Genomic DNA, 55,297 nt, shown 5'->3' with positions numbered 1-55,297 from the left:
CGGATTTCCGCCTCGCGTGGGGTCGTGCTCGCGGCGGGCGGGTTCATCGCGAACCGCGAGATGGTGCGCGAGCACGCGCCCGCGTATCGCGGCGGGCTGGCGCTCGGGACGTCGGCCGACGACGGCTCCGGCATCCGCATGGGGGTCGAGGCGGGCGGGGCCACCGCGGAACTCGGGCGGATCTCCGCCTGGCGGTTCATCACCCCGCCGTCGGCGTTCCTCGGCGGCCTGCTCGTGGACAAGACCGGTGGCCGCATCATCGACGAGTCCCGGTACGGGGCGGCCGTCGGCGAACGCATGATCACCGGCCATGAAGGGCGTGGCTGGCTGCTGGTCGACGACGCCATCGTCCAGGAGGTCCGGCGGGACGCGCGCGGGCAAAGTCAATGGTTCCAAGGACTTCAGGTGCGGTACCTGCTGCGGCAGCGCGTCGTCGCCGGGTCGCTGGACGAGGTCGCGCGCAAGGCAGGCGTCGACCCCGGCGGGCTGGCCGCCAGTGTCGAGGCGGCGAGGTCCGGCGCGGATCCGACGGGCAAGCCCGCGGAGTTCGCGCGGCCGCTGGACCGGGCGCCGTACTCGCTGATCGACGTCTCGATCAAGCCGAACCTCGGCTATCCGTGCCCGATGCTGACGCTGGGCGGCCTGGTCGTGGACGAGGAGACCGGGGCGGTGCGGTCCACCGGCGGCGCCCCGATCCGTGGGCTGTACGCGGCGGGACGGACTGCGGTGGGAATCTGTTCTAGGTCCTACGTGAGCGGTCTGTCGCTGGCCGACTGCGTGTTTTCCGGTCGGCGTGCCGGACTGCACAGTGCCCTCGGCCGGGGATCGGTCGACAAAAACGAGAACGTGTTCTAGTCTTGGATCGGTTCACCGAGAACGAGAGAGGGACGCATATGAGCGAGCACGCCGCGCAGGACGTGATCGCGGGGATCCGGGAGCTGCTGCCGGTCCTGCGGGAGCGGGCGCAGGAGGCGGAGGACGCCAGGCGCGTTCCCGAAGAGTCCGTCAAATCCCTGCAGGAGACCGGGTTCTTCAAACTGCTGCAGCCGAAGACGTTCGGTGGCCTCGAAGCCGACCCGGTGAGCTTCTACACCGCCGTCAAACTCGTCGCGAGCGCGTGCGGCTCCACCGGCTGGGTCGCCTCCATCCTCGGCGTCCACCCGTGGCACCTCGGCCTGTTCGAAGCGCAGGCTCAGCAGGACGTCTGGGGTGACGACGCCGACGTCCGGATCTCCTCGTCGTACGCGCCGATGGGCAAGGCGGACGTCGTCGACGGCGGCTACCGGCTCAGCGGGCGCTGGAGCTTCTCCTCCGGCTGCGACCACGCGACCTGGGTGCTGCTGGGCGGGCCGGTGTTCAAGGACGGGAAACCCGTCGACTTCTGCACGTACCTGGTGCCGATCGCCGACTACACGATCGAAGACGTCTGGGACACCGTGGGCCTGCGCGGCACCGGATCCAACGACATCATCGTGAACGACGTCTTCGTGCCGAAGCACCGCGCGCTGAGCTTCATCGCGACGTCGAAGTGCAAGACGCCGGGGCAGGAGATCAATCCCGGGCCGCTGTACAAACTGCCGTACGGCTCGGTGCATCCGAGCACGATCACCGCGCCGATCATCGGGATGGCGCAAGGCGCCTACGACGCGCACGTCGAGTACCAGGGCAAGCGCGTCCGCGCGGCGTACGCGGGTGAACAGTCCAAAGAGGACCCGTTCGCCAAGGTGCGGATCGCCGAGGCGGCGAGCGAGATCGACGCGGCCTGGCTCCAGCTCACGCACAACATCGACGAGCTGTACCAGCTGGCGTGCAAGGGGGAGAAGCTGCCGTTCTCCACCCGGCTGCGGGTCCGGCGTGATCAGGTCCGCGGCACCGAGCGCGCGATCTTCGCGATCGACCGGCTTTTCGAGAACTCCGGCGGCCGCGCCTTGCAGGCCGGAACCCCGATCCAGCGGTTCTGGCGCGACGCCCACGCCGGCCGGGTGCACGCGGCGAACGACGCCGAGCGCGCCTACGTCATGTTCGGAACCGGCGCCTTCGGGCTGCCCGTCGAGAATGCGATGGTCTGATGACCGAAGGCAAGTACGTCACTGTCCGAGATGGACTCAAGCTGCACTACCACGAGGCGGGTGCGGAACATTCCGAGACGGTGATCCTGTTGCACGGCGGCGGGCCCGGCGCGTCGGCGTGGAGCAACTTCGGCCGCAACCTCCCGGTGTTCGGCAAGAACTACCGGACGCTGGCCATCGACCAGCCCGGGTTCGGCCGCTCGGACAAGCCGACCGAGCATCCCCAATACTTCCGACACAGCGCTGACGCCGTGGTCGGGCTCATGGACGAACTCGGCATCGAGCGGGCGCATTTCGTCGGCAACTCGCTCGGTGGCGGGGCTTCCGTGCGGCTCGCGCTCAACCACCCGAAGAGGGCCGGGCGACTCGTCCTGATGGGGCCGGGTGGGCTGAGCGTGAACCTGTTCGCGCCCGATCCCACCGAGGGCATCAAGAACCTCGGCCGGTTCAGCGCCCCGCCGGGACCGAGTCGCGAGAAGCTCGAAGCCTTCCTGCGGATCATGGTGCACGACCAGTCGCTGATCACCGACGAACTGATCGACGAACGGTTCGCCGCCGCGAGCGCGCCGGAGTCGCTGGCCGCGATGAAGGCGATGGGCAAGTCGTTCGCTCAGCCCGACACCTACGAAGAGGGCATGCTGTGGCGTGAGGCGCATCGGTTGCGGCAGCGCGTGCTCCTGATCTGGGGCCGGGAGGACCGCGTCAATCCGCTCGACGGCGCGCTGCTCGCGCTCAAGACGATCCCGCGTGCCCAGCTGCACGTGTTCGGCGGCTGCGGGCACTGGGCGCAGCTGGAGAAGTTCGACGAATTCAACCGGCTGGCACTCGACTTCCTGGGAGCCTCCTGATGGGTATCCGCTCGCTCGCCTACCTCCGCATCGAAGCCACCGACATGGCCGCGTGGCGCGAATACGGGCTGAAGGTCCTCGGCATGGTCGAGGGTTCCGGCACGAATCCGGAAGCGCTCTACCTGCGCATGGACGATTTCCCGGCGCGGCTCGTGATCTTCCCCGGCGAGGACGACCGGCTCGCCGTCGCGGGCTGGGAGGTCGCCAACGCCGGCGAACTCGACGAAATCCGGGCTTCGCTCGACGCGCATTCGGTGCCGTACAAGGAAGGCACGCCGGATCAGCTGGCCGATCGCCGGGTCGACGGCCTGGTGTCCTTTGAGGACCCTTCGGGCAACACGCTGGAAGTGTTCCACGGCGTCGCGTTGCAGCACCGGCGCGTGGTGAGCCCGTACGGGCACAAGTTCGTGACCGGTGAGCAAGGACTCGGGCACGTCGTCCTGTCCACACACGACGATGACGCTTCCCTGCGGTTCTACCGGGACGTCCTCGGGTTCCGGCTGCGGGACTCGATGAAACTGCCGCCGCAGATGGTCGGCAGGCCGGCCGACGGCGCTCCGGCGTGGCTGCGGTTCTTCGGCTGCAACCCGCGGCACCACAGTCTCGCGTTCCTCCCGATGCCGACACCCAGCGGCATCGTGCACCTCATGGTCGAAGTGGAGAACACCGACGACGTCGGCCTCTGCCTCGACCGGGCCATCCGCCGGAAGGTGCCGATGTCGGCGACCCTCGGGCGGCACGTCAACGATCTGATGCTCTCGTTCTACATGAAGACCCCCGGCGGCTTCGACGTCGAATACGGCTGCGAGGGGCGTCAAGTGGACGACGAGAGCTGGATCGCCCGAGAGAGTACGGCGGTTTCCTTGTGGGGACACGACTTTTCAGTCGGCGCCCGCCCGCCGGGGCAGTCGTGACCCCGGTGACGGACCTCGGCGCGGACATCGATCCGGCGCGGTTCCGGACGGTGCTCGGGCATTTCTGCACCGGCGTCGCGGTGGTGACCGGGCACGACGGCACGGCTCCGGTGGGCTTCGCGTGCCAGTCGTTCGCGGCGCTTTCGCTGGATCCGCCGCTGGTGCTCTTCTGCCCTGCCAAGACATCCCGGACCTGGGCGGTGCTCGCCGAGTCCGGCCGGTTCGCCGTCAACGTGCTCGCCGAAAATCAGCAAGAGGTGAGCGCGGTGTTCGGCGCGCGGGGCGCGGACAAGTTCGCGTCGGTCGACTGGTCGCCCGCCCCGTCCGGATCCCCTTTGCTGACCGGGGCCCTGACCTGGATCGACTGCACCCTCGAAGCCGTGCACGAGGCGGGTGACCATTACGTCGTCGTCGGCCGGGTCACCGCGCTCGGGGAACCGTCCGACGATCGGCCGCTGCTGTTCCATCGCGGGCGGTACACGGTGACCGAGCCGGTGACGGACGCGCTCGCCGCGCTCATGCCCTGGCCGCGTCCCGACGATTGGCTCTGATCGGCTCGCCGGCGTCGTGCAGGCTGCGCAACGCGAGCGAGTACGACTCGATGAGCCCGGTTTCGTGGTATGGGACACCGATCTCGTCGCAATAGCGCTGGACGATGGGCCGGGCGCGGCGCAGATGCGGCGACGGCATGCTCGGGAACAGATGGTGCTCGATCTGGTAGTTGAGCCCGCCGAGCGCGACGTCGACGATCCGGCCGCCGCGGACGTTGCGTGACGTGAGCACCTGCTTGCGGAGGAAGTCGAGTTCGGTGTCGCCGGACAGGATCGGCATGCCCTTGTGGTTGGGCGCGAAGATCGATCCCATGTAGACACCCCACAGTGCTTTGTGGACAATGAAGAAGACGAGCGCCTTGCCGGGGGAGAGGACCACGAGCAACGCGCTGAAGTAGAGCGCGAAATGCGCCAGCAGCAGCGCCGCTTCGAGCCCGCGCCGCCGGAGGCCCGGCTTCGCGACCGCGCGGATCCCGGAGAAGTGCAGGTTCAGGCCTTCGAGGGTGAGCAGCGGGAAGAACAGGAACGCTTGGTAGCGGCCGATGAACCGGGGGAGGCCCTTGCTGGCCCGCGCCTGGTCCTTCGACCACACGAGGATGTCCGGATCGACGTCGGGGTCGAGGTCCTCGTGGTTCGGATTCGCGTGGTGGCGGGTGTGCTTGTCCATCCACCAGCCGTAACTCATGCCGACGCCGAGGTTCCCCGCGATCCGCCCGGCGATCTCGCTCGGGCGGCGGGTGCGGAACACCTGACGGTGCGCGAGATCGTGCGACAGCAACGCGATCTGGCCGAACATCACCACCTGGAAGACGGCGATCCCCAGCTGCCACCAGGAATCCCCGATCGCGAAGAAGGCGACCCAGCCGGAGACGAAGAGGGTGGCGACCAGGCCGATGCGGAAGACGTAGTAGCCGGGACGGCGGTCGAGGAGGCCCGCTTCGCTGACGCGGCGGGACAGACGGGCGAAATCGCTGCCTGTGCGGAGATTTGCGGTCACCGTTGTGAGTCTCGTCGGGGGCGGAGGTGGAGTGAATGCGGTGCGCCGGTGGGTTGGTGCGGGGGTTGGCCCTACCCTGGGTGCGCGATGAGGTGGTACCTGCGGGTCGTGTGGTCGCACGACTTCGGCGAGGAGCCAGTGGAGATCCTCGGCGAGATCGGCTCCGATGGATACGAGTGCCGGAAAGTGGAGCGGTTCCGGGGCGGCAGGGCCGGTTGGGCCGGTTGGGCCGACGAGAAGGACGAGGTGGGCGGCACCGGTTTGGGTGAGGTTCCCGTCCCGCCCCTTGCCGAGATCAACGCGCAGCCGGAGTTCGTGGCGGTCAGGATCACCGGTGCGGAGTTCGGGCGGGCGTGGCGGCGAGCGCTCGGTGGGCGGTGATTGCCTTCGTTCGGCGGTGTGTCCGTCGGTTTTGCTTTTGGCCACGGGTATGCCGGTTTTTGTGATCCGCGCTGATGTCGCCAACGGGTGGTGGCGCCGGTGTCTCTCTGGGAGCCGTGTCCGAGATGGTCCACGCTCACCCTGGCAACGCGGCAGCAACGAGAACACCAATGGATTACTGCGCCAGTACCTTCCCAAAGGAACCGACCTATCAGGGTATTCACAGGACGAACTCGATGCCATCGCAGACGAACTCAACGACCGGCCGCGGCAGACGCTGGGCTGGCTTAAGCCGATCGAAGCGTTCAGCAAAGTGTTACTAGACTAGAGGTGGTGCACTCACCGGTTGAAACCACCCCCCGGATTCAGTGGCGGTCGAACTGGTGTTTGAGTATGATCTTGGTTATGACCACTTCTTTTGCTTTTAATCCGAAAGCTGCTCGTCTTCTGGATGCCGCCTACGACGAGGAGGTTGTGTTGCGTCGGGCGCAGGGGCGGCAGGTGCGTTCGATAGCGGGTTTTGCTGGGGTGGGTGGTTCGCGAAGATCGGTGACCGAGGAGGTCGCGTTGGCCTTCTCGGTCTCCCGCAATCAGGCGTATCTGCTGGTCGAAACCTCGTGTGCGTTGGTGGCCCGGTTGCCGAACACGCTGGCGGCGCTGGAAAACGGTGACATCGATCTGTACAAGGCGTCGAAAGTCACCCAGTTGACCCGCGAAGTCTCCGACGAGATCGCCGCGCAGGTGGACGCTTGGATGGTCACGCGTCTCGCCGGGCGCGATCCCGGGGCGATCCGGAAGTCGGTGGATCACGCGGTGCAGAAGTTCGACCCGGACGGCTATCGGGAACGTGCCGCGGCCAAACGCGCGTTGCGGCATGTCTCGCTGGAGCACGAGGACGAGACCATGTCGAAACTGTCGGGCTGGCTGCCGGCCGAGGTGGCGAGTTCGATCTACGCGTCCCTGAGCCAGGCGGCGAAGAAACGCCGCCGGACCGATCAGTCCCGCACCCTTGACCAGCATCGGGCGGATATTTTCGCCGAACGGTTACTGGCCGAGGACGGTCATGGGACACCGCGGGCGCATGTCCATGTCTATGTCGACTTGCTGACCCTGACCGGCGCCCGGGAAGACCCCGCGACCCTCGCCGGGTACGGCCCCGTTCCCGGCTGGCTCGCCCGCGGGATCGCCGCCGACCCCGGCTCCACCTGGTCCCGGCTGATCACCGACCCGCTTACCGGACAACTCCTCGAAGCCAGTCCCGGTACCTACCGGTCCCCGGCCTCACTCGCCAGGTTGATCAAGGCGCGGGATCGCGAATGCACCCACCCCGGCTGCCACCGACCGGCCGAGTTCTCCGAGATCGACCACATCACCACCTGGGCCCGCCACGGCAACACCGACCACCACAACTGCCACGCCGCCTGCAAAATCCACAACCTCCTCAAAGAAGAACCCGGCTGGACCACCCAACCCACCGGCAACGGCGGCATGACCATCACCACCCCCACCGGCCACACCTACACCGCCACACCCGAACCACTCCACGACCCACGACCCCAACCCGACGACGACACCCCACCCTTCTGATCGGCACAGAAATACGCCCTGGAGCCACCCGGCCTCACGCCGGGCGGCGACTCCGGTGCGCCCAAAGCGCGGTTCCGCGGGAAGTCGATAAGCACGCCCTGGCTCACTGGAAATAGGCCGGGCGGTTGCACCGGCGCGCCCAGGGCACGTCGTCCAGTCTGGACTCCCGCAGTGGGCAGCCCCCGCAGCCGCCCGGATGTGCGCCACGTCGTGGCACCGGCGCGCTCAGAGCCCGTCCCGTTAGGAACTACTCGGTTGGCGGGTTTCTGTATGCCCCGGGCGCGCACGCCAGGCCCCGACCCCCGCGCCCAGGCCCCGCCCGGCCGCAACCCCATGCGACAGACCCGCCACAAACCCCGCACCAGGCGACGACACCCTCAGAAACCAGGGCGCGTGAAGCCCCCTTCCCCTCACAGAACCGAGGGAAGGAGTCCTTCACGCGCCACCAAGCACCGGCTAAGACCCCGCAGCAGCCTCCCGAGCCGCATCGAACGGAGCCCGATCGAACACGATCCGCAACTCCACGATCTTCCCCTCCCGCACCGTCAGCAGCTCGGCCCCGGGCGCGCTCGCGACCGGCAGGGTCGTTGTGTCGTACATCAGCAACGCGGTCGTCTCGTCCCCGAACGCCGAGAGCAGGGTCGAGCCGGTCAGGATCTCGGTGAACGGGCCCATGAACCCGCGAAACGCCTCAGCGCCGGAAAGCGGCCCACCGGGCGTGTGGCAGACGATGTCGTCGGCGACGTAGGTCATCGCCTTCTCGAAGTCCTTGCCCGTCCACGCGTGGTGGTAGGCGAGCGCGACATCCAAGGCGGGACTGGTCATGATGGTTCCTTTCGTCGGTCTTCACCCAGTCAGACACCACTCCCGCCGCGAAAGGAACGGTCAGTGAGCACCAGGGCGACAGACGAGCAGGGGTTTCGCGAGCTCGCCGACACCTATCGGGACGAGCTGCACCTGCACTGTTACCGGATCCTCGGCTCCCTCACCGACGCCGAGGACGCCGTACAGGAGACGCTCCTGGCCGCCTGGCGCGGCCTCGACGGCTTCGAGGGGCGCTCATCGTTTCGCACCTGGCTGTACCGCATCGCCACCAACCGCTGCCTCAACGCACTGAGGGACGCCGGCCGCCGTCGCCCGCCAGAGCCGGTGCCGCCGTTCGACCCGCCGGAGCCGAGCCGACGCGGTGAAGTGACCTGGTTGCAGCCGTATCCGGACGAGCTCGCCGACAGCGAGCCCGGCCCCGAAGCGCGCTACACCACCAGGGAGGCCGTCGAGCTCGCCTTCATCACCGGACTCCAGCTCCTCCCGCCGAGACAAGCCGCCGTGCTCGTCCTGCGGGACGTCCTGTGCTTCCCCGCCGGGGAGGTCGCGAGCATGCTCGGCACCACCGAGACGGCGGTCAAAGGCATCCTCCAGCGTGCCCGCGCCTCCCTCGACAAGCATCGAGCCCGCACGGCACACCGCCCCTCACCGCGGGAACGCGAGCTGACCAGGCGCTTCGCCGACGCGTTCACGGCGGGCGACCTCGACGGCGTCCTCAGCCTGCTCACCGACGACGCCTGGCTCGCCATGCCGCCGGCGCCGCACGAGTACCACGGTCGCGAGGCGATCGCGGGCTTCCTCCGCGTCACCATGGCCGTCCCCGTGGAGGGTTTCACCATGACCCCGACGCGTGCCAATGGCCAGCCCGCCTTCGTCTGCCGTCACGGTGAGACACCGGCCGGGCTGATGGTCCTCACCCTCGACGGTGACCGCATCCGCGCCATCACCCGGTTCCTGGATCAGAAGTGACCCGCCAGACGGCCGCACAGCGCGTGGATGTCCGCGGCCGGCACGCCCGTCCACGAGGGACCGTCCATCCACCCGAGCTCCGAGGGCGTTCCCTGGTACCGCACGAAAACGTGCTGATGGAAATGAGCGACGCCGCGCCCGGCGATGGCGGAGAACACGTGCTCCGGAGCCAGTTCCGCGCGCAGGCCCCTGGCCGCGCGCCAGGCCGCCTGCGAAACCGCCGTGACCTCGTCCGGGGTCAGCTCGTCCAGCGCCGCCACATGCCGCCGGGTTTCGACGAACAGATAACCGGGGAAGTCACCGGGCCGGTGCGACACGACGACCGTGTCGTCGGCCCAGACGACGGGCCCCACCAGCGGGCCTTCGCCACGGTGCTTGGCACAGATCGCGCACTCCACCGGCTCACGATAACGGCGGCCGCACCCGCCCGAGGTGGTCTCCAGGCGAGCCGAACAGGTGCGCCGCGCCATGCGCCCGCTTGAAATAGCGGTGCGCCGGATGCTCCCAGGTGATCGCGATCCCGCCGTGCAGCTGGATCATCTCGCCCGCCACCGTCGCCAGCGCCTCCGAGCAGTGCACCTTCGCCACCGCGGCCAGCCTGCTCGACTCCGGAGCCGCATAGGCTGCCGAGCGCGCGGTCTCCACCAGGACGTGGAGATCGGCCATCCGATGCTTCAACGCCTGGAATCCTCCGATCGGCCTGCCGAACTGGTGCCGCTGCTTGCTGTACTCCACCGTCAGTTCGAACGCCCGCGCCGCGGCTCCGGCCTGTTCGGCGGCCAGGACGGCACAGGCGACGTCTCGCAGCACGCCGAGGTCGACGGGGCCGATCAGCCGGGCGGGGGCACCGTCGAAACGAACCCGCGCGAGCCGCCGGGTTTCGTCCATCGCCGGAGTCCGCTCCCGCCGCGCATCGGTGACTTCGTACAGCGAATCGCCGGCCACGACCAGAAGGATCTCGGCCTCGTCGCCATGGAGGACGTAGTGCGCCTCACCTTCCACCACGGAATCGTCGACGCGGCAGGCAGGAGCATCCCAGCGACCTTCGGCGTCGGTCCAGGCCACCGCGCCGACGACCCCTTCGGCGAGGCGGGGGAGCAGCCGTTCGCAAGCCTCGTCGTTGCCCGTGGCCAGGACGGCGTGCACGGCGAGCACGGCCGAGCCGAGGAACGGGACGTCGGCGAGGACCCTGCCCAGTTCTTCGGCGACCACCTGCAGTTCCGTGGTCCCGGCGCCGAGCCCGCCGAACCGCTCGGGAACGGCCAGCGCCGCCACGCCGATCTGCTCGCACAGCTCGGGCCAGGGATCCGCTTCCCGGTCCAGCAGTTTCCGCACGCTGTCACGCAGCGCGTCCTGCTCGGCGGTGAACGTCATGACAGCACCCGCTCCCGGTGGAACCGCGGCGTGCCCCACGCGCCGACCAGCGCGCGGACCCTGGTCAGCCGCAGGCCGAGCGCGTGTTCCGCGGTGTAGCCGATCGCGCCGTGCACCTGGAGCCCGGTCCGCGCGGCGAGGTGCGCGGCATCGCCGCATGCCACCTTGGCCGCGGAGACGTCGCGCCGGTCCAGGGTGACGGCCGCGCCGAACAGCAGCGGTTCGGCCAGCGTGAGCGCGGTCGCGACGTCGGCGAGCAGGTGTTTGATCGCCTGGTACCCGCCGATCTCTCGCCCGTACTGCTTGCGTTGCGCGGCGTAGGCGACGGACGTGTCGAGCAGCCATCGTCCCGCGCCGAGGAGTTGCGCCGCGGTGACGAGACAGCCCAGTTCGAACGCGCGCTCCGCATCGAGCGCCGAGCCGAGGTCGTCCCCGGTCACCGGCGGGTACAGCCGGCGCGAACCGTCCACAGAGGACAAAAGTGCGCCGGGGGTGAACGCGCGCAGCCTGCCGTTCTCGACGGCGAGCCGCGCGTCCGCGACGTCGGAATCCAGGGTGTACGGCACGTGCGGCGCGAAAGCCACTGACGCCAGCGTCTCGCCGGACGCGACCGAAGTCAGCAGTTCGTCGTCGAGCAGGGACGGCAGGACGGCCACGGTGTCGGTCCACGGCCCGGGAACGCAGTGGTAACCGAGCCGTTCGAAGCCGACGGCCAGATCCACCGGTGTGGCGCCGAGACCGTCGTACTTCTCGGGGACCGCCAGCGCGGTCACGCCGAGTTCAGCCAGCCGCCGCCAGATCTTGAGGCCGGGGCCGTGATCGCCCGCCGCCCAGGAGCGGTTCGCCGAATCGGTGTCCACACCGGACAGTAGATCGTGCAGGCTGCGGGAGAACTGCTCCTGCTCGCCGGAGAATGCGAACCTCATCGAGCCCCCTTCGGCAGGCCGAGCAGTCGTTCGGCGACGATGGACCGCTGGATCTGGTCGGTCCCGCCGTAGATCGGCCCGGCCAGGGAGAACAGCCAGCCGTCGCTCCAGGCGCCCCGCAGTTCGGCGTCCGGACCGAGGATGTCGAGCGCCGTTTCGTGCAGGGCGACGTCGAGGTGCGACCAGAACAGCTTGTTGACACTCGATTCCGGGCCGAGCTCGGCGCCGTCGGAAAGCCGGGTGACCGTGCCCAAGGTGTACAGCTGATAGGCCCGCGCACCGATCCACGCGTCGGCGACCCGGTCCGCGGTGTGCGCCGGCCGACCGGCGTCCCGCCAGAGCGAGACCAGCCGGTCGGCCGCGGCGAGGAACCGGCCGGGACTGCGCAAGGACAGGCCGCGCTCGTTGTTCGCGGTCGTCATCGCGACCCGCCACCCCTCACCCGGCGCGCCGATGACGTCCTGGTCGGGGACGAAGACGTCCTCGAAGAAGATCTCGGCGAACCCCGGTTCACCGTCCAGCTGGGGGATCGGCCGGACGGTGACGCCCTCGGCGCGCAGATCCACCATCAAATAGGTGAGTCCCTTGTGCCGCACCGACTCCGGGTCACTGCGGAACAGGCCGAACGCGCGGTCGGCGAACGTGGCCCGCGAGCTCCACGTCTTCTGCCCGCTGACCCGCCAGCCGCCGTCGCAGCGGGTCGCGGTGCTGCGCAGCGCGGCGATGTCGCTGCCCGCCTCGGGTTCCGACCATGCCTGCGCCCAGACCTCCTCGGAGCGCGCCATCTTCGGCAGGATGCGGGCCTGCTGTTCTTCCGTGCCATGGGAGAACAGCGTGGGTGCGAGCATGAAGATGCCGTTCTGGTTGACCCGCAACGGCGCACCCGCCGCGTAGTACTCCTCCTCGAACAGCACCCACTCCAGCAGGCTCGCGTCCCGCCCGCCGAACTCGCGCGGCCACGAGACGACCGACCAGCGGGCGTCGGCCAACCGGGATTCCCACTCGCGGTGCTGCGCGAACCCTTCGACGGTGTCGAACGACTTCAGCGGCTCGGCGGGAACATTGGCGGCGAGCCAGGCACGTGCTTCGTCACGGAGGGCGAGGGTCCGCTCGTCCAGATCGAGGTTCATCATGAACTCGCGTCCCGCATCGAGCGCGCGTCCTGGCCGCCGAGCGAGTCACCGCCGGAGACCTCGGCGTTGTGCGCGTGCGCGAAGTGGTGCAGCCCGAACACGGAGTCCATTCCGGACCGGAGGCCCATCAGGTCTTCAGCCTGGTTGACGGCCTTCTTGGCGAGCGCGAGCCCCATCCGCGGCATCACCGCGATCTTCTCCGCCAGCGCCATCGTCTCGGTTTCGAGATCGGCGCGCGGGACGACGTGGTTCAGCATGCCCCATTCCTTGGCCTGCTGCGCCGTGAAGCGCTCACCGGTGAACAGCACCTCCTTGGCCGCGCGCGGCCCGAGGACCCAGGGGTGCGCGAAGTACTCGACACCGGGGATGCCCATGCGCACCACGGGATCGGCGAAGAACGCGTCGTCGGAGGCGACGATCATGTCGCAGACCCACGCCAGCATCAGGGCGCCCGCGATGCACGCGCCCTGCACGCTCGCGATGGTCGGCTTCGGGATCTCGCGCCACCGGCGGCACATGCCGAGATAGACCTCGGACTCGCGGGCGAACCGCTGATCGCCGCCCTCGGCGCCGACATGGTCCCACCATAGGACCGCCTTGCGCTCGAACGAGACGTCCACGTCGCGCTCCGGCGTCCCGATGTCGTGCCCGGCGGAGAAGTGCTTTCCGGCGCCGGCCAGCACGATCACCTTGACCTCGGGATCGTCGACGGCGCGGGTGAACGCCGCGTCGAGCGCGTAGGTCATCGCCGAGTTCTGCGCGTTCCGGTACTCCGGCCGGTTCATCGTGACGACGGCCACCGGCCCGCGTCGCTCGTACTCGACGGTCATCCGTTCTCCTCCCGCAACACGCGTTTCAGCACCTTCCCCGACAGATTCCGCGGCAGCTCCGCCACGAACTCGATGTATCGGGGGAGCTTGTAGTTGGCCAGATTGCTTTTGCAGTGCGCCAAGACGTCCTCAGTGGACAGTTCGGCGCCGGGACGGAGCCGGATGTAGGCCTTGCCCGCCTCGCCGTACACCGCGTCGGGAACACCGACCACCGCGGATTCCGCCACGCCGTCCAGCCAGCCGAGCGCCTGCTCGATCTCGGCCGGGTAGACATTGAACCCCTTGCAGACGTACATGTCCTTGATCCGGTCGACGATCCGCAGGTAGCCGCGCTCGTTGAGCACCCCGACGTCGCCGGTGTGCAACCACCCTTCGGCGTCGATGGCTTCCGCGGTGGCGTCCGGATCGTCGAGGTAACCGAGCATCACGTTCGGCCCGCGCAGCAGGACCTCGCCGAGTTCGCCGAGTTTCACCTCGAAGCCCGCTGTCGCCCGGCCGGAGAAATGAGCCACCAGTTTCGCGTCGTCTTCGGGGCGGGACATCGTGGCCACCACGGCTTCGGTGAGCCCGTACGCGGTGAGCACGGTGTCGAAACCCAGCTCCGTCCGCATTTGCTCGACCAACGCGACCGGCACGGTCGCCGCCCCGGTGACGGCGAGCCGGAGGCTGGACAGATCGCGGTTCGCGCGTTCGGGTGCGTCCAGCAGGACCTGGTAGATCGTCGGCGCGCCGGGCAGCACGGTGATCCGCTCGGTTTCGACGAGGCGCAGGGTTTCCCGGACGTCGAAGGTGCGTTGCGGCAGGATCGTCGCGCCACGCAGGATGGCGGCGAGGATCCCCGCCTTGTAACCGAAGCTGTGGAAGAACGGGTTGATGACGAGATAGCGGTCTTCCTCGGTCAGCCCGCCGCACTCGGCCCAGGCTTCGGCGACGCTCAGCGCCTGCCGGTGGCTGCTCATCGCGCCCTTGCTGCGGCCGGTGGTCCCGGACGTGAACAGGATGTCGCTGACGTCGTCCGGTTTCGCGGGACTGACGAAGTCGCTGTCGAGACCGGCGAGCGCGGCCCATTCCGTCACGCCCTCGACCGGTCCCTCCGCGCCTTCGACCGGGATGCGCAGGACGGTGCCGGGGCGGGAAGGGCCGAGGTCCGCCAGCCGGTCCGTGCCGAGGAACGTGCCGGTGATCGCCAGCGCGGAAACGTTCGCGCGCTCGAGGACGTCGACGGTCTCGCGGGCGGTGAAGCGGGTGTTGACCGGGATCAGCGTCGCTCCGGCGTACAGCGCGCCGAGCCCGGCGACGACCCAGTGCCAGGTGTTGGGGGAGCAGATCGCGACCCGCGCGTGGCCCTCGAAGAACCGCGCGGCCTGGCGCACCCGGCGGGCGAGTTCGGCGTAGGTGAGCCGGACTTCGCCGTCGACCAGCGCCTCCCGCGCGGCGAAGCGCTCCGCGGCCCTGTCGAGCGCCGCCGGGATGGTTCCTTCAGTCATCGAAGTCTCCCTAGCTGTCCGCCAGTCCGCGCGCGTCCGCGATCGTGTCGCCAGGGCGAAGCAGGCGGAAATCTCACTTCTTCGACGAGGGCGCCCGATCGCGGGGCCTGCAGGCCAGGGGCGCGCGCTCTGGTGTCACTGGATGCAGCGGAGCCGGAATCCTTTCTCCCTAGCAAGTGCTTGGTAGGGTAGCCTACGCAGCAGGCTCTGGTTTGGCTAGAGGAGGCAGGCGTGGCCCAAGACGGTTTCCGTGACCGTGTGCGCACCTGGCTGGCGGAGAACCTGCCGCCGGAACTGCGCGGTTTGGGCGGTCCCGGCCGGGAGCACGAAGCCTTCGACGAACGCGTGGAGTGGGAGCGGCGGCTCGCCGCGGCGGGCTGGACCTGCGTCGGCTGGCCGGTCGAGCACGGCGGACAGGGCGCGACACTCGAACAGCAGGTCGTGTTCCACGAGGAGTACGCGCGAGCGGGCGCACCGGCGAGGGTCAGTCACCTGGCGCAGGAACTCCTCGGCCCGACCCTGATCGCGTTCGGCACGCCGGAACAGCAGAAGCGGTTTCTGCCGCCGATCGTGGCCGTCGAGGAACTGTGGTGCCAGGGTTATTCCGAACCCGGTGCCGGATCCGACCTCGCCGCGGTGTCGACCACGGCGACCCTCGAAGGCGACGAGTGGGTGCTGAACGGCCAGAAGGTGTGGACGTCGCTCGCCCACGTGGCCGACTGGTGTTTCGTGCTGGCCCGCACCGAACCCGGCTCGAAACGCCACAAAGGACTGTCCTATTTGCTCGTCCCGATGAACCAGCCCGGCGTCGAGGTCCGCCCGATCCAGCAGCTCACCGGGACCTCCGAGTTCAACGAAGTCTTCTTCGACGGCGCCCGAACCGCGAAAGACCTCGTCGTCGGCGAACCCGGCGACGGCTGGCGGGTGGCGATGGGCACGCTCGCGTTCGAGCGCGGCGTCGCGACGCTGGGGCAACAGGTCGGGTTCCGCCGGGAACTCGAAGAACTCACCAGGATCGCGCCGGACGACCCGGTGATCGCCGAACGGATCGACCGCGCCTGGGTCGGCCTGGAGGTCATGCGGGCGCAGGCGATCCGCACGCTCGGGGACTCGTCGCCCGGCGTGGCGGAAGTGTCCAAACTGGTCTGGGCGAACTGGCACCGTGGCCTCGGGGAGCTCGCGATGCTCGTCCGCGGCGCGCGGGGCATGCTCGCGGAAGACGGGCTCGACGCCTGGCAACGGCTGTTCCTGTTCACCCGGGCCGACACGATCTACGGCGGCTCCAACGAGATCCAGCGCAACGTCATCGCCGAGCGGGTGCTCGGCCTGCCAAGGGAGGTACGCCCGTGATCCCGGTGCCGAAGTACCCCGAGGGGGCGAACCTCCTGCGGGACAAGGTGGTCGTGGTGACGGCGGCGGCCGGCACCGGGATCGGTTCCGCGGTGGCGAAACGCGCGTTGGAGGAAGGCGCCCGCGTCGTGATCAGTGACTGGCACGAGCGGCGCCTCGGTGAGAAGGCGGCCGAACTCGGCGACGTCCACGCGATCCCCTGCGACGTCACCCAGGAAGACCAGGTGCGGGCGCTCATCGACGGGGCCGCGGCGCACTACGGCCGGATCGACGTGCTGATCAACAACGCCGGGCTCGGTGGCACGAAGTCCATTGTGGACATGACGGACGACGAGTGGGCGCGAGTCATCGACGTGACCCTCAATGGCACGTTCCGGGCGACGCGGGCCGCGGTGAACCGGTTCATCGCCCAAGGCGACGGCGGGGTGATCGTCAACAACGCGTCGGTGATCGGCTGGCGCGCGCAGGCCGGGCAGGCCCACTACGCGGCCGCGAAGGCGGGGGTCATGGCGCTCACCCGGTGTTCGGCCGTCGACGTCGCCGAACACGGCATCCGGGTCAACGCCGTCGCGCCGAGCCTGGCGATGCATCCCTTCCTGGCCAAGGTGACCAGCGAGGAACTGCTCACCGAACTCACCGCGCGCGAGGTCTCGGGGAGGGCGGCGGAACCGTGGGAAGTGGCGAATGTGATGGTGTTCCTCGCCAGTGAGTACTCGTCGTACCTCACCGGTGAGGTCGTGTCCGTGAGTTCCCAGCATGCGTGAGGTAGTAATGAAAGCCAGCCCCGGGTCCCGCCGCGCCGAACTGCTCGCCCTGGCGGCGAAGCTGTTCGCCGAGCGCGGGTACGTCTCCACCACCGTGCGGGACATCGCGGACGCGGCGGGCATCCTTTCGGGGAGTCTCTATCACCATTTCGACTCGAAGGAGTCGATGGCCGACGAGATCCTCACCGGATTCCTCGACGAACTCTTCGGCGCCTACGCCGAGATCGTCGCGGAAGGGAAGGGCCCGCGGGAAACGCTCGAAGCGGTCGTGGTGGCGTCGTTCGAATCCATTCACCGGCGGCCCGCCGAGGTGGCGATCTACCAGTCCGAGGCGAAACACCTCATGCAGTTGCCGCGGTTCGACTACCTCAACGATCGCAACACCGAATTCCGCAAACTGTGGAACGGGATCCTCACCGACGGCATCGCGGCGGGCGTGTTCCGCGAGGATCTCGACGTCGAACTCACCTACCGGTTCATCCGCGACACCGTCTGGGTGGCGGTGCGCTGGTACAACCCCGGCGGCACGCTGAGCGCGGACGACGTCGCGCAGCAGTACCTCGGGATCCTGCTGGACGGCATCGCGACCAAGAGGAGGCGGCGTGGCTGAAGCTTATGTCCTGGATGCGGTCAGGACCCCGGTCGGCAAACGCGGGGGAGCGCTCAGCGGTGCCCACTCCGCCGATCTCGGTGCGCACGTCATCCAGGCCGTGGTCGAGCGGACCGGCGTCGAGGCCGACCTGGTCGACGACGTCATCCTCGGCTGCTGCGACACGCTCGGCCCGCAGTCCGGGAACATCGCGCGCACGGCGTGGCTCGCGGCGGGTTTCGGGCACCACGTGCCGGGCGTGACGATCGACCGGCAATGCGGGTCGAGCCAGCAGGCCGTGCACTTCGCCGCGCAGGCGGTGCTGTCCGGGACGATGGACCTCGTCCTAGCCGGCGGCGTGCAGAACATGAGCGCCATCCCGATCAGCGCGGCCATGCTGGCCGGACGCGAGTACGGCTTCGAGGACCCGTTTTCCGGCTCGAAGGGCTGGCAGGAGCGGTACGGCAGCGTCGAGGTGTCGCAGTTCCGCAGTGCCGACATGATCGCCGAACACTGGGATCTGACCCGTGAGGCGATGGAGGAGTTCGCCTTCCGCAGCCATCAGCGCGCGATCGCGGCCATCGACGAAGGCCGGTTCGCCGCCGAGATCGCGCCGTTCGCCGGTGCCGCCCTGGACGAGGGGCCCAGGCGCGACACCACGTTGGAACGGATGGCCGGGCTGAAACCGCTGAGCGAGGGTTCGCGGATCACCGCCGCCGTGGCCAGCCAGATCTCGGACGGCGCCAGCGCGACGCTCATCGCGTCGGAGAAGTTCGTCGAGGACCACGGTCTCACCCCGCGCGCCCGGATCCATCACCTTTCCGTGCGGGCGGCGGATCCGGTGTGGATGCTGACCGGGCCCATCCCGGCGACCGCGCACGCGCTGCGGAAGACCGGGCTGAGCATCGACGACATCGACCTGTTCGAGGTCAACGAGGCGTTCGCGAGTGTCGTCCTGGCGTGGATCGAGGAGACCGGCGCCGATCCGGACCGCGTCAACGTCAACGGCGGCGGGATCGCGCTCGGCCACCCCATCGGGGCGACCGGTACGAAGCTGTTCGCGACCCTGCTGCACGAACTCGAGCGGCGAGGCGGGCGCTACGGGTTGCAGACGATGTGCGAGGGCGGCGGAACGGCGAACGTCACGATCATCGAGCGTCTCTGACACTCCACACCGCGAGCGCCGCCGCGCTGAACGCCGCACCGAGCAGGCAGACGCCGGTCCAGCCCGCGACGGCGTAAACGGCGGTCGAGCCGATGGCGCCCAGGCCGCTGCCGACGGAGTAGAAGATCATGTACCCGCCGATCAGCCTGCTGCCGGCGTCCGGCCGCAGCGGGTAGATCAGGGTCTGGCTCGTGACGTGCACGGCCTGGACGGCGAGGTCGAGCAGGATCGCGCCCGCCGCCAGCGCCCACAGTGACGAGCGGGTGAAACCCAGCGGTATCCAGGAAACCAGGAGCAGGCCGAGGGCGAGACCGGTCGTCCACCGCGCGCGGCCGCGATCGGCGAGCCGTCCGGCCGGTGCCGCCGCCAGCGCGCCCGCGGCCCCGGCCAGCCCGAACGTGCCGATGGCGGTGTGCGACAGGCCGTCCTCGGTGAGTGGCAGGGCGACCGAGCTCCACAAGGTGCCGAACGCGGCGAAGATCAGCAGCGCGAGCATGCCGCGCGTCCGGAAGACGGGCTCCTCGACGAAAAGCGACCACGTGGAACGCAGCAGCCGCCCGTAGTCCATGGACTTTCCCGGGGGCGTGGCGGGAAGTACGCGATACAGCACGATCGCGATCAGGACGGTCACGCCCGCGGACACGACGTACACCGCGCGCCAGCCCGCGAGATCGGCCAGCGTGCCGGACACCGTGCGCGCGAGCAGGATCCCGAGGACGACTCCGGTCGTCACGAGACCGACCACGCGGCCGCGTTCGCCGGGTTCCGCGAGCGACGCGGCGAACGCGACCAGGAGTTGCGTGACGACGGCGAGCACACCGATCGCCGCCATCCCGGCGAACAGCACCAAGCCGTTCGCGGCCGTCGCGGCGACGAGTTCGGCGATCGCCAGCAGGGCCAGCTGGCCGGTGACGAGCCGCCGCCGGTCGAGCAGATCACCGAGCGGGACCAGCAGGAACAGGCCGAGGCCGTAGCCGAGCTGGGTGAGCGTGACGATGCCGCCGACGGTCGACGTGGCGATGCCGAGGTCGGCGCCCATCGTGACGAGCAACGGCTGCGCGAAGTAGATCGTGGCGACGGCCGTCCCGGCGGCCACGGCGAACAACAGGACGACACCGCGGTGCACGAACCCTCCAGATGGTTTCAAGTTGCTACCAACGGACGGTAGAGGAGTTCGGTAGTAAGATGCAACCATGGTCAAGCGGACGACGTTCGACGAAGCTTCGTGCCCGGTGGCGCGCTCGGTCGACACGATCGGCGACTGGTGGTCACTCCTGATCGTGCGCGACGCCTTCGACGGCGTCCGCCGCTTCGGGGAGTTCCAGCGCAGCCTCGGTGTCGCGAAGAACATCCTGTCCGCGCGGCTGCGGGCGCTCGTCGGACACGGGGTGCTCGACATGGTCCCCGCTTCGGACGGGAGCACGTACAGCGAGTACGTCCTGACGCCGAAGGGGCGCGACCTGTTCCCGGTGATCGTCGCGCTGCGGCAATGGGGCGAGGCGCATTTCTTCGCCGAGGGCGAGCCGCGTTCGGAACTGGTGGACCGCGACGGCGGGCTTCCGTTGCGGGAGCTGGAGATCCGCGCTTCGGACGGGCGTGTCGTCGGGCCGGAGGACACCGTGGTCGTGAAGGCGCCGTCCTAGCCACTCACGAGTTCATGAGCGCCGCGGGAAAGCGGTGTTGCGAAAGCCACTTTCGCAACGTTGAAGGTTGCGAAAGTGGCTTTCGCGTCGTCAGCGGCCTGCCCAGGTGGTTCGGGGTATGTCGCGAAAGCCACTTTCGAGACGTGTGATGTCCCGAAAGTGGCTTTCGCGACACGAACGCCGCCGGTCCACGAGCGGACCGCCCCTCCAGCAGGCGGTTTTGCCCTACCTCTCAAGAGAACATCCTTGCCACTCACGAGGCCATGGATCGAGGGCCTTCGGCAGTCATGGATCGGGGCCCTTCCAGGTGAGTCAGGCCTGGAAGGGCCCCGACCGGAAGCGGGGAGCCCGGAGGGCGGTACCCGGCGGAGCCCGAATCACCGTCGGTCCCGGTACCTCCCGGCGTCCCCAGGGGGTGGCGGTGGGCGCGGAGGCCCAGCGACCCACCGCCACCTGAGGGGACCGCGGCCGCCGCGCGCGGCCCCGGTCCGTTCGCGATCCCGGGTCACCCGGCGGGAACGCGAGCCCAGGGCATCCTTTCCGGCGCGGGAACGGCCTCGGTCGGCGTCTCGGACAGGAAGTCCCGCTCGAACGGGGCCAGGATGTCCTCCCCGATCGGCGTCTCCGCCGGCGAAGGAGCGGCGGGGGAGGGGAACACCGGCTCGGGCACCGGCAGCCGCCGGTCGAGTTCGGCGGTCCAGTGGATCATCGCCTTCGGCCGGTCCCAGCCCGCCGCGCCGATCAGCCTGCCGTCGCGGACGAAACCGGTGACCCCGTCGGAGAGTTCGATCGTGTCCCTGCCCAGCGACGGCATCCCCACGGTCTGCAACCGCGCGTCGTACAGCGACGACCAGGCGCGGGGGAGCGGCGTGTACGGCCGCGCGTTGCCGCGGCCCAGCATCAGGCTTTCCGCCGCCGCGCGCCCGGATTCGACGCCGTTCATCCAGTGCTCGACCCGCCGCGGCGTCTCGTCGATCCGCAGGTTCGGCCACTTCGCGACGTCGCCGGCGACCACGACGTCTTCCGCCCCGACGGCGAACAGGGTCGCTTCGCACAGCACGCCGTCGTCGATGGTCAGCTCCGACCCGCGCAGCCAGTCCACGGCCGGCACGCTGCCGATCGAGAGCACCACGCAGCTGGCCACCAGGAACTGGTTGTTGGTCAGATGCAGTCCCACCGTCTCCTTGGTGCTGATCCAGTTCCGCACCTCGGTGTTCATCGCCAGCTTGGCGCGATGGTGCTGATGTTCCTTGGTGAGCGCCGAAGCGATCCGCTCCCCGAAGCGGTGCAAGGGCGCCTTCGCGTGCCCGATGAGCGTGACGTCGCGGCCCATGTACCGCATCGACGCGGCGAACTCGTTCCCGATCAGGCCGCTGCCGATCACCACGACGGATTTGTTGCTGTTCCCCAAAGCCCGCCGGACGGCCAGTGAATCCTCGACGGTGCGCAGCACCCGGACCCGGGGGTCGTGGCGCGGCGATCCGGGAAGATGGCGGGGATAGACGCCGGTCGCGATGATCAACCCGTCGTACCAAAGGGATTCCCCACCCGGCAGGTGGACGGTGCGCTCCTTGCTGTCGAGCCAGGTCGCACGGGTGCCGAGCCGCCAGTGGACGTCCAGGTCGACGTACGGCTCCAGGCTCGTGGCCACCGGTTTCACCCCGCCGGTGATGAGCTCCTTCGACACCATCGGCCGGTGGTACGGCTTCCGCGGCTCGTCGCCGACGAGCACGATCTCGCCGTCGAAACCCAGTTCCCGCAACCGTTCCGCCGAGCGGAGGCCGGCGACGCCCGCGCCGACGATGACGATCCGATCTCCGTCACTCATCGTCGTACGCTCCTTCTCCCTTGACTCTGATGGCTTGTTTCGGGCAGAGCCGGGCGGCGGAGATGGCCTGGTCCAGGCCGTCCCGGTCGACCATCCGGCGGATGCGGAGCTTGCCGTCCGGGCCGATCTTGAACGTCGACGGCGCCTCCATCTCGCAGAAGCCGAAGATCTCGCACCGCTCGTTGTCGACGCTGACGCGGGTGCCGCGCCGGATGCTTCCGAAGATCATTTCTCGTTCTCCAAGTCGTCAGACCAGTTCCTCGACCAGGCCCAGCCGTTCCAGGTAGCGGGTCGGCGTGAACCGCAGCGCGGTCAGCACCACCGCGGGGACCAGCAGCGTGATCCCGCCGAACCACAGCAGGCCGAGATGCCCGTTGGCCATGGCGCCGAAGAACGCGTGCAGCGCGGTGATCGCGACCGCCGGATAGGCGAGCCGGTGGATCCACAGAAAGCGCCGGTAGGAACTGAAGCGGCTGATCCCGCCGGTCAGCGCGACGGCGAGCATGACTTCGAGCCCGATGACACCGAGTTCGTGCCGCGCCAGGGTGCCCGGCAGGAGCGGGATCGTGACCTGCGCGAGGGTGAAACCGTCGGGCAGGAACAGGAACGACATCGCGTGCACGACGCCGAACGACAACGTCAGGATGCCGAGCACCATATGCGAGTTGCGCAGGGCCTTCCGCCCGGTCAGCGACTTGATCCAGCCGGTCGCGGTGAGCACGCCCCAGCACAGGGTGAGGCACATGAAGCCGTACGAGATCCGGGCGGAGGTCTGCGCCATGCCCTTGATACCGGTGTCGGTGTCCGATTTCTGGGTCAGCACGATCACCACCTCGGACCACTGGTCATACATTGATCTCTCCTGGGGCACTGGGAACCGGGGCCGGTTCGGCGGCGGCCGCGCGGTCGCGGGTCCGGGTGTTCTTGCCGCGCACTGTCCGGAGGGCGTAGAACAGTCCGCCGCCGAGCACCACCGTGAGCAGCAGGCCGAGGGCGAAGTCGCCGAAGCCGACGTCCATCGCGGCGTTGGCCGAGTTCGACTGCGGCACCGGGGCCTCGGGCATCAGCGACTGGTCGACGACACCGGTGCTCTCCAGCAGGGTCATATGCCGCAGCACCGCCTGGTTGGCCGTCGTGGCGTAGTCGCGGACGACGTCGTTGCGGGTACCGGCCCTGACCTGCGCGATGACGGGGAACAGGATCCCGTGCGCGTACCGGAGCCGGTTCGCGAAGATCCGGTCGAACTCGCTGTCGTCGCGGGCGGCCTTCATCTCGCCGAGCCACGCGGACTGCTGATCCGAGGGCTCGGACGGCAGCGCGACGCCGAACCGGTCGGCGATGGCGTGCGTCGCGGTGTCGAGCCTGCCGTGGTCGATCATCAGCGTCCGGCCGACTTCACGGGTCCGCTTGCTCTTCCCGCGTTCCTGCGCCCACATCCCGGCGGGCATTTCCCACAGCCCGGCCAGTTTGACGTTGACGATCAGGTTCTTGTCCGCGGCGGAGAGTTCTTGGGCGTGCGCTTCGCCGACCGGGCCGAACAGGCTCACCGTGGCCGCCGTCAGCAGGACGAGAAGCGGGCGGACGGGTCTGGGGAGATCAGATGCCGAGGTCATCGGCCTGCCAGGTGTCCGCGGTGAGCAGCACTTTCGTGCCGTCCGGCTTGGCGGGGAACCATGCGTCGTCGATGCCTTGCCCGCCGGTGTTGCCGGGCATCGCGTCGTTCACGTTGCGGTACAGCGGCCAGCCCGCGAGCGTGATCTGCTCGGTGCCGTCGTCCCTGGTCACGGCGCCGACCAGGGCGCGGTCGATCCCGGTGACCACGAGGTCGCCGCCGGACTTGGCGGGAATCCAGGTCCGCGCGCAGGTTTCCGTGCAATTCGACTTCGGCGGATTCACCGTGTCTTTGTCGTAGCGGTACAGCGTGAAACCGTTGGTGTCGGTGACGATCGGCCCGAGGTCGAACAGGATCGCCGCCGTGACACCGGGGGCGGGTTCGGCAGCGGGATCGGGCATCCCGGGGATCTGCGCCGCTCCGGCGGCGGGAGCCGCGCCCGGAGAACCGTTCGGTCCCGCGGTACCGGTGGTGCAGGCGGCGGTCAGCGCGACCGCGGCCAAGGTGAGGGAAAGAGGTATGACCGAGCGTGACACGGGGTTCACGGAAATCCTCCTGTCGGGGCCAGAGGAGAACGCCATCACCGCGGGGAGATGGTGTGCAGGCAGGTTCAGGTCCACTATGGACAGTCATGATCCACAGTGGATTCGGCGGTGCGGGGGACAGCGCCGGGTCGGGGTCTTCGGTAGGGGATACGGTCACGGGCGGGAAACGGTTCAAAAAACTTTCGCTCTGGACTTATCGCCCCCGAGCCCACAAAGATGTGCCGCGTGGGACGCCACTCTCGGATACTGCAGCCAATCGTCGATCATGAACCCGCGTCGAACGGGCATGACGACCTCATCAGGGCGTTGTACCAGGAGTTCGGGTCCAGCCTGATGGCGTTCGTGCTGAAGCTGACCGGCCACGATCGCCAGTGGGCCGAGGACGTGGTCCAGGAGACGCTCATCAAGGCGTGGCGCAACGCCGGCAAACTCGACCGGCAGCCGGAAATGCTGCGCGCCTGGCTGTTCACCGTGGCCAGGCGCATCGTCATCGACGGCTGGCGGAGCCGGAGCGCCCGCCCTCAAGAGGTGGAGGAACTGGAGTCGGATTCGATCGGAGTGCCGGACGAATCGGAGAAGACGCTCGCGGCCATGATCGTTTACGAGGCCCTGCGCAATCTTTCCCCGGAACAACGCGAGGCCGTTCAGCAGACCTATCTTCGTGACCGCACCGTGAACGAGGTCGCGGCCACGCTCGGAGTCCCGCCGGGTACGGTGAAATCGCGGATCCACCACGCTGTGCGCGCGTTGCGCAGGGCGCTGCAGGAGCGGGGGTGAGCGAGGTGTCCGGAACCGTCCACACGGACATCGCCGCCTACGTGCTCGGCGTCCTCGGCGAGGAGGACCACGCCAGGTTCGAAGCGCATCTGCTGGAGTGCCCCGATTGTCAGGTCGAGCTGGTGGAGATGTACCACCTGCCCGACATCCTCGACATGGTCAAGAAGAGCTGGCCGGATCCGCCCGTCAAGGGCCCGGGTCCGCGGGTGCTGCGGATGCTGCTCGCGGACGCGGCGAAGGCGGGTCGTCGCCGCAAGGTCGTCCGGCTCGCCACGGCCGCCGCCGTGCTCGTGCTCGTCGTCGGCGGGCCGCTCGCCGTCCTTTCGCTCACCGACCGTGAACCGGTCGTGACGCAGGCCGCGCCCACCGTCGTCACGTCGGTGGTGCCGCCTCCGTCGTCGTCGCGGGAACGCGAGACGGGGCCGGACGGCGGCGCCGCCCCGTTCGGCTGGTCCGAGGCGGGCAACGCGGTCGCCGCCGAGGTCACGGTGCAGGAGAAGGAATGGGGCAGCGCCGTCGAGCTCGAACTGCGCGGTCTCGTCGGCCCGATGACCTGCCAGCTTTTCGCCTACTCCCACGGCGGAGAGGCCTACGTCGTCAACAACTGGAGCGTGCCGGCCAAGGGCTACGGCGTGCCCGGTTCCCCCGCGCCCCTCGTCATCACCGGTTCGACGGCGCTGCGGAAGGCCGACATCGAACGCTTCGAGGTCCACAAGCGGGACGGCATCGTGCTGGCCATCGTGCGCCGGTAGTCATATAACGGAAAGATAACGGCCGGATCGCGTTTTGAACCGGTCCCCGGCCGGAGCCGTATTCCCCAGTAGCCGGATCTGGACCGGCGGGCGAACAGAAGGGTTCGCCGCGAATTCGGTGAATTCCCGTATTCGACTAATGCGTGGCTCATGCCCGGGTGCGAGTTTTCGGCGTGCCCGGAAACGAATGAGGTGAGCAGCTAATGGCACGAAATCAAGGGCGCCATCGGATCGCCCGCAGGACCAAGATCGCGACCGCGTTGCTGGGCCTGTCGATCGCGGTCGGAGCCCTGGTGGTGTCCACCACGACCGGCGACCCCGAACGCGCCGCCGCGGACGAGGTGGACAAGTCGCAGTTCGTGGACATCACCAAGGTCCGGCCGAACGTCGAGAAGCCGGAGCCGGGCCGGAACGCCTCCACCGGTTCGTTCACCGTCGACTGTGGCCGGAACGAGAACGGGCATTTCAATCCCGACAACTTCATCGCGCAGCCGGGTGTGCGCAACGGCGCCCAGCATCTGCACGATTACGTCGGAAACCTTTCCACGAACGCGGATTCGGACAACGACAGCCTGCTCGGCGCCGGCACCACCTGCCGCAACGGCGACGAGTCGACGTACTTCTGGCCGGTGGTGCGGATCGACACCGCCGAGGAAGCCGCGGAGCGGCAAGGCGGGCAGAACCAGGAGCAGCGGCAGGGCGGCCGGGACCAGAACCGCGACGGTGACCGGAACCAGCAGCGGAACCAGGACGACCAGAACCAGCGGAACGACGAGCAGGATCAGGCTCAGCTGGAGGAGCCGAACGCGGACAACGAACTCGCCGGCAACGACGGGGAGATCCAGCGCCCCGCGGTCGTCGACATCACCTTCAAGGGCAACGCCCGGGAGAAGGTGAAGGAGATGCCGAAGTTCCTCCGTATCCTTTACGGTGACGCGAAAGTCAGCGCCAACGGGCCCGCCAACGCGCGGGAGAGCTGGACCTGCACCGGTTTCGAGAACAGGCTCATCAAGCAGTACCCGATCTGCCCCGAAGGCAGCGACGTCAAGCGGGTGCACACGTTCCCGAGCTGTCTCGACGGCGACAACATCGACAGCGAAAACCACCGCGACCACATCAAGTACCCGGACGAGAACGGTGAATGCGCGAACGGCCTGACCGCCGTCCCGGAGCTCACCATCTCGCTGACCTACGAGATCCCCCGGCAGATCCAGGTCAACGGTCAGTACAAAGTGGACTCGTTCCCCGACGAGGACCACAACCCCTTCTCCGACCACGACGATTTCGCGAACGTGATGCCGGACCGGATCATGGACCGGCTCGTCGACTGCGTCAACGAAGGCCGTCAGTGCCGCGAATGACGCCCTGAAGCGGAAGCAGGAACCTGCGAAGAGAAAGGAAGATACTCCGGCCCGGCGGGTCCCCCCTACACCTCACCCACCCGCCGGGCCGGCCCTACCCGGAAACCGATCGACACAACTGAAGAACGCTCCGCAAGCATTCACCCCGTCCTGTCGGCGGTCTCCCCGGGAGGCTCGCCGGCAGGACGCTTTTCGGTAGGTTGGCGGCATGGGTGAGCAGAAGGACCGCATGCTGCGCGGCGAACTGTACCGGGACAACGACCCCGAACTGGTCGCGGACCGCAGGCGCGCGCAGGCACTCGTCGACCGGTTCAACGGCACGGGCGCCGAGGAGACCGGTGAGCGGGACACGATCCTGCGCGAACTGCTGGGAAAGCTCGGCGAGGGCTCGTGGATCATGCCGCGGTTCCAGTGCGACTACGGCTATCTGATCGAGATCGGCGCCAACAGTTTCCTCAACTACGACGCCATCCTGCTCGACTGCGCGCCGATCAGGATCGGCTCGGACTGCTCGATCGGCCCGCGCTGCCAGCTGCTGACCGCGCTGCATCCCATGGAGGACCACGAACTGCGGCGGCAGCGCTGGGAATCCGCCGCGCCGATCACCATCGGGGACAACGTCTGGTTCGGCGGCGGCGTCATCGTGTGCGCGGGAGTGACCATCGGGGACGACGTGGTGGTGGGCGCGGGCAGCGTCGTCACGCGTGACCTGCCGTCGAAGGTGTTCGCCGCGGGCAACCCGGCCCGCGTCATCCGCGAGCTCTAGCGGTCCACCGGTGTGATCTTGGTGCGCCTGCTGTGCTCGAACACCATGGAGGTGCGCACGTCGGCCACCTCGGGGCGTTCGGTCAGCTTGTCGATCACGAAGGCGTAGAGGCTGTCGTTGTCGGGCACCGCCACATGCAGGATGAAATCCTCGGTCCCGGTGGTCACGTAGAGCCCGACGAGGTCGGGCAGCGCGTTGACCCAGTTCCGGAAGCCTTCGATGTTGCGCCGCGAGGGCGGCCGCACCCGCACCGCGATGAGCGCCTGCACCCCGCGGCCGATCGACGGCAGGTCCACGTCCAGCAGCGCGCCGCGGATCACGCCGCGTTCCCGCAGGCCGCGGGTGCGGTCCAGCGCGGTGGTCGGCGAAACGCCCACCGCGGCGGCCACCTCGCGGTTGGTCTTCCGTGCGTCCGACTGCAATTGCGCCAGGATCGCCTTATCAAGTTCGTCCAGTCGCGCCATCTCGACCCTCTCGCCGTATTAAGTACGAACGCGGTGGACTCTACTCGTATGTCCTCCTAGCTTGGCCTTGTTCATCCGTTGAAGTGAGCAGGAGACCAGCTGAATGTCCGAGCACGGTACGGCCATCGGATTCGCCCCCGAGGAGATCGACTTCACCGCGTCCACGCGGTCGGCCCGGTTGAAGTGGGTGATCGTGGTCAACAGCGAACTGCCGCCGGGACGCGCGGTCAACGCGGCGGTCTGCACCGCCGTCGCCACCGCGCAGGGGGTCACCGGGCTCTTGGGAGATGAAGCGGTCGACGCCGGCGGCGAGCACTACACGGGTTTGCCCTGGGCCGGCTGCTCGATCCTGTCGGCCGACGCCGGGAGGCTCCGGGACATCCGTGCCAAGGCGGCCGCGTCGCCGGGCTGTCACGTCGCCGACATGCCCGCCGTCGCCCAGCAGATCCGCGTCTACACCGACTTCCTCGCGACGATGAAGGAGATCCCGACCGAAGAGATGGACTTCTGCGCGATCGGCATCGTCGGCCCGCGCAACCGGATCGACAAACTGGTCGGGAAACTGCCCCTGATGCCTTGACCGTAGGCCTTCGGTCCAGGTGGTCGTGAGTGGCGATTCGGGTTCTAACCCGAATCGCCACTCACGACCAACCTGACCCAGCGGCCACGGTCAGGCTTCGAGGAGGTCCCGCAGCGCTTCGGTGAACTGGGCGGGGTTCCGCTGCGGCGCCAGATGCGCGCCGGGCACCTCCGTGAACGGCAACCCCAGTTCGAGCGCGAGGATCTTCGCGGGCTGGTAGTGGTAGTGCCCCCGGCTGCCGACGCCCGCGACGGGGACGATCTCGGTCCTGCTCCGCCGCAGTGCCCGCAGATCGGGAAGGTAGTCGAGGATTTCGGCCAGTTCGCGGCCGAACAGCCGTTTCCAGTCCTCTTCGTTCGGCAGCCGGATCGCGCGCAGTTCGGGCAGCGCGGCGCCGGCGATCCCGTCGGTGAAGCGTTTGAACGCCCCCATCAGGTCGCCCGCCTGGGCGAGCCGGACCTGCGCGTTGGCCTCGTCGAGCCAGCCGAGCGCGTCGGGCAGCAGCTGGATGGCGGGCGGTTCGTGCGCGACCAGCACGGTCGCCGCGTCCGGGTAGCGGGCCACGAGGTCGAGACCGATCAGGGCGCCCGCGCTGGTGCCGAACACGCTCGCGGGGCCGCCCCCGACGTGCTGGAGCACCGCGTGGGCGTCGTCGGCCTGCTTCGGCACGCTGACCGGGCCGGTGCTGGTGTCCGTGCTGCGGAAGTGACCGCGCCGGTCGTAGGTAACGACGGTGTAGTCGTCCGCGAGCAGCTTCGTCATCGCCCGGAAGGTGTCCGCCGAGCCCAGCCCGCCCGCGATCAGGAGCAGAAGCGGCCCTTCGCCGGTACTGCGGACGTACAGCTCACCGTCCTCGACCGGACAACGACTCTCCGAGATCATGGCCGAAGTCAAGCACAGCGTGCCCGGACCCTCACTCCGAGGCCAGCCGCCGCAGGATGCCGGTGGCGTCGGCGACGATCGTCTCGATCAGGTCGCCGACCGCGGGCAGGTCGCCGAGCAGGCCGACGACCTGCCCGGACGCCAGCACCCCGGCGCTCCGGTCGCCTTCGACGAGCCCGGCGCGCAACAGCATCGGCGTGTTGGCGGCCATCAGGACCTGCGACCACGTCCGGTCACCACCGCGTTTCATCCGCAGTCCTTCGGTGGCCAGCGAACGCCACGACAGCCCGGTGAGTTTGCGGAACTTCGCGGCGTTGCGGGCGGCACGGGCGAACCCGCTCACCGGACCGGCGGATTCGAGCGCGTCGACCAATTCCGTCCGGAGGACGCGATGCGGCATCCCGTCCACCTTCCGGGTGACGACGGTGCCGTTGAGGTCACGGGCGAGATAGGCCTGCTTGATCTCGTCGGGGACGGTGCTTTCCCTCGTCAGGAGGAACCGGGTGCCCATGGCGACGCCGGCCGCCCCGTAGGCGAGCGCGGCCGCCAGGCCCCGGCCGTCGAAGAAGCCGCCCGCGGCGACCACCGGGATGTCGACCGCGTCCAGCACCGAAGGCAGCAGCAGGGTCGTCGCGACCCCGCCGGTGTGCCCGCCGCCCTCGCCGCCCTGCACGATGACGGCGTCGGCACCCCAGCCCGCGACCTTCTCCGCGTGCCTGGCCGCGCCGACCGAAGGCACGACGAGGACGCCGTTGTCCTTGAGCCGCGCGATCATGTCCTTCTTCGGTGCGAGCGCGAAGGACGCGACGCGGACTTCTTCGGTGATGAGCAGCTCGACCCGGCGCGCGGCGTCGTCGGCGTCCGCGCGGAGGTTGACCCCGAACGGCCGGGACGTGCGGCTCTTGACCTCCTTGATCGCCGCCGCCAGCTCGTCGTACGACATCGTGGCGGACGCAAGGATGCCGAGACCGCCCGCCTCGGCCGTCGCGGACACCAGCCGCGGGCCGGCGACCCAGCCCATCCCGGTCTGCACGATCGGATGCCGGATCCCGGCCAGTTCGGTCAGCGCGGTCTTCACGACGGGACTTCCTTGTCACGCAAGGACTTCGGATCGAGGCTGGTGCGGATCAGGAGCAGTTCGGTCTCGGTCGGCAGCCGGGATTCGGTGACCCCGTCGGTGATCAGCGGGAACGACGTCGCCTCGACGACCTCGTCCACGGAAACCCCAGGATGCACGGAAAGCAGCCTCGGCGCGTGGTCTTCGCCGCCGAAGTCCAGGACGCCGAGGTTGGTGACGACGCGATGGACGTCGTGATACCGCAGCCCAGCCTCGCGTGCCCTGGCGTAGCCGACGCCGGACACGACGTCGACCCGATCGACGAAGACCCGCTTGCCGTGCCTGGGAACCCAGTAGCTCGTGCGGTGGTTGGCCGTGTTGCCCGGCCCGCCCCGCACGCCGAGAAGTTGTTTCCTCGGCCGGGAATGTTCGCCGATCGCCGAGATGTTCTGGTTGCCCTCGCCGTCGATCTGGTTGGCGCCCATCACCACATGCCGTTTTCCGCGTGGCACCACGGTGTCGAGCACCTTGCGGAACGGTTGCCAGCCTTCGACGACGGCGTCCGGGGTCATCAGGTACGCCTCGCCGTCGGACAGCAGGATGTCCGGCTCGAACGTCAGCCTGGCGAGCCTGGCGCCCAGCGAGGGGATGAAACCCATGGGGCTCACCACGATCTCGCCGTCACCGCGGAACAATTCGGCGCAGGCCACGACGGCCACTTCGGCACGGCTGATGTCACTCACGCGGACTCCCCGAATTCGGCGACGGCCTTCTGGTACTGCGCCTCGTCGCCGGACAGGAACCTGTCGACGAATTTCGGCCACGCGTCGAGATCCTTGGCCGATTCGGCGTAGTGGCGCTGGAAACGCTCATCGCGGCCGTAGTCCGGGACGGCGGTGGTGAAATGCGCGCCGTTCGGCGTTTCGGTCACCCCGGTGACGAGCATCCGGTTCAGCAACAGGCTCTGCACTGGCCCCGCTTCGGTGAGCTCGGCCGTCTCGACGATCTTTTCCGTTGACACGTAACACTTGTCGGCGGCGAGGGCGAACAGTTCGTCGAAGTACGGGTCCGGCCCGAGATACTGCGCGTTGCCCCGGGCGTCGGCGCGGTTGAGGTGGACGAAGGCCGCGTCGAGCTTCAGCGCGGGCACGGCCAGCAGCTCTTCGGCGTCGTCGTACGGCGAGCGGACGGTGCGCAGCGACGGGTTCAGGTCCATCACGCCGGAGCCGAGGCCCGCCCGCGTCGGCAGGAAGGGAAGCCGTTGCGCGGCAGCGGAAAGCCCGGTGCCGAACACGCCTTCGTCGTACTCCGTGACGGTGATCGACCCGGCTTCCCGCACCCGGGAGAACCACGGGTCGTAGGGGATCGAGTCCAGGGTGACGAAACCGAAGACGAGATGCTTGATCTTGCCCGCCGACGCCAGCAGCCCGACGTCCGGGCCGCCGTAGGAGACCACGGTGAGATCCTTGACCGGAGAACGCAGGATCGCGCGCACCAGCGCCATGGGCTTGCGCCGCGAGCCCCAGCCGCCGATCCCGATCGTCATGCCGTCCTTCAGTTCGGCGGCGATCTCGTCCGGTGTCATCCGCTTGTCGGCCATCACTTCCCCTTACCGTCCAAGAACTCCTGGCGCGCGCCGTCCGAGACGCCCGCCAGGTTGAGTTCGAAGGTGAATCCCTGCTCGAAGCGGTAGCTGCGGTGCACGGGCTGGACGTCGATGCCGTTGATGGCCTGTTTCGCGGCGCGGATCACGCGGGTATCCTTCGCCGCGATCCGCCGCGCGAGGCCGAGCGCTGTCTCATCGAGTTCTTCCCGCGGGACGACGGCGTAGACCGAACCGTGGTGGTGCAGCTGAGCCGCGGTGATCGTCGAAGCCGTGTAGTACAGGGCCCGCATCAGGTGCTGGGGGACCAGCCGCGCGAGATGGGTCGCCGCGCCCAGCGCGCCGCGGTCGACTTCGGGGAGCCCGAACGTCGCGTCCTCGCCGGCGACCACCACGTCCGCGTTGCCGACCAGGCCGACTCCGCCGCCGAGGCAGAATCCCTGCACCGCGGCGATCACCGGGACGGCGCAGTCGTACACGGCGGAGAACGCCGCCGCGCAGCCCTCGTTCGCGCCGATCAGCGCGCCGTACCCCGGGTCGCGCTGGATCTCCTTGATGTCGACCCCGGCGTTGAACCCGCGGCCCTCCGCGCGCAGCACCACCACGTGGGTCGCCGGATCGCGTCCGGCGTCGGTGACGGCGGAGGCGAGGGCGAACCATCCCTTCACGCTCAGCGCGTTCACCGGGGGCGCGTCGACCGTGACCACGGCGATGCCGGGCTCCGGTGAGTGGGTGGAAACGGTCATCGGGCACCCTTCTCCGCTACCAAACCTAGCACTTGCTTGGTACGTTAGCAGGACGCCCGGCCCGGGTACAGCGACGTGAAGGAGGCCCGGCATGGCACTCGAACTCCGGCTCGACGGCGCCGTGGTGCTGGTGACCGGTGGGGTCCGCGGCGTCGGCGCCGGTATCACCAGGACTTTCCTGCGTGCCGGAGCCGAAGTCGTCACCTGCGCGCGCACCGAACCCGAGCGGCCCGTGTGTGCCGGGGACGGCGCGTCGACGTTCATCTCCTGCGACGTCCGGGACCCGAAAGAGGTCGACGCGCTCGTCGAAGAGGTCGTCCGGCGGCACGGCAGGCTCGACGTCGTGGTCAACAACGCGGGCGGCGCGCCGTACGCCGAGGCGGCGAACGCGTCGCCGCGATTCCACGAGAAGATCGTCGCGCTGAACCTGCTCGCGCCGCTGGCCGTCGCGCGTGCGGCGAACGCCGTCATGCAGGAGCAGGAAAGCGGCGGCGTCATCGTGAACATCAGCAGTGTCAGCGCGACGAGACCGTCGCCGGGCACGGCGTCCTACGGCGCGGCGAAAGCGGGCCTGGACAACCTGACCGCTTCGCTCGCCGTCGAGTGGGCGCCGAAGGTGCGGGTCAACGGGCTCGACGTCGGCATGGTGCGGACGGAGCACTCGCATCTGCACTACGGCGACGAAGCGGGCATCGAGGCGGTGAGCGCGACTGTCCCGTTAGGACGGTTGGCCGATCCGGACGAGATCGGTGCCTGCGCGGTGTTCCTGGCTTCCCCGCTGGCTTCCTACGTCAGCGGCGCCTGCCTGACCGTGCACGGCGGGGGAGAGGTGCCTGCCTTCCTCGCCGCTTCCAATTCCCTGGTGAAAGAACGAAAGGAGCCGGTGTGAGCGGGATCGCCGACGGCCGGATCGTGGTGGTGACCGGAGCCGGTCGTGGCATCGGCCGGGCGCACGCGCTCGCGTTCGCCGCCGAGGGCGCGCGGGTGGTGGTGAACGACCTCGGCGCCGGGATCGACGGAAGCGGAGGATCGGCCGGGCCCGCCCAGGACGTCGTCGACGAGATCGAGGCGCTCGGCGGCAAGGCGGTGGCGAACACCGACGACATCGCCTCGTGGGACGGCGCCGCGGCCCTGGTACGGACGGCCGTCGAAACGTTCGGTGGCTTGGACGTCCTGGTCAACAACGCGGGTTTCCTGCGCGACCGGATGCTGGTCAACCTCGGCGAGGACGAATGGGACGCGGTCGTCCGCGTCCACCTGAAGGGGCATTTCGCGCCGACGCGGCACGCCGCCGAATACTGGCGAGCCGAGGCGAAGGCCGGCCGGACGCGGACCGCGCGGGTGATCAACACCAGTTCGGGCGCGGGTCTGCTCGGCAGCGTCGGGCAGGGGAACTACGCGGCCGCGAAGTCCGGGATCCTGGGGCTCACGCTGGTCGCCGCCACCGAATTCGCGCGGTACGGCGTCACCGTGAACGCGATCGCCCCGGCCGCCCGCACCCGGATGACCGAAGTGGCCTTCGCCGACGACATGGCCGCGCCGGAGGACGGTTTCGACGCCATGGCACCGGAAAACGTGTCGCCGCTGGTGGTGTGGCTCGGCAGCGAGGAGTCGTCCGGGGTGACCGGACGGGTGTTCGAGGTCGACGGCGGACGTGTCTCGATCGCGCAGGGCTGGCGGCACGGCACGGTGCGGGACAAGGGTTCCCGGTGGACGCCCGCCGAACTCGGGCCGGTGGTGGCGGAGTTGCTGGCGGAGGCTCCCGTGCCTGAACCCGTTTACGGAGCCTAGGATTTCGCGACCCTGGTACATGAAGGCCCCCTTCCTGTACCTAGGCGCAAGGAAGGGGGCCTTCATGTATTTCTGGGTCCCGCTGGGTGCCGCGCCAGGGCGGGAGGTGGTGTTGCGAAAGTGGCTTTCGCAACACCACCCACGCAGCCGCTGTGACCGCAGGTATCCGTGTGGCGGACGTGGCCGATCGTCGAGTGTCGGCTGGGTAGCTAAGGCCCCATCACTTACGAGGCGTCCCGCGTCAGATCCCGGACCTCGGGAAGCCGCTGGAACCCGCTCGATTCGTAGGTCGCGACCGCGGCGACATTGGAACTCGGCGTGTTCACGCCCGCGCTCGACGAGCCGAGCTCCCGGAGCGCGGCCGCCGCGGCGAGGGTGATCGCCCGGCCATGGCCGTGCCCGCGATGGTCCCGGTGCACACCCATCGGTTCCAGCACACCGGGTTTGCCCTGCCCGGCCGACCACACGGCGACAGCCGCGACGGCGTCGCCCTGGTCGTCGTACCCGACCAGGTACCGGGAGTCGGCGTACGGCGCACCGGTCGCCATCGTGCGCCATTTCTCGGGGGTGAACGTCGAGCCGTCGAAGGCTCCCCGCATCACGTCGGCCCACACGTGGCAGTCGTCCGGGCCGATCGTCTCGATCCGCAGACCCGGGTCCTTCACCGGTTCGGTGAGGTCGCGGCGCAGTGGGGTCCACGGTTCGCCGGCGTGCCAGCCGTGGCCGGGCAGCAGATCGTGGAGCAGGGCGTCCTTCGGCGCTTCGACGGACACCTCTCCCGGTGGCAGCACACCGCGTTCCGGCTCGATGATGTCTTCGGTCAGCCGTCGCGCCAGGTCTTCGTCCCGGCGGACGCCGGGCGCGGTCGTGAGCCGCAGGAGATCGGCTCCGTCCAGGAGCCCGACGGCGAGAATCCGCCCGTCCCGGCGCCAGATCCGGACCGCCGCGGCCGTCGCCTCCGCCCCCGAACGCCAGAACCAGCCGAGGTCACCGGGATGCAGTTGCCAGGCCACGCCTTCGGATTGCCACTCCCGCAGCGCGTCGACGGCCTCGTTCAGCCCCTCGGGCCCCGGTTTCTCCAAGCTGATCGCCATGCCGTGATCACACACCACGCCGCGAGGTGCCGCATCCGGTTTTCGGCGGGGCAAGATGGTGGTGTGAAGTCACTTCAGCGCCGTCTCTGGGAAGCGGTCGAGCCGCTGCACGCCGTCGTCTACTTCGCCCCGGAAACGGCGGCCGCGGCGAAGGCGGTCGGCCTCCCGGGGTGGTGGATGGGCTATTTCGCCGGCCGGGTCGCGCCGCTCGGGCCGCTGCCGGAACCACCGGCGACCGCGATGCTCTTCGGGTTCGCCCCGAGGATGGTCGCGCGGTCCTTGCCCGACGCGTGGAAATACGCCGAGCCGGCGGTCGTGCTGAAGAGCCGGATGGACGCCGTCGAGGAAGCCCTGAACCGGGTCCTGCCCGCCGACGCGCCTCTCGCGGACCTCGCCGACTTGCTCGAACAAGCCGTCACCGGTTGCGATTACGCGGCAAGGCCGCTAGCCGCCGCCTGGGCCTCGGTGACCAGGCCCGCCACGCCTGCCGGCCGGGTCTGGCTCGCGGCGACGGTGCTGCGCGAGCATCGCGGGGACGGTCACGTGCTGTCCGCCGTCGCCGCCGGGCTGCGCGGGCTCGACACCACGCTGACCCACATCGGCAGCGGAGCGGTGACCCGCGAGGTCATCCAGGTCAACCGCGGCTGGTCCGACGACGAGTGGGACGAGAGCGTCGCGCGGCTGTCCGAACGCGGGATCCTCGACGGCGATCTGGCGCTGGCCGGTCCGGGAATCGCGCTGCGCCAACGGATCGAGGACGAGACCGACCGCCTCGCCGCCGGCCCGCTCGAAGCACTCGGCGAGGACGGGGCCGCCGAGGCCGTGCGGCTCGCCGTCCCGCTGAGCCGCCATATCTTCGACGCCGGGGCGATCCCGCTGCCGAACCCGATGGGGGCGCCGCGGCCCTGAGGCCTCGAAACTGTCGGACCCCGGTGGGACGCTGTTCCGCATGGCGACGTGGCAGCAGTTCAGTGAAGAGGCACCCGCGCTGGCGGAGAAGATCAAGGAGCGGTTCACCGCGGCGAAGTCGCATGTGCTGGCGACGGTCCGGCGGGACGGCTCGCCCAGGGTCAGTGGCAGTGAGGTCGATTTCCGTGAGCGGGACCTGCTGATCGGTTCGATGATCGGCGCGATGAAGGCGAAGGACCTGCAACGCGACGGCAGGTTCGCGATCCACGCCGCCTCGGCGATCGACGAGGGCGGCGCGGACGCGAAGGTGTCGGGAAAGGCCGTCGAGATCACCGATCCGGCGGAGGTCGCCCGCCTGCAGGGCGACGACGGGGAGGCGCACGTCTTCCGGCTGGACCTCACCGAGGCGGTGCTGACCTGGGTGGAGGGCAACACCATCTATTTCGACTTCTGGAAGGAGGGTCAGGGAAGCAAACGGCTCGCGAGGCCGGACAACGGTCCGGTGGTCGAGGTCGGCTTGGGCTGAGCAAGGCAGGTGACGTCGACTGTTTCTTGCTCGCCGGGTCTTGCCGGCAACCTTCAACGTTGCGAAAGCCACTTTCGCAACGTTGAAGGTTGCGAAAGTGGCTTTCGCAACGTCGGCCGTGGCCGGACCCTGTGCCGCCCTGGCGATCATGTCGCGAAAGCCTCTTTCGCGACAGAACCCCCTGGCCGGAGCTGTCCGTGAAGGCCTCCTTGGGGCCCCAGAGTCCCTCAAGGAAGACCGGTGTTTGTTGATCTGCGTCTGACCTGTGCGTGGGCGGGATTCGCCCCGTTCCAGACCGGGTCGAGCGTTGTCGATGAAGGATTTGGGACGTTCACTGTCCCAAATCCTTCATCAACGAATCCAAGCGCGGACCTGACCAGACAGGAGCCGGAAGCCTGCTAAGACACCCTTGCCACTCACAAGCCCGGAAAGCGAACGTCCCCAAGTGACGCCTCGTGGGCTAAACCCGTTCGATGATCGTGCCGGTGGAAAGCGCGCCACCGGCGCACATCGTCACCAGCGCGGTGCTCGCGTCACGGCGTTCCAGTTCGTGCAACGCCGTGGTCAGCAGGCGGGCGCCGGTGCTGCCGACGGGATGCCCGAGCGCGATCGCGCCACCGTTCACGTTGACCTTGCCTTCGTCGGGCCGGTGCACCCGCAGCCACGACAACACGACCGAAGCGAACGCCTCGTTGACTTCGAAGAGGTCGAGGTCGCCGATCGCCATCCCCGCCTTGGCCAGGACGCGTTCGGTCGCCTGCACGGGGCCGTCGAGGTGGTAGTACGGCTCCGCGCCGACCAACGCCTGCGAGACGATCCGTGCTCGCGGCTTGAGGCCCAGTGCCTTGGCCCGGTCCGAGTCCATCAGCAGGAGCGCGGCCGCGCCGTCGGAGATCTGAGACGAGGTCCCGGCCGTGTGCACGCCGCCTTCGAGGACGGGCTTGAGCTTGGCGAGGCCTTCGATGGTCGTCTCGCGGAGTCCTTGGTCGCGGGACACCAGCCGTGTCTCGCCGGTCGGTGCGCCGTCCTCGCCGAGCACGGGGGCCTTCACCGCGACGACCTCGCGGTCGAAGTGCCCCGCGGCCCAGGCGGCGGCGGCCTTGGCCTGGGACTCGGTGCCGAACCGGTCGACGTCCTGCCGGGTGATCCCGCGGCGTTCCGCGATCCGCTCGGCCGCGCCGTACTGGTTGGGCATGTCGATCGACCATGACTCCGGCCGGGGCGTGCCGATGCCCTCGCCGCGGTTCGCGCCCAGCGGGACCCGGCTCATCGCTTCGACCCCGCAGGAGACACCGGCTTCGATCGCGCCGGCCGCGATGAGCCCGGCGATCAGGTGCGTCGCCTGCTGCGCCGAGCCGCACTGGGCGTCGATGGTGGTCGCGCCCGTGGTCTCGGGGAGCCCGGCGTGCAGCCACGCGGTGCGCGTGACGTTGCCCGCCTGCTCGCCGGCCTGGGTCACGGCGCCGCCGATCGCCTGCTCGACCAGCGCGGGATCCAGTCCCGCGCGTTCGAGCAGGGCGCGCTGTGCCGCGCCGAGGATCTCGGCGGCGTGCAGCCCCGCCAGGTGCCCCCTGCGCTTGCCGATGGGGGTGCGGACCGCCTCGACGATCACCGGACTACCCACGTTCGCCTCCCGGGAAACACTGTTCACTACCGAGAAAAGTAGAACACGTTCTTGATTTGGGCAAGTCGCCGCAGGGTCGGCTCGATTTTGATCACTGGTCGCGGTTCCCGCTCGTTGCCTGGGTCGCATGATCCACGGCGGCCGAGTTAACGGGTTTCACTGAAAACTCTTCACTTGGTAAACGCCGTATGCTTCAATCGGGTCTAGAACGTGTTTCATTGGCGAACCGCGTAGGAGGTAGCCCGTGGCCGCTCCCCTGATCCCCGCCGGTTTCGATTTCACCGATCCGGATCTTTACGCCACTAGACTGCCTCTGGAGGAGTTCGCCGAACTCCGCCGCACGGCACCGGTCTGGTGGAACCCCCAGCCCCACAACACCGCGGGCTTCCGCGATGACGGCTACTGGGTGGTCAGCCGGCTCGATGACGTCAAGGCGGTGTCGAGGGACAGCGAGCTGTTCTCCTCCCGGGAGAAGACCGCGATCATCCGGTTCGACGAGAACATGACCGACGACAGCCTCGAAGCCAACCGGCTCGTCCTGCTCAACATGGACGCCCCGCAGCACACGAAGCTGCGGCGGATCGTGTCGAAGGGCTTCACACCGAGGTCGATCGCGAAGCTCGAGGACACCCTGCGCGACCGCGCGGAACGGATCGTCAGCGAGGCGAAGAAGAAGGGTTCCGGGGATTTCGTCGTCGACGTCGCCTGCGAACTCCCCTTGCAGGCCATCGCCGAACTGATCGGCATCCCGCAGGAAGACCGGCTCAAGGTCTTCGACTGGTCCAACCAGATGGTCGCCTACGACGACCCCGAGTACGAGGTCGAGCCGCTGGCCGCGTCCGCGGAGATCGTCGGCTACGCCTGGAACATGGCCGAAGAACGCCGCAAATGCCCGATGGACGACATCGTCACGAAGCTGGTGCAGGCCGACGTCGACGGCGAGTCGCTGGCGTCGGACGAGTTCGGTTTCTTCGTCATCCTGCTCGCGGTCGCGGGCAACGAGACCACGCGCAACGCGATCACCCACGGGATGAAGGCGTTCCTCGATCACCCCGACCAATGGGAGCTCTACAAGAAGGAGCGGCCGAAGACCGCCCCGGACGAGATCGTCCGCTGGGCCACCCCGGTGGTCGCCTTCCAGCGCACCGCGACTCGGGACACCGAGCTCGGCGGCCAGCACATCCGCAAGGGCGACCGGGTCGGGATGTTCTACAGTTCCGCGAACTTCGATCCGGACCATTTCGACGAGCCGGAGAAGTTCGACATCCTCCGCGAGGACAACCCCCACGTCGGCTTCGGCGGCACGGGTTCGCACTACTGCATCGGCGCCAACCTCGCGCGGCTGGAGATCGACCTGATCTTCAACGCCATCGCCGACGTCATGCCGGACATCGCGGAAGTCTCCCCGCCGGACCGGCTCCGGTCGAGCTGGCTCAACGGGATCAAGCACTACCAGGTCCGTTACGCCTGAGCCGGTGCCGTGGGGCACCATGGGGCCATGGGTCCCCACGTTCAGGTCGACGTCGAAATGTCCTTCCGGGTCACGAAACCCGGCCCCGCCGCGTTCGTGATCGCGCTCGCCGGCGGGGCCGCCCAGGAGGAGTTCGCCTATCCCGCGCCGCCGCGCCAGGTGGCGTTCGAACACGGGACCCGGGCCCAGGTCGTCGACCTGCCCTCCGGGGAACACGTCGTGCGATACCGGGCCGGACGCTCGATCGATCCCGCCGACGCCGAGCCGGTCACCATGGACGACGTCATCCGCTACACCAGGCCCAGCCGGTACTGCCCCTCGGACCGGATGGGCGGGCTCGCGCTGTCCCGCTTCGGCGGCTTGCCCGGCGCGCGGGCCCAGGTGGAGGCGATCGTCCGGCACGTGGGCGGGCACCTGTCCTATGTGGTCGGTTCCGGTTCGCCGACCGACGACGCCGTCGACACCTACCTCGCCGGCGAAGGGGTGTGCCGCGACTACGCGCACGTCTGCATCTCGCTGTGCCGCGTGCTCGACATCCCCGCCCGGTTCGCCGCGGTCTACGCGCCCGGACTGTCCCCAATGGACTTCCACGCCGTGTTCGAGGCCGCGATCGACGGCCGCTGGTACGTGTTCGACGCCACCGGCCTCGCGCCGAGGCAGAGCCTGTGCCGGATCGCGACCGGCCGCGACGCCGCCGACACCGCGTTCCTCTCCACCCTCGGCTGTGAGCTGGACTTTCTCGGCAACACCGTGCTGGCGACCGCGGGCCCGTCACTGCCGGAGGACGACGGCTCGGAGCTGATCGCGCTCGCTTGATCGCGTGTTGACCACGAGCCGTGACCTCGCTGAGTGTCTGTCGGTGAACCCGCATCCGCGATCGACGTCGGCAGGGCACGGCCGGGGTCATGTCACGATGGGTGAACGGGTGCCCTGCCACCGCGATAGCGGGCCTTCGGCCGGGGCGGGTTCACGCGTTTGGCCGCTTTGAGGGTGAGTCTCCAGCTCCGCCAACAGGCTCTGAGGTAGACATTGGCGTGTGAGGGAGAAGCAAGCACCGACGAAATGGCAGCGGCTGCGTGCCCGCTACCGCTGGCTGGACCACGTGGCGCGGGCCGTGAACCGCTACGTCGAGTACGGCGGTTACCACTACGTCGCGTCGATCACCTATTTCAGCCTGTTCTCGCTGGTGCCCATTCTCATGGTCGCGGTCTCGGTGGCGGGCTTCGTGCTGGCCAGCCAGCCGCAGCTGATCGAATCGATGCTGGGCGCGCTCACCGGCACGTTGCCGGGTGCGCTCGGTGACAAGGCGGGGGAGCTGCTCACCGGGTTCGTGGAGCAGCGCACCAGCGTCGGGATCATCGGTCTGATCATCGGTTTGTACTCCGGCTGGAACTGGATGAACTCCCTCCGCGACGCGCTCACCGCGCTGTGGGGCCAGAACCGGTCGGATCTCCCGCTCCTGCGCACGATCGCCGCGGACCTGCTCGCGCTGCTCGGCCTCGCGAGCGCGCTCCTGGTGTCCTTCGCCATCACCATTTCCGGGTCCGCGCTCGGCCGGTACCTGCTGGGGCTGGCGGGGGTCGACGACACCGCCTGGGGGCACAACGTGCTGTCGGCGATCTCGATTCCCTTGGCGTTGCTGGCCAACTGGCTCGTCTTCCTCTGGGTGCTCACCCGGCTGCCGCGGAAACCGGTCGGGGTCCGCAGCGCGATGCGCGGCGCGGTCGCGCTGGCGCTGGGCTTCGAACTCCTGAAGCTGGCCGGTGGGATCTACCTGCGCCTGATCGGGAACTCGCCGACCGGGGTCGCGTTCGGCTCCATCATCGGCCTGATCTTCTTCATCTCGCTGGTGGCCCGGATGCTGGTGTTCGTGACAGCCTGGACGGCGACCGCTCGCGACGCCCCGCCGGACCCCGTGCGGCCGCCGCCGCCCGTCGTGGTCCGGCCCGTGGTGGCGGCACCGGACCGGCACGGGCTCAAGCCGGCGCTGGTGGGCGCGGTGACCGGCGTGGTCGCCACCCTGGCCGCGCAACGCCTCCGGCCGCGCCGCCGCCCCTGACCGAAGGAGAGCCCGATGTTCGGTGAACGAGCACCGTCGTTCGCCTTGTCCGAGCTCGTGGGTTCGCGGGTGGACGAGGCACGCGCGAAATGCGAGGCTGACGGCTTCAAGGTCGAGGTCGTCGATTTGGAAGGAAACGGAGCCGTGACACTGGACCTCCGGCCGAACAGGATCCGCCTGTATGCCAGGCGCGGGAAGGTCGAGGAAGCCAGAGTCGGCTGAAGGATCAGCTCGGTTTGGCCGCTCCCACCACCCACATCGAAAAGAACTGCGAACCGCCGCCGTACGCGTGCCCGAGCGCGATCCGCGCGCCGTCGACCTGGTAGTCCCCGGCCCGGCCCATCACCTGTTTGGCGGCTTCGGAGAACCGGAGCATCCCGGACGCCCCGATCGGGTTCGACGACAGCACGCCACCCGACGGGTTGACCGGCAGGCGCCCGCCGAGCGCGGTCTCGCCGGCTTCGGTGAGCTTCCAGCCCTGCCCTTCGTCGGTGAAGCCCAGGTTCTCCAGCCACATCGGCTCGAACCACGAGAACGGCACGTAGATCTCGGCGGCGTCCACTTCGGACAGTGGGTCGGTGATGCCCGCGTCCCGCCACAACGCCGCGGCGGCGTCCCGTCCGGCCTGCGGGTTCACCTGGTCGCGTCCGGCGAACGTGGTCGGCTCGGTGCGCATCGCGGTCGCGTGGATCCAAGCCGCGCCACCGGGAACCGCGTCGCCTGCCGCTTCGTCACCGATCACCATCGCGCAGGCACCGTCCGATGACGGGCACGTCTCGTCGTAGCGGATCGGGTCCCACAGCATCTGCGACGCCTGCACCGACTCCACCGTGATGTCGGACTGCCGCAGATGCGCGTACGGATTCAGCGCGCCGTTGCGGCGGTCCTTGGCCGCGACGATCGCGCCGACGTGGCCGGGCGCGCCGGATCGCCGGATGTACGAGCGCACGTGCGGCGCGAAATAGCCGCCCGCCCCGGCGCCCACCGGCATCTGGAACGGCGGCAGGATCGACAGGCCCCACATGGCGTTCGACTCGGACTGCTTCTCGAAGGCCACGGTCAGCACCCGCTTGTGCACGCCGGCCTGCACGAGCGACGCCGCCACGAGCGCGGTCGAGCCGCCGACCGAGCCGGCGGTGTGCACGCGCAGCAACGGTTTCCCGGTCGCGCCGAGCGCGTCGGCGAGGAACAGTTCGGGCATCATCACGCCCTCGAACAGATCCGGCGCCTTGCCGAGGACGACGGCGTCGATGTCGTCCCAGCCGGTCTGGGCGTCGAGCATCGCGCGGTCGATGGCCTCCCGGAGCAGGCCGGGCATGGACACGTCGGTGCGTTTGGCCTTGTGGTGGGTCTGGCCCGTTCCCAGTACGGCCGCGAGGTGCTTCACGAGAGGACCTCCAAGGTGGCGACCAGGTTCTGCTGGAGGACGGGGCCGCTGGTCGCGTGGGCGAGGGTCTTGCGCGCGCTGCCGTCGAGGATGCGGTTCGCGGCCTCGCCGATCCGCGCGAGCCCCGCCGAGAACATCGGATTGCCGGTCAGGACGCCGCCGGAGGGGTTGATCCGCACCTGGTCGCCGAGGCCCAGCGCGTCGCGCAGGATCAGTTCCTGATGCGTGAACGGCGCGTGCAGTTCCGCGATCTCGACGCCGTCGAGGTCGAGCGCCCGCCCGGCGGCCGCCGTCGAAGGCGACTTGGTGAGGTCCCGGACGCCGAGCGCGGGGGAGTCGACGCGGTGCTCGATCCCGGTGATCACCGCCGGGCTGTCGACGAGGTCCGCCGCCCGCTCGGCCGACGCGAGCACGAGCACGGCGGCGCCGTCGGTGATGGGGGCGATGTCGTGGGCCCGCAAGGGATCCGCGAAGTAGGGGGTGTCGAGGAGTTCGGCGACCTCGACCGTTCCGGAGAGCTGCGCGGCCGGATTCCCGGCGGCGTCCGCACGGCTGCGCGCGGCGACCTCGGCGAGATCCTTTTCCGACCAGAGCCCGGATTCGAGCCCCAGCCGGGCCTGGATCCCGGCGACGCTCACCGAATCCGGCCAGAGCGGCGCGACGACGTACGGGTCCATTTGCAAGGCCAGCACCCGCCGCAGCTGCCCGGCGGAGGACTTGCCGAACCCGTAGACCAGCGCGGTCTCGACCTCGCCCATCCGGATCTTCAGCCACGCCTCGTACAACGCCCACGCGGCGTCCATCTCGACATGCGACTCGTGGATCGGCGGGAAGGCGCCGATGGCATCGACGGCCGCGATGAACGAGAACGCGCGGCCGGCGAGGTAGTCCGAGGAGCCGGAGCACCAGAACCCGATGTCCTCTTTGGACAGACCGGTGCGCTCGAAGACCTCGGCGAAGATCGGCACCAGCATTTCCACGCCGTTGGTGGTGCCCGGGGTACTGCGGACGTTGGGGGCCTGCGCGAAGCCCACGACTGCTACATCTGGCACGGTGGTCCTCACAGATGGTGGGCGAAGGATTCGTACGGTGCGTCGGGCTCGCCGGTCGGCTCGAAGTGGCCGATGTTCTCCAGCGAAGTCCACCATTCGTCCCGTGGCTTCCACACGGCCCGGACCCGCATGCCCATCCGGACGTCGGCGGCGTCGCAGCCGAGGACCAGGTGCAGGAACGCGATGTCCGCGCCGTCGAGCAGGATGTACGCGGCCACGTACGGCGGTTTGATCTTCTGGCCGAGGAACGGCACGTTCACGATGCAGAACGTCGTGACGATGCCGGTGTCGGGCAGTTCGACCTCGTCGGTGGTCGGGACGCCGTCGGTCGGACAGGCGCCGCGCGGCGGGATGTAGACCTTTTCGCAGGACGGGCAGCGCTGGCCGATCAGCTTTCCCTCGGCGAGCCCGCGCAGGTACCGGCTCTCCTCCGGCGACGCGGAATGCTGATAGCGCAGGTGGATCGGCGTGATCACGACGCTGACCGGCGCACCCTCCTCCCGTTTCGCGACCGGGGGAGGCGCCTCGGTGGTTTCGGTGTCGGGCCCGTCGGCGGGAACGAAGTAAGCGATGTCGCGGATGTGCCCGACGGTCTCGTCCGCCCAGCGGATCCGGACCCGTTGTCCGGTGTGGACATTCGAGGGGGAACCGGCGTCGACGGCGTGCAGCATCGGGGTGTCGGCGCCGTCGAGCCGGATCAGCGCCCACGCGAACGGCCGCGACAACGGCTGGCCGTCGACGGGTTCGGCGATCCAGGACCAGGAGACGATCTCGCCCTCGGACGCCACCGGTACGAAGTCGGACAGCGCTTCGGCGGTCACGGGATCGTATTCCAGCGGTGGCACGTGGACGCGGCCGTCGCTGCCCCGGACGCCTTCGACTCGGCGCTCGCGCAGGGCGTCGACGAACCGGCCGAGTACCGGGCCGACCGAACGCGTGTAGTCGAAGCCCACGTTGAGCGGGGCCGACAGCGGGAGTTCAGGTGCGCTCACATCCTGAGTGAAACACGTTCTCGATTTTCCGGCAAGACTGCCCATCTGGGCCTTGCTGACGGTTGCTCTTGAGTGGAACGCGTTCTAGATTTGCGAGTATGTCGACTGCCACCGGGACACTTGGGGTCTGGAACATCGCCGCACAGGAGCCGGAGCGGGTCGCACTCGTCGATCCGGACGGCCGCTCGATCGGCTACGGAGAGCTCGCCGCGAAAGCGAACGCGTACGCGCGGGGGCTGCAAGCCCTCGGGCTCGAAGCCGGTGACGTGGTCGTCGTCCTGCAACCCAACGGCGACGAGCTCGTCGCGGCCTATTTCGCCGCCATCCAGTCCGGCCTGTACATCGTGGTGGTCAACTGGCATCTGGTCGGCCCGGAGGTCGCCTACATCCTGTCCGACAGTGGTGCCAAGGCCTTCCTCGCGCACGAACGCTTCGCCGACGTCGCGATCGCCGCCGCGGACGAGGCCGGGATCCCGGAACGCGCGCGGTTCGCCGTCGGCGACGTCGAAGGCTTCCGCCGGATCGAAGAGCTCGGCTCCGGCGAGGGCGACGGCCGTCCGGAGCGGCGTACGGCGGGCTCGCCGATGCTCTACACGTCCGGCACCACGGGGCGGCCCAAAGGCGTCCGGCGGCCGCTGACCGGCGCCGACCCCGATTCCGTGCCGGCCGCGTCGACGTGGTTCTTCGGGATCTTCGGGCTGGCGCCGCACGACGGCCACGTGCATCTGTGCGGGTCGCCGCTCTATCACACGGCGGTGCTGAACTTCGTCGCGATCTCCCTGCAGCTGGGGCATACCGCGGTGCTGATGGACCGCTGGGACGCCGAGGACATGCTGCGGCTGATCGAGCGGCACCGCGTCACGCACAGCCATATGGTCCCGACGCAGTTCCGCCGTCTGCTCGCGTTGCCGGACGACGTCCGCGCGGCCTACGACCTGAGTTCGCTGCGCGTGATGATCCACGGTGCCGCGCCGTGCCCGCTGGAGGTCAAACGCCGGATGCTCGACTGGTGGGGCCCGGTCGTCACCGAGTACTACGCGGCCACCGAGGGCGGCGGGACGGCGATCTCGGGGGAGGAGTGGCTCAGGAAACCCGGTTCGGTCGGGCTGCCGTGGCCGGGTTCGACGATCAAGATCCTCGACGAAGAGGGCACGGAACTGCCCGCCGGCGAGACCGGCACGGTGTACATGAAGATGGGCGACTCGAAGTTCGAGTACCACAAGGACCGGGCCAAGACCGACAAGGCGCGGGTCGGGGACCTGTTCACCCTCGGCGACGTCGGGCACCTCGACGAGGACGGTTATCTCTTCCTGCACGACCGCAAGGCGGACCTGATCATCTCGGGCGGGGTCAACATCTACCCGGCGGAGATCGAGGGCGAACTGGTGATGCACCCGAAGATCGCCGACGTCGCGGTGTTCGGTGTCCCCCACGAGGACTGGGGCGAGGCGATCAAGGCCGTCGTCGAGCCCGCGGACGGCGTCGAGCCCTCCGAGGAGCTGACCGCGGAGATCCTCGAGTACGCGGCGTCGCGGCTGGCGAAGTTCAAGCTCCCGCGTTCCGTCGACTACTTGCCCGAACTCCCGCGCGACCCGAACGGGAAGCTCTACAAGCGGAAGCTCCGCGACCCCTACTGGGAAGGCCACCGCGTCCCCTGACGCATTTAGTCCTCTGGATGCGGTAGTTCACTCCACGAACTACCGCATCCAGAGGACGAAACGCGGGGGGTCAGCGGCCCCGGAAGACGGGCTTGCGCTTTTCGGCGAAGGCGCGGGGACCTTCCTTCGCGTCTTCGCTCGCGAAGACCTCGATGCCGTACTGGGCATCGAGCTTGAACGCCTCTTCCTCGTGCATGCCCTCGGTGTCCCGCATGGTCTTGAGGATCGCGCGGACCGCGAGCGGGCCGTTCGCGGAGATGAGACTCGCGAGTTCGAGCGCCTTGTCCAGCGCTTGCCCGTCCGGGACGACGTGGCCGATCAGTCCGATCTCCAGTGCCTCGGCCGCCTTGATGTGCCGTCCGGTCAGCAGGAGGTCGGCGGCGACGGTGTACGGGATCTGGCGGGGGAGCCGGACGGCCGAACCGCCCATCGGGAACAGACTCCACCGGGCCTCGGACACCCCGAATTTCGCGCTCTCGCCCGCGACCCTGATGTCCGTACCCTGCAGGATTTCCGTCCCGCCGGCGATCGCGGCGCCTTCGACGGCCGCGATCAACGGCTTCGTCAGCCGCCGTCCCTTGAGCAGGCCCTCGATCCTGCTGGGGTCGAACGTGCCCTTCTCGAACGAGTCGGACGGTGAGTTCTTCGACATCGACTTCAGATCTGCGCCCGCGCAGAACGCGCCGCCCGCGCCGGTGAGCACGCAGCACCGGATGTCGTCGTCCGCGTCGACCCGGTTCCATGCCTCGACCATGATCCCGAGCATCTCGCCGCTGAGCGCGTTGCGGGCCTCCGGCCGGTTCATCGTGACGACGAGGGTGTGTTCGATCTTTTCCACCAGCGCGTGCGGTTCGCTCACCTGAACCTCCCATAGAGCGGCCATTGCCCAGAACGATAACATGTTCTACTTTGAGGAAGTGGCACTCAACATCGCGGATCTACTCGAGCACGCCGTCGACGCCGTGCCGGAGCGCATCGCGGTCGTCTGCGGCGATCGGCGGGTCACCTTCGCCGAACTGGAAGAGCGCGCCAACCGGCTGGCGCACCATCTCGCCGCACACGGCGTGGGACCCGGATCCCACATCGGTGTCTATTCCCGGAACTCGATCGAGGCCCTGGAATCGATGATCGCCGCGTACAAGCTGCGCGCGATCGCGGTCAACGTCAACTACCGCTACGTCCACGGCGAACTGCGGTACCTGTTCGACAACGCCGACCTCGTGGCACTGGTCCACGAGCGCCAGTATTCGGACAAGGTCGCCGCCGTCCTGCCGGAAACGCCGAAACTGAAACACGTTGTCGTTGTCGACGACGGAAGCGACGGCGACTACTCGTCCTACGGCGGCGTGGACTACGAAGCCGCGCTCGCCGAAGGCTCGCCCGAGCGGGACTTCGCCGAGCGCAGCGCCGACGACATCTACATCCTCTACACCGGCGGCACCACCGGGTACCCGAAGGGCGTCCTGTGGCGCCATGAGGACATCTGGCGCGCGCTCGGCGGCGGGATCAACTTCGTCACCGGCGAGTACGTCCCGGACGAATGGACACTCGCCGAACAGGGCAAGTCGGGCAGCCTGGTCCGGCTCCCGGCGGCGCCGCTGATCCACGGCGCCGCGCAGTGGGCCGCGTTCGGCGCGCTGTTCACCGGCAGCCCGGTCGTGTTCGTCCCGCGGTTCGACGCGCACGAAGTCTGGAAAGCCGTGCAGGACAACAAGGTCCAGGTGCTCACCATCGTCGGCGACGCGATGGCGCGGCCGCTGATCGACGCCTACCGCGAGGGCGACTACGACGCGTCGTCGATCGTGGCGGTGTCGAGTCACGCCGCCCTCTTCTCCCAATCGGTGAAGCAGGAATTCCTGTCGTTGCTCCCGCACGTGGTGATCACCGACGCGATCGGTTCGTCCGAAAGCGGGTTCACCGGGATCGGCATGGTCAGCAAGGACAGCGATCATTCCGCCGGTCCCCGGGTCAACTTCGGCAAGGACGCGATCCTGGTGGACGACGACGGCGCGCTAGTCGAGCCGAAACCGGGCGCGATCGGCCTGATCGCCCGGCGCGGGCACGTCCCGCTCGGGTACTACAAGGATCCCGCGAAGACCGAGAAGATCTTCGTCGAGGTCGACGGCAAGCGGTACGTCGTCCCGGGTGACTACGCGCGCTACGAAGAAGACCTCACGGTGACTCTGCTAGGCCGGGGGTCACAGTGTGTGAACACCGGCGGCGAGAAGGTGTACCCGGAGGAGGTCGAGGGCGCGCTCAAATCGCATCCGGACGTCTTCGACGCGCTCGTCATCGGCATCCCCGACGACCGGCTCGGCCAGCGGGTGGCCGCGGTGATCCAGCCGCGTGCCGGCAAGGAGCTCGACGTCGCCGCGCTCGAAGCACACGTGCGGACCGAGATCGCCGGGTACAAGGTGCCGCGCAGTCTCTGGCTCGCCGAGGAGATCGGGCGGTCGCCCAGCGGGAAACCGGACTACCCGTGGGCGCAGCGGTACGCCGCCGAACACGAGCCCATCACGATTCAACCGGCGTGAGCAGCCTGTCGGCGGAGCTGAAGAGTCACCTGGAAAGCGACCAAACGCGTGAACCCGCCCGGCCGCAGGCCCCGCTATCGCGGTGGCAGGACGCCCTCTCCGCATTGGTGAGGCCGAAGACGGTCGGCGTCCTGCCGACGTCGATCGCGGACGCGGGTTCACCAACCGGCACGTAAGGAGTTTCATGCGGACGTCTCTGTGCGACCGGCTCGGGATCGACCTGCCGATCGTCGGGTTCACCCCCTCCGAGCACGTCGCGGCGGCGATCAGCCGGGCGGGTGGTCTCGGCGTGCTGGGCTGCGTGCGGTTCAACGACGCCGCCGAACTCGACGCCGTCCTGTCCTGGATGGACGAGAACACCGGCGGAAAGCCCTACGGCGTCGACATCGTGATGCCCGCCAAGATCCCGGCTGAAGGGACGTCGATCGATCTCGCGAAACACATCCCGCAGGGGCATCGCGACTTCGTGGAGCGGACACTGCGCGACCTCGCGGTGCCGCCGCTACCGGACGACACCGACGAACGCGCGGGAGTGCTGGGCTGGCTGCATTCGGTCGCCCGGTCGCATGTCGAGGTCGCGCTGAAACACCCCATCCGGTTGATCGCCAACGCCTTGGGATCACCGCCGGTTGACGTCATCGAGCAGTGTCACGCGAAGGGCGTGCCGGTCGCGGCCTTGGCCGGCAAGGCCGAACACGCCGTGCGGCACGTCGACAACGGCGTCGACATCGTTGTGGCGCAAGGCTACGAGGCGGGCGGGCACACCGGCGAGATCGCGTCGATGGTCCTGCTGCCCGAAGTGGTGGACGCCGTCGGTGACCGCGTGCCGGTGCTCGCCGCCGGCGGGATCGGCTCGGGCAGGCAGGTCGCGGCGGCGCTCGCGCTCGGCGCGTCCGGGGTGTGGATGGGTTCCTTCTGGCTCGCCACCGAGGAGTACCTCCAGACCATGGGGGAGTCGGAGGCGATGCAGCGCGCGCTGGTCGCGGCGGGTTCGTCCGACACCGTCCGGACGCGGATCTACACCGGCAAACCGGCGCGGCTGCTCAAGACGCGGTGGACCGAGGCGTGGGCCGCGCCCGACGCGCCCGAACCGCTGCCGATGCCGCTGCAGAACCTGTTGGTCTCCCATGCGCACAACCGGATCCATCACGCGGCGGACCCGAGCGTGGTCTCGATGCCGGTGGGGCAGATCGTCGGGCGGATGGACCGGGTGCGCCCAGTCGCCGACGTGATCGCGGAACTCGTGTCAGGGTATGAAGAGACACTGTCGCGTTTGGACAAGACCCGCTGAAGTTGGCCTTCACCACTACGCAGGTGAGGCTGAGCCACAGCGGCCGAGCCCGTGTCGCGAAAGCCACTTTCGGGACATCAGGCGTCCCGAAAGTGGCTTTCGCGACACAGTGGCAGGCCCAGGAAAACGAGAAGGCCCCCTCCACCACACCGTTGTGGTGAAGGGGACCTTCAGGGCATGCCGTGCGGTGGGACTTAGAGACCGGCGGCCGCGTTCTTGATCGCGGTCGCGAAGGTGCTCACCTCGGTGTAGACGCCGGGAGCGTGCGCCCGCGCGCACCCCTCGCCCCAGCTGGTGATGCCGACCTGGATCCAGGCGCCGGCGCTGTCGCGACGGAACATCGGGCCGCCCGAGTCACCCTGGCAGGTGTCGACGCCGCCGGAGTTGATGTTGCCCGCGCAGATCTCGGCGCTGTCGATCAGGTCGGCGTAGCTGCCGCCCTGGGCCTTGCAGGTCGAGTCGGAGACGAAGGGCACGTTGGCCTTGAGCAGGTAGCGCTGCTGCGCCCCGCCCTCGGTCGCGGCGCCCCAGCCGGCGACGGTGAACGTGCCGCTGTTGTTGGCCGTGGTGGTGGCGATCGGCAGGGTCGGGATGCCGCTGACCGGGCTGGCGAGCTTGATCAGGGCCCAGTCACCGCCGGTGGAGGTGGGGTAGGTCGGCGACCGGTACACGTAGGTCGACTTGACCTTCTTGGCCGCCGTGCTCTGCAGGTCCACGACGCCGAGGGTGGCGGTGATCCCCGTGTTGGCCCCGGTCCGCGACACGCAGTGCGCGGCCGTCAGCACGATCTGCGGGGTGTAGAGCGCACCACCGCAGCCCATGGAAAGCCTTACCATCCAAGGAAATTCGCCCTGTGCGGCGCGCGTGCCACCGACCACGTCGGTCGACGGCGGCTCGGCGGCCGCGGCTTGCGGAGCCGTGGCGAGACCCGCCAGGGTTCCGGCCGCCGCGACGGCGATCAGGGTCTTTTTGAGCAGGCTGAACCGACGCTTGATGTCCAAGGGTTCATTCCTTCCGGCTGTCCACAGTGGAGGCAGGGAGACTGACTGCGGCCAACTGACTACAGCAGGTGGGCATACGCCGGGACAACCAACTTTCTTCGGATCTTTCGGCCGATGGTGGTGATTAACGGACGTCCGGCCCCGGTCGCCGACGAATGGCGTAGACCGGAGCGCCCAACGCCGTTACTCCTGGACGGGCGGGCGCCGGAACCGCCGGAAGGCTGAACGGCCGCCGAAGGTGCCCTTTTCGGCCACGAGTGTGAGCGTGGCATGAACACTTCGTTCGGGTCAGTACAGGCATGGGGGAACGGGCCTAGGATCTGGATCGTGAAAGCGCGTTCGCCAAGACTACATCCACCCGCCGACGGGCCGGTCCGGGACGGAATTCCCGAGCACGGCCGCATTCCCCGCTATTACGCGGTCAAAGTCGATCTGCTCGAGGTGATCTCCGAATTAGGGCAAGGAGCGGTACTTCCCACCGAAAGGGAACTGTCCGAACGATTCGAGGTTTCCCGCGCGACGGTGCGCCAGGCCGTCGGTGAACTCGTGCTCGAAGGGCGGCTGAGCAGGCGGCAGGGGAGCGGCACGTACGTCGCGGGGCCCAAGCTCGTCCAGCCGCTCGCTTTGGTGAGTTACACCGAAGGACTCAGGAGGCAGGGCATTCAGCCGGGCCGGAATCTGATCTCTTTGGAACGCCGGGAAGCGGGTCCGTCGCTGGCTTCGGAACTGGAAATCGATCCCGAAGACGACGTCATCCACATCGAACGGGTGCTGCTCGCCGACGACGAGCGGGTCGGGCTGGAATCGACCTATCTCACCGCCGCGCGATTCCCGACGCTGATGGATGTGTTCGATCCCACACAGTCGCTCTACGCCTGTTTGCGGGAACGGCTCGGGGTCGTCTTCGACGGTGCCGAGGAGCGGGTCGAGACCGTACTCGCCACGCCACGGGAGGCGTTGCTGATCGGGACGAACCCGGCGCTGCCGATGCTGCTGATGCACCGGACGTCGTGGGGGCCCGACGGTGTCCCGTTCGAGCGCGTCCGCTCGCTGTTCCGCGGCGACCGGCTCTCCTTCGAGACCCGACTGGGCCGAGTGGAGTAGCCGCCGCCCGCATTCGGTCCTCTGAACGCGGTATTTGTACTTTCAACGACCGCATCGAGAGGACGAAACGCGGCGTAATGTAACGCGAAGATAACAGGTCTGGTCCACATTTCGGTGGCACTTCACCTGCGGTTAGGGCGGGGGTCACGGAGCGTTGGTGCGCGCAGGCGAGCGTCTGCGGTGTGCGAATCCTCATCATCGGCGGCGGAGTGCTCGGCACTCAGCACGCCTGGCAGGCCGTCGAACGCGGCCACGACGTCGTCCAGATCGAACGGGAACCCGAGGCCAGGGGTGCGTCGGTGCGCAACTTCGGCCTGGTCTGGGTCGGTGGCCGCGCCAGTGGCCCCGAACTGGAGACGGCCGCCCGGGCGCGAGTGCTGTGGGAGCGCATCGGCGAACGCGTCGAAGGGATCGGCTTCCGGCCGAACGGCTCACTCACCGTCGTCCGCACGGACGCCGAACTCGCCGTCGCCGAGGCCGCGGCCGCGAGCACGGAGGACCGCGGCTTCAAGCTGCTCGACGCCGCCGAGGTCCGCGAGCTGAACCCGGCCTTGCGCGGCGACTACCTCGGCGCGCTCTGGTGCGACCGCGACGCCGCCGTCGAGCCGCGCGTCGCCCAGCCCGCCCTGCGCGCCGAACTGGCGAAATCCGGCCGCTACACCTGGGTGCCCGGCTGCGAGATCCGCGACCTGACCGAGCGCGGCGTCGTCGACGACACGGGTGAGACCCACGAGGGCGACGTCGTGGTGCTGTGCACCGGCGCCTGGACCGGTGGACTGGTCAAGGAGCTCGCCGGAGCGACCCCGGTCCGCCGCGTGCGGCTGCAGATGGCCCAGACCGAGCCGCTCGGGGAAACCCTCACCACCACCGTCGCCGACGCGGACAGCTTCCGCTACTACCCGGCGTACCGCGGCGACGCGCTCGACGGCCTCAACGCCGGGCAGCCGCAGGGTGACATCGCCGCGGCCCACAAGATGCAGCTGCTCATGGTCCAGCGTCTCGACGGCTCGCTGACCATCGGCGACACCCACGAATACGACGAGCCGTTCTCGTTCGACACCACCGAAGACCCGTACGACCATCTGGCCGAGGTCGCCGGCGCGCTGCTCGGGCGGCCGCTCCCGCGCATCGCCCGCCGCTGGGCCGGGGTCTACGCCCAGACCACCGACCCCACCCGGATCGTGCACCGCGCCCGCGTCGCGGACAACGCGTGGCTCGTCACCGGACCGGGTGGCCGGGGGATGACCTGTTCCCCCGCCATCGCCGAAGACACCGCAGAGGAGCTCTCCTGGTGAACACCGAACTCGTCGTCCTGGACATGGCAGGCACCACCGTCGCCGACGACGGCCTGGTGATCCGCGCCTTCACCGCCGCGATCGCCGCCGCCGGAGTGTCCGAAGAGGACAGCCGTTTCCCCGGAATGCTCGAC

At 68.9% G+C, this 55,297-nt stretch carries 59 protein-coding genes and 1 pseudogene (2 of these 60 cut by a window edge); 33 read left to right on the top strand and 27 right to left on the bottom strand.

Going from position 1 to position 55,297, the window contains the following annotated elements; all coding sequences use genetic code 11:
• The 5 genes in view from NQK81_RS09935 to hsaB are tightly spaced (at most 38 nt apart) and all read left to right on the top strand, a layout consistent with a single transcriptional unit that may run on beyond the window.
• Window positions 1-855, top strand: partial view of an FAD-binding protein gene (locus NQK81_RS09935; RefSeq protein ID WP_257487963.1) — the 3' portion only. 744 nt of this gene lie to the left of the window's left edge; 855 of the gene's 1,599 nt are visible here — the last part of the coding sequence; the start codon falls outside the window, past its left edge; the stop codon is at window positions 853-855.
• 38 nt (window positions 856-893) lie between these two features.
• A complete protein-coding gene (gene hsaA / locus NQK81_RS09930) occupies window positions 894-2,069 on the top strand; it encodes a 3-hydroxy-9,10-secoandrosta-1,3,5(10)-triene-9,17-dione monooxygenase oxygenase subunit (protein WP_192745467.1) in 1,176 nt (391 codons plus the stop codon).
• Window positions 2,069-2,917: a 4,5:9,10-diseco-3-hydroxy-5,9,17-trioxoandrosta-1(10),2-diene-4-oate hydrolase gene (gene hsaD, locus NQK81_RS09925; RefSeq protein ID WP_257487962.1), complete on the top strand. Its 849-nt coding sequence runs from the start codon at window positions 2,069-2,071 to the stop codon at window positions 2,915-2,917. The genes hsaA and hsaD overlap by 1 nt, the downstream gene beginning before the upstream one ends.
• Window positions 2,917-3,831: an iron-dependent extradiol dioxygenase HsaC gene (gene hsaC, locus NQK81_RS09920; RefSeq protein WP_257487961.1), complete on the top strand. Its 915-nt coding sequence runs from the start codon at window positions 2,917-2,919 to the stop codon at window positions 3,829-3,831. The genes hsaD and hsaC overlap by 1 nt, the downstream gene beginning before the upstream one ends.
• Window positions 3,828-4,382: a 3-hydroxy-9,10-secoandrosta-1,3,5(10)-triene-9,17-dione monooxygenase reductase subunit gene (gene hsaB, locus NQK81_RS09915; protein WP_257487960.1), complete on the top strand. Its 555-nt coding sequence runs from the start codon at window positions 3,828-3,830 to the stop codon at window positions 4,380-4,382. The genes hsaC and hsaB overlap by 4 nt, the downstream gene beginning before the upstream one ends.
• Here hsaB and NQK81_RS09910 read toward each other — a convergent pair.
• Window positions 4,348-5,379, bottom strand: a complete 1,032-nt coding sequence (locus NQK81_RS09910; RefSeq protein ID WP_257487959.1) for a fatty acid desaturase family protein — start codon at window positions 5,377-5,379, stop codon at window positions 4,348-4,350. The genes hsaB and NQK81_RS09910 overlap by 35 nt on opposite strands.
• Before the next feature lie 87 nt (window positions 5,380-5,466).
• Between NQK81_RS09910 and NQK81_RS09905 the strand changes: the two genes are divergently transcribed.
• The 3 genes and pseudogenes from NQK81_RS09905 (at window position 5,467) to NQK81_RS09895 (ending at window position 7,347) form a co-directional block, all read left to right on the top strand.
• A complete protein-coding gene (locus NQK81_RS09905) occupies window positions 5,467-5,760 on the top strand; it encodes a DUF6881 domain-containing protein (RefSeq protein WP_257487958.1) in 294 nt (97 codons plus the stop codon).
• A 130-nt stretch (window positions 5,761-5,890) separates the two neighbouring features.
• Window positions 5,891-6,088, top strand: a pseudogene (locus tag NQK81_RS09900) (transposase); the annotation flags it as partial.
• Window positions 6,089-6,309: 221 nt separating this feature from the next.
• On the top strand, window positions 6,310-7,347 hold the full coding sequence (locus tag NQK81_RS09895; RefSeq protein ID WP_371878893.1) for an HNH endonuclease signature motif containing protein: 1,038 nt from the start codon (window positions 6,310-6,312) through the stop codon (window positions 7,345-7,347).
• Window positions 7,348-7,803: 456 nt separating this feature from the next.
• On the opposite strand, the gene NQK81_RS09890 is transcribed toward NQK81_RS09895, so the two are convergent.
• On the bottom strand, window positions 7,804-8,172 hold the full coding sequence (locus NQK81_RS09890; RefSeq protein ID WP_257487956.1) for a nuclear transport factor 2 family protein: 369 nt from the start codon (window positions 8,170-8,172) through the stop codon (window positions 7,804-7,806).
• A 63-nt stretch (window positions 8,173-8,235) separates the two neighbouring features.
• On the opposite strand from NQK81_RS09890, the gene NQK81_RS09885 reads away from it, so the two are divergent.
• The gene (locus NQK81_RS09885; protein ID WP_257487955.1) at window positions 8,236-9,141 is read left to right on the top strand and encodes an RNA polymerase subunit sigma-70; all 906 of its coding nucleotides are present in this window, start codon (window positions 8,236-8,238) and stop codon (window positions 9,139-9,141) included.
• Here the strand turns inward: NQK81_RS09885 and NQK81_RS09880 are convergent.
• From NQK81_RS09880 to NQK81_RS09855, 6 genes are read right to left on the bottom strand one after another with little or no spacing between them, the layout of a single operon-like run.
• A complete protein-coding gene (locus NQK81_RS09880) occupies window positions 9,132-9,539 on the bottom strand; it encodes an HIT family protein (protein ID WP_257487954.1) in 408 nt (135 codons plus the stop codon). The two genes, NQK81_RS09885 and NQK81_RS09880, sit on opposite strands and share 10 nt — an antisense overlap.
• A 4-nt stretch (window positions 9,540-9,543) precedes the next feature.
• Window positions 9,544-10,515 (bottom strand): acyl-CoA dehydrogenase family protein, encoded by a 972-nt coding sequence (locus tag NQK81_RS09875; protein WP_257487953.1) that lies wholly within the window; start codon window positions 10,513-10,515, stop codon window positions 9,544-9,546.
• Window positions 10,512-11,441: an acyl-CoA dehydrogenase family protein gene (locus NQK81_RS09870; RefSeq protein ID WP_257487952.1), complete on the bottom strand. Its 930-nt coding sequence runs from the start codon at window positions 11,439-11,441 to the stop codon at window positions 10,512-10,514. The genes NQK81_RS09875 and NQK81_RS09870 overlap by 4 nt, the downstream gene beginning before the upstream one ends.
• A complete protein-coding gene (locus tag NQK81_RS09865) occupies window positions 11,438-12,571 on the bottom strand; it encodes an acyl-CoA dehydrogenase family protein (RefSeq protein WP_257489729.1) in 1,134 nt (377 codons plus the stop codon). The genes NQK81_RS09870 and NQK81_RS09865 overlap by 4 nt, the downstream gene beginning before the upstream one ends.
• The gene (locus tag NQK81_RS09860) at window positions 12,571-13,404 is read right to left on the bottom strand and encodes an enoyl-CoA hydratase (protein ID WP_257487951.1); all 834 of its coding nucleotides are present in this window, start codon (window positions 13,402-13,404) and stop codon (window positions 12,571-12,573) included. The genes NQK81_RS09865 and NQK81_RS09860 overlap by 1 nt, the downstream gene beginning before the upstream one ends.
• The gene (locus NQK81_RS09855) at window positions 13,401-14,891 is read right to left on the bottom strand and encodes a FadD3 family acyl-CoA ligase (RefSeq protein WP_257487950.1); all 1,491 of its coding nucleotides are present in this window, start codon (window positions 14,889-14,891) and stop codon (window positions 13,401-13,403) included. Before NQK81_RS09855 ends, NQK81_RS09860 begins: the two co-directional genes overlap by 4 nt.
• Before the next feature lie 231 nt (window positions 14,892-15,122).
• On the opposite strand from NQK81_RS09855, the gene NQK81_RS09850 reads away from it, so the two are divergent.
• Genes NQK81_RS09850 through NQK81_RS09835 form a run of 4 tightly spaced genes read left to right on the top strand, consistent with a single transcriptional unit; the run spans window position 15,123 to window position 18,759 of the window.
• Window positions 15,123-16,241 carry an acyl-CoA dehydrogenase family protein gene (locus NQK81_RS09850; protein WP_257487949.1) on the top strand — a complete coding sequence of 373 codons (1,119 nt, stop codon included), beginning with the start codon at window positions 15,123-15,125 and terminating at the stop codon, window positions 16,239-16,241.
• Entirely contained in the window at window positions 16,238-17,005 is a 768-nt protein-coding gene (locus NQK81_RS09845) for an SDR family oxidoreductase (protein WP_257487948.1), read from the top strand. The genes NQK81_RS09850 and NQK81_RS09845 overlap by 4 nt, the downstream gene beginning before the upstream one ends.
• A gap of 7 nt (window positions 17,006-17,012) precedes the next feature.
• Window positions 17,013-17,615: a TetR/AcrR family transcriptional regulator gene (locus tag NQK81_RS09840; protein WP_034317213.1), complete on the top strand. Its 603-nt coding sequence runs from the start codon at window positions 17,013-17,015 to the stop codon at window positions 17,613-17,615.
• Window positions 17,608-18,759, top strand: a complete 1,152-nt coding sequence (locus tag NQK81_RS09835; protein ID WP_257487947.1) for an acetyl-CoA C-acetyltransferase — start codon at window positions 17,608-17,610, stop codon at window positions 18,757-18,759. The genes NQK81_RS09840 and NQK81_RS09835 overlap by 8 nt, the downstream gene beginning before the upstream one ends.
• Here NQK81_RS09835 and NQK81_RS09830 read toward each other — a convergent pair.
• Window positions 18,743-19,906, bottom strand: coding sequence for an MFS transporter (locus tag NQK81_RS09830; protein ID WP_371878862.1), 1,164 nt, complete (start codon window positions 19,904-19,906; stop codon window positions 18,743-18,745). The genes NQK81_RS09835 and NQK81_RS09830 overlap by 17 nt on opposite strands.
• Window positions 19,907-19,952: 46 nt before the next feature.
• Between NQK81_RS09830 and NQK81_RS09825 the strand changes: the two genes are divergently transcribed.
• Complete coding sequence (locus tag NQK81_RS09825; RefSeq protein ID WP_257487946.1) at window positions 19,953-20,402, top strand: winged helix-turn-helix transcriptional regulator; 450 nt, start codon at window positions 19,953-19,955, stop codon at window positions 20,400-20,402.
• Window positions 20,403-20,907: 505 nt separating this feature from the next.
• On the opposite strand, the gene NQK81_RS09820 is transcribed toward NQK81_RS09825, so the two are convergent.
• The 5 genes from NQK81_RS09820 to NQK81_RS09800 are packed head-to-tail and all read right to left on the bottom strand — an operon-like array spanning window position 20,908 to window position 24,387.
• Complete coding sequence (locus NQK81_RS09820; RefSeq protein WP_257487945.1) at window positions 20,908-22,230, bottom strand: NAD(P)/FAD-dependent oxidoreductase; 1,323 nt, start codon at window positions 22,228-22,230, stop codon at window positions 20,908-20,910.
• Window positions 22,223-22,459, bottom strand: coding sequence for a ferredoxin (locus tag NQK81_RS09815; protein ID WP_007033644.1), 237 nt, complete (start codon window positions 22,457-22,459; stop codon window positions 22,223-22,225). The genes NQK81_RS09820 and NQK81_RS09815 overlap by 8 nt, the downstream gene beginning before the upstream one ends.
• Before the next feature lie 18 nt (window positions 22,460-22,477).
• A complete protein-coding gene (locus tag NQK81_RS09810; RefSeq protein ID WP_257487944.1) occupies window positions 22,478-23,083 on the bottom strand; it encodes a ferric reductase-like transmembrane domain-containing protein in 606 nt (201 codons plus the stop codon).
• Window positions 23,076-23,843, bottom strand: a complete 768-nt coding sequence (locus NQK81_RS09805; protein WP_257487943.1) for a DUF4142 domain-containing protein — start codon at window positions 23,841-23,843, stop codon at window positions 23,076-23,078. Before NQK81_RS09805 ends, NQK81_RS09810 begins: the two co-directional genes overlap by 8 nt.
• Window positions 23,827-24,387 carry a hypothetical protein gene (locus NQK81_RS09800; protein ID WP_257487942.1) on the bottom strand — a complete coding sequence of 187 codons (561 nt, stop codon included), beginning with the start codon at window positions 24,385-24,387 and terminating at the stop codon, window positions 23,827-23,829. The genes NQK81_RS09805 and NQK81_RS09800 overlap by 17 nt, the downstream gene beginning before the upstream one ends.
• Window positions 24,388-24,612: 225 nt before the next feature.
• Here NQK81_RS09800 and NQK81_RS09795 point away from each other — a divergent pair, with 225 nt between their 5' ends.
• The 4 genes from NQK81_RS09795 (at window position 24,613) to NQK81_RS09780 (ending at window position 28,043) form a co-directional block, all read left to right on the top strand.
• A complete protein-coding gene (locus tag NQK81_RS09795) occupies window positions 24,613-25,164 on the top strand; it encodes a sigma-70 family RNA polymerase sigma factor (protein WP_034317190.1) in 552 nt (183 codons plus the stop codon).
• The gene (locus NQK81_RS09790; protein ID WP_257487941.1) at window positions 25,161-25,916 is read left to right on the top strand and encodes an anti-sigma factor family protein; all 756 of its coding nucleotides are present in this window, start codon (window positions 25,161-25,163) and stop codon (window positions 25,914-25,916) included. The genes NQK81_RS09795 and NQK81_RS09790 overlap by 4 nt, the downstream gene beginning before the upstream one ends.
• A gap of 203 nt (window positions 25,917-26,119) precedes the next feature.
• Window positions 26,120-27,277, top strand: coding sequence for a DUF1996 domain-containing protein (locus NQK81_RS09785; protein WP_257487940.1), 1,158 nt, complete (start codon window positions 26,120-26,122; stop codon window positions 27,275-27,277).
• A gap of 208 nt (window positions 27,278-27,485) precedes the next feature.
• Window positions 27,486-28,043 (top strand): sugar O-acetyltransferase, encoded by a 558-nt coding sequence (locus tag NQK81_RS09780; protein WP_192745445.1) that lies wholly within the window; start codon window positions 27,486-27,488, stop codon window positions 28,041-28,043.
• Here NQK81_RS09780 and NQK81_RS09775 read toward each other — a convergent pair.
• Window positions 28,040-28,507: an Lrp/AsnC family transcriptional regulator gene (locus NQK81_RS09775; RefSeq protein WP_034317178.1), complete on the bottom strand. Its 468-nt coding sequence runs from the start codon at window positions 28,505-28,507 to the stop codon at window positions 28,040-28,042. The two genes, NQK81_RS09780 and NQK81_RS09775, sit on opposite strands and share 4 nt — an antisense overlap.
• Window positions 28,508-28,610: 103 nt before the next feature.
• Here NQK81_RS09775 and NQK81_RS09770 point away from each other — a divergent pair, with 103 nt between their 5' ends.
• Complete coding sequence (locus NQK81_RS09770) at window positions 28,611-29,087, top strand: DUF2000 domain-containing protein (RefSeq protein WP_257487939.1); 477 nt, start codon at window positions 28,611-28,613, stop codon at window positions 29,085-29,087.
• A 90-nt stretch (window positions 29,088-29,177) separates the two neighbouring features.
• Here NQK81_RS09770 and NQK81_RS09765 read toward each other — a convergent pair whose 3' ends face one another.
• From NQK81_RS09765 to NQK81_RS09745, 5 genes are read right to left on the bottom strand one after another with little or no spacing between them, the layout of a single operon-like run.
• Window positions 29,178-29,969 (bottom strand): alpha/beta fold hydrolase, encoded by a 792-nt coding sequence (locus NQK81_RS09765; RefSeq protein WP_257487938.1) that lies wholly within the window; start codon window positions 29,967-29,969, stop codon window positions 29,178-29,180.
• 31 nt (window positions 29,970-30,000) lie between these two features.
• Window positions 30,001-31,047, bottom strand: coding sequence for an NAD(P)H-dependent flavin oxidoreductase (locus tag NQK81_RS09760; protein ID WP_257487937.1), 1,047 nt, complete (start codon window positions 31,045-31,047; stop codon window positions 30,001-30,003).
• Complete coding sequence (locus tag NQK81_RS09755; RefSeq protein ID WP_257487936.1) at window positions 31,044-31,769, bottom strand: CoA-transferase; 726 nt, start codon at window positions 31,767-31,769, stop codon at window positions 31,044-31,046. Before NQK81_RS09755 ends, NQK81_RS09760 begins: the two co-directional genes overlap by 4 nt.
• The gene (locus tag NQK81_RS09750; RefSeq protein WP_257487935.1) at window positions 31,766-32,626 is read right to left on the bottom strand and encodes a CoA transferase subunit A; all 861 of its coding nucleotides are present in this window, start codon (window positions 32,624-32,626) and stop codon (window positions 31,766-31,768) included. Before NQK81_RS09750 ends, NQK81_RS09755 begins: the two co-directional genes overlap by 4 nt.
• The gene (locus NQK81_RS09745; RefSeq protein ID WP_257487934.1) at window positions 32,626-33,375 is read right to left on the bottom strand and encodes an enoyl-CoA hydratase family protein; all 750 of its coding nucleotides are present in this window, start codon (window positions 33,373-33,375) and stop codon (window positions 32,626-32,628) included. The genes NQK81_RS09750 and NQK81_RS09745 overlap by 1 nt, the downstream gene beginning before the upstream one ends.
• Window positions 33,376-33,466: 91 nt before the next feature.
• Here NQK81_RS09745 and NQK81_RS09740 point away from each other — a divergent pair, with 91 nt between their 5' ends.
• Window positions 33,467-34,264, top strand: coding sequence for an SDR family oxidoreductase (locus NQK81_RS09740; RefSeq protein ID WP_126731429.1), 798 nt, complete (start codon window positions 33,467-33,469; stop codon window positions 34,262-34,264).
• The gene (locus NQK81_RS09735) at window positions 34,261-35,166 is read left to right on the top strand and encodes an SDR family oxidoreductase (protein ID WP_257487933.1); all 906 of its coding nucleotides are present in this window, start codon (window positions 34,261-34,263) and stop codon (window positions 35,164-35,166) included. Before NQK81_RS09740 ends, NQK81_RS09735 begins: the two co-directional genes overlap by 4 nt.
• Before the next feature lie 224 nt (window positions 35,167-35,390).
• Here the strand turns inward: NQK81_RS09735 and NQK81_RS09730 are convergent, their stop codons facing one another.
• Window positions 35,391-36,260, bottom strand: coding sequence for a GNAT family N-acetyltransferase (locus NQK81_RS09730; RefSeq protein WP_257487932.1), 870 nt, complete (start codon window positions 36,258-36,260; stop codon window positions 35,391-35,393).
• Window positions 36,261-36,323: 63 nt separating this feature from the next.
• Between NQK81_RS09730 and NQK81_RS09725 the strand changes: the two genes are divergently transcribed.
• The gene (locus tag NQK81_RS09725; RefSeq protein ID WP_257487931.1) at window positions 36,324-37,169 is read left to right on the top strand and encodes an SCO6745 family protein; all 846 of its coding nucleotides are present in this window, start codon (window positions 36,324-36,326) and stop codon (window positions 37,167-37,169) included.
• A 40-nt stretch (window positions 37,170-37,209) separates the two neighbouring features.
• Window positions 37,210-37,695 carry a pyridoxamine 5'-phosphate oxidase family protein gene (locus NQK81_RS09720; protein WP_125675362.1) on the top strand — a complete coding sequence of 162 codons (486 nt, stop codon included), beginning with the start codon at window positions 37,210-37,212 and terminating at the stop codon, window positions 37,693-37,695.
• A gap of 460 nt (window positions 37,696-38,155) precedes the next feature.
• Here the strand turns inward: NQK81_RS09720 and NQK81_RS09715 are convergent, their stop codons facing one another.
• Entirely contained in the window at window positions 38,156-39,319 is a 1,164-nt protein-coding gene (locus tag NQK81_RS09715) for a steroid 3-ketoacyl-CoA thiolase (RefSeq protein WP_257487930.1), read from the bottom strand.
• A gap of 244 nt (window positions 39,320-39,563) precedes the next feature.
• On the opposite strand from NQK81_RS09715, the gene NQK81_RS09710 reads away from it, so the two are divergent.
• From NQK81_RS09710 to NQK81_RS09695, 4 genes are all read left to right on the top strand, one after another.
• The gene (locus NQK81_RS09710) at window positions 39,564-40,790 is read left to right on the top strand and encodes a cytochrome P450 (protein ID WP_257487929.1); all 1,227 of its coding nucleotides are present in this window, start codon (window positions 39,564-39,566) and stop codon (window positions 40,788-40,790) included.
• Between the two features lie 27 nt (window positions 40,791-40,817).
• A complete protein-coding gene (locus tag NQK81_RS09705) occupies window positions 40,818-41,606 on the top strand; it encodes a transglutaminase-like domain-containing protein (protein WP_257487928.1) in 789 nt (262 codons plus the stop codon).
• A gap of 220 nt (window positions 41,607-41,826) precedes the next feature.
• The gene (locus tag NQK81_RS09700; protein WP_257487927.1) at window positions 41,827-42,849 is read left to right on the top strand and encodes a YhjD/YihY/BrkB family envelope integrity protein; all 1,023 of its coding nucleotides are present in this window, start codon (window positions 41,827-41,829) and stop codon (window positions 42,847-42,849) included.
• A 15-nt stretch (window positions 42,850-42,864) separates the two neighbouring features.
• A complete protein-coding gene (locus NQK81_RS09695) occupies window positions 42,865-43,071 on the top strand; it encodes a hypothetical protein (RefSeq protein ID WP_257487926.1) in 207 nt (68 codons plus the stop codon).
• 4 nt (window positions 43,072-43,075) lie between these two features.
• On the opposite strand, the gene NQK81_RS09690 is transcribed toward NQK81_RS09695, so the two are convergent.
• The 3 genes from NQK81_RS09690 to NQK81_RS09680 are packed head-to-tail and all read right to left on the bottom strand — an operon-like array spanning window position 43,076 to window position 46,325.
• Window positions 43,076-44,236, bottom strand: coding sequence for a thiolase family protein (locus tag NQK81_RS09690; protein ID WP_257487925.1), 1,161 nt, complete (start codon window positions 44,234-44,236; stop codon window positions 43,076-43,078).
• Window positions 44,233-45,288, bottom strand: coding sequence for a thiolase family protein (locus tag NQK81_RS09685; protein ID WP_257487924.1), 1,056 nt, complete (start codon window positions 45,286-45,288; stop codon window positions 44,233-44,235). Before NQK81_RS09685 ends, NQK81_RS09690 begins: the two co-directional genes overlap by 4 nt.
• A gap of 8 nt (window positions 45,289-45,296) precedes the next feature.
• On the bottom strand, window positions 45,297-46,325 hold the full coding sequence (locus NQK81_RS09680; RefSeq protein ID WP_371878861.1) for a Zn-ribbon domain-containing OB-fold protein: 1,029 nt from the start codon (window positions 46,323-46,325) through the stop codon (window positions 45,297-45,299).
• A gap of 53 nt (window positions 46,326-46,378) precedes the next feature.
• Between NQK81_RS09680 and NQK81_RS09675 the strand changes: the two genes are divergently transcribed.
• Window positions 46,379-47,938 (top strand): acyl-CoA synthetase, encoded by a 1,560-nt coding sequence (locus tag NQK81_RS09675; RefSeq protein ID WP_257487922.1) that lies wholly within the window; start codon window positions 46,379-46,381, stop codon window positions 47,936-47,938.
• A gap of 70 nt (window positions 47,939-48,008) precedes the next feature.
• Here the strand turns inward: NQK81_RS09675 and NQK81_RS09670 are convergent, their stop codons facing one another.
• Window positions 48,009-48,797, bottom strand: a complete 789-nt coding sequence (locus NQK81_RS09670; RefSeq protein ID WP_257487921.1) for a crotonase/enoyl-CoA hydratase family protein — start codon at window positions 48,795-48,797, stop codon at window positions 48,009-48,011.
• Between the two features lie 58 nt (window positions 48,798-48,855).
• On the opposite strand from NQK81_RS09670, the gene NQK81_RS09665 reads away from it, so the two are divergent.
• Together NQK81_RS09665 and NQK81_RS09660 are read left to right on the top strand one after the other, a co-directional pair.
• Entirely contained in the window at window positions 48,856-50,472 is a 1,617-nt protein-coding gene (locus NQK81_RS09665) for an acyl-CoA synthetase (protein WP_185927005.1), read from the top strand.
• Window positions 50,473-50,656: 184 nt separating this feature from the next.
• Window positions 50,657-51,763, top strand: coding sequence for an NAD(P)H-dependent flavin oxidoreductase (locus NQK81_RS09660; RefSeq protein WP_125675340.1), 1,107 nt, complete (start codon window positions 50,657-50,659; stop codon window positions 51,761-51,763).
• Window positions 51,764-51,957: 194 nt separating this feature from the next.
• Here NQK81_RS09660 and NQK81_RS09655 read toward each other — a convergent pair whose 3' ends face one another.
• Complete coding sequence (locus NQK81_RS09655) at window positions 51,958-52,764, bottom strand: S1 family peptidase (RefSeq protein ID WP_257487920.1); 807 nt, start codon at window positions 52,762-52,764, stop codon at window positions 51,958-51,960.
• 327 nt (window positions 52,765-53,091) lie between these two features.
• Here NQK81_RS09655 and NQK81_RS09650 point away from each other — a divergent pair, with 327 nt between their 5' ends.
• The 3 genes from NQK81_RS09650 to NQK81_RS09640 all read left to right on the top strand — a co-directional run.
• On the top strand, window positions 53,092-53,868 hold the full coding sequence (locus NQK81_RS09650; RefSeq protein ID WP_126731455.1) for a GntR family transcriptional regulator: 777 nt from the start codon (window positions 53,092-53,094) through the stop codon (window positions 53,866-53,868).
• A 182-nt stretch (window positions 53,869-54,050) separates the two neighbouring features.
• Complete coding sequence (locus tag NQK81_RS09645) at window positions 54,051-55,163, top strand: TIGR03364 family FAD-dependent oxidoreductase (RefSeq protein WP_257487919.1); 1,113 nt, start codon at window positions 54,051-54,053, stop codon at window positions 55,161-55,163.
• Window positions 55,157-55,297, top strand: partial view of a phosphonatase-like hydrolase gene (locus NQK81_RS09640; protein ID WP_257489727.1) — the beginning only. Its footprint extends 546 nt past the window's final position; the window shows 141 of its 687 coding nt (coding positions 1-141); it begins with the start codon at window positions 55,157-55,159; the stop codon falls past the right edge of the window. The genes NQK81_RS09645 and NQK81_RS09640 overlap by 7 nt, the downstream gene beginning before the upstream one ends.

It is taken from the genome of Amycolatopsis roodepoortensis (genome assembly GCF_024628825.1).
In the GTDB taxonomy this organism is placed as follows: domain Bacteria; phylum Actinomycetota; class Actinomycetes; order Mycobacteriales; family Pseudonocardiaceae; genus Amycolatopsis; species Amycolatopsis roodepoortensis.
Note: the sequence above shows the minus strand (reverse complement) of the source record. Positions and strands in the feature narration are given on the sequence as shown.

Excerpts from the sequence above, each read along its gene's own strand:
- NQK81_RS09820 (WP_257487945.1), bottom strand. The coding sequence starts at position 22,230 with ATGAGTGACGGAGATCGGATCGTCATCGTCGGCGCGGGCGTCGCCGGC.
- NQK81_RS09740 (WP_126731429.1), top strand. The coding sequence starts at position 33,467 with ATGGCACTCGAACTCCGGCTCGACGGCGCCGTGGTGCTGGTGACCGGT.
- NQK81_RS09660 (WP_125675340.1), top strand. The coding sequence starts at position 50,657 with ATGCGGACGTCTCTGTGCGACCGGCTCGGGATCGACCTGCCGATCGTC.
- hsaD (WP_257487962.1), top strand. The coding sequence starts at position 2,069 with ATGACCGAAGGCAAGTACGTCACTGTCCGAGATGGACTCAAGCTGCAC.
- NQK81_RS09745 (WP_257487934.1), bottom strand. The coding sequence starts at position 33,375 with ATGACCGTTTCCACCCACTCACCGGAGCCCGGCATCGCCGTGGTCACG.
- NQK81_RS09860 (WP_257487951.1), bottom strand. The coding sequence starts at position 13,404 with ATGACCGTCGAGTACGAGCGACGCGGGCCGGTGGCCGTCGTCACGATG.
- NQK81_RS09890 (WP_257487956.1), bottom strand. The coding sequence starts at position 8,172 with ATGACCAGTCCCGCCTTGGATGTCGCGCTCGCCTACCACCACGCGTGG.
- NQK81_RS09680 (WP_371878861.1), bottom strand. The coding sequence starts at position 46,325 with ATGGGCAGTCTTGCCGGAAAATCGAGAACGTGTTTCACTCAGGATGTG.
- NQK81_RS09720 (WP_125675362.1), top strand. The coding sequence starts at position 37,210 with ATGGCGACGTGGCAGCAGTTCAGTGAAGAGGCACCCGCGCTGGCGGAG.
- NQK81_RS09870 (WP_257487952.1), bottom strand. The coding sequence starts at position 11,441 with ATGAGGTTCGCATTCTCCGGCGAGCAGGAGCAGTTCTCCCGCAGCCTG.
- NQK81_RS09730 (WP_257487932.1), bottom strand. The coding sequence starts at position 36,260 with ATGGCGATCAGCTTGGAGAAACCGGGGCCCGAGGGGCTGAACGAGGCC.
- NQK81_RS09775 (WP_034317178.1), bottom strand. The coding sequence starts at position 28,507 with ATGGCGCGACTGGACGAACTTGATAAGGCGATCCTGGCGCAATTGCAG.
- NQK81_RS09675 (WP_257487922.1), top strand. The coding sequence starts at position 46,379 with ATGTCGACTGCCACCGGGACACTTGGGGTCTGGAACATCGCCGCACAG.
- NQK81_RS09705 (WP_257487928.1), top strand. The coding sequence starts at position 40,818 with ATGGGTCCCCACGTTCAGGTCGACGTCGAAATGTCCTTCCGGGTCACG.
- NQK81_RS09815 (WP_007033644.1), bottom strand. The coding sequence starts at position 22,459 with ATGATCTTCGGAAGCATCCGGCGCGGCACCCGCGTCAGCGTCGACAAC.
- NQK81_RS09695 (WP_257487926.1), top strand. The coding sequence starts at position 42,865 with ATGTTCGGTGAACGAGCACCGTCGTTCGCCTTGTCCGAGCTCGTGGGT.
- NQK81_RS09840 (WP_034317213.1), top strand. The coding sequence starts at position 17,013 with ATGAAAGCCAGCCCCGGGTCCCGCCGCGCCGAACTGCTCGCCCTGGCG.
- hsaA (WP_192745467.1), top strand. The coding sequence starts at position 894 with ATGAGCGAGCACGCCGCGCAGGACGTGATCGCGGGGATCCGGGAGCTG.
- NQK81_RS09855 (WP_257487950.1), bottom strand. The coding sequence starts at position 14,891 with ATGACTGAAGGAACCATCCCGGCGGCGCTCGACAGGGCCGCGGAGCGC.
- NQK81_RS09805 (WP_257487943.1), bottom strand. The coding sequence starts at position 23,843 with ATGACCTCGGCATCTGATCTCCCCAGACCCGTCCGCCCGCTTCTCGTC.
- NQK81_RS09875 (WP_257487953.1), bottom strand. The coding sequence starts at position 10,515 with ATGACGTTCACCGCCGAGCAGGACGCGCTGCGTGACAGCGTGCGGAAA.
- NQK81_RS09765 (WP_257487938.1), bottom strand. The coding sequence starts at position 29,969 with ATGATCTCGGAGAGTCGTTGTCCGGTCGAGGACGGTGAGCTGTACGTC.
- NQK81_RS09825 (WP_257487946.1), top strand. The coding sequence starts at position 19,953 with ATGGTCAAGCGGACGACGTTCGACGAAGCTTCGTGCCCGGTGGCGCGC.
- NQK81_RS09905 (WP_257487958.1), top strand. The coding sequence starts at position 5,467 with ATGAGGTGGTACCTGCGGGTCGTGTGGTCGCACGACTTCGGCGAGGAG.
- NQK81_RS09810 (WP_257487944.1), bottom strand. The coding sequence starts at position 23,083 with ATGTATGACCAGTGGTCCGAGGTGGTGATCGTGCTGACCCAGAAATCG.
- NQK81_RS09750 (WP_257487935.1), bottom strand. The coding sequence starts at position 32,626 with ATGGCCGACAAGCGGATGACACCGGACGAGATCGCCGCCGAACTGAAG.
- NQK81_RS09785 (WP_257487940.1), top strand. The coding sequence starts at position 26,120 with ATGGCACGAAATCAAGGGCGCCATCGGATCGCCCGCAGGACCAAGATC.
- NQK81_RS09780 (WP_192745445.1), top strand. The coding sequence starts at position 27,486 with ATGGGTGAGCAGAAGGACCGCATGCTGCGCGGCGAACTGTACCGGGAC.
- NQK81_RS09770 (WP_257487939.1), top strand. The coding sequence starts at position 28,611 with ATGTCCGAGCACGGTACGGCCATCGGATTCGCCCCCGAGGAGATCGAC.
- hsaC (WP_257487961.1), top strand. The coding sequence starts at position 2,917 with ATGGGTATCCGCTCGCTCGCCTACCTCCGCATCGAAGCCACCGACATG.
- NQK81_RS09865 (WP_257489729.1), bottom strand. The coding sequence starts at position 12,571 with ATGAACCTCGATCTGGACGAGCGGACCCTCGCCCTCCGTGACGAAGCA.